Source organism: Corynebacterium vitaeruminis (assembly GCF_001054325.1).
In the GTDB taxonomy this organism is placed as follows: Bacteria; Actinomycetota; Actinomycetes; order Mycobacteriales; family Mycobacteriaceae; genus Corynebacterium; species Corynebacterium vitaeruminis_A.
In genome coordinates this window covers 1-57218 of the sequence record NZ_JVVM01000016.1, presented here as the reverse complement: position 1 = coordinate 57218, position 57218 = coordinate 1, and the positions used below count along the sequence as shown (strand labels likewise).

54 protein-coding genes, 1 tRNA gene and 1 pseudogene (1 of these 56 running past the window's edge) are annotated in these 57218 nt (G+C 60.1%); 40 read left to right on the top strand and 16 right to left on the bottom strand.

Annotated elements, in window-relative coordinates:
* On the bottom strand, positions 1-218 hold the 5' portion of the coding sequence (locus ADA16_RS03825; protein WP_065421326.1) for a long-chain-fatty-acid--CoA ligase. It extends 1618 nt beyond the left edge of the window; the window shows 218 of its 1836 coding nt (coding positions 1-218); its start codon is at positions 216-218; the stop codon falls past the left edge of the window.
* Between the two features lie 270 nt (positions 219-488).
* Between ADA16_RS03825 and mshA the strand changes: the two genes are divergently transcribed.
* The 5 genes from mshA (at position 489) to ADA16_RS03800 (ending at position 5251) form a co-directional block, all read left to right on the top strand.
* Positions 489-1751 (top strand): D-inositol-3-phosphate glycosyltransferase, encoded by a 1263-nt coding sequence (gene mshA, locus ADA16_RS03820; protein WP_193387486.1) that lies wholly within the window; start codon positions 489-491, stop codon positions 1749-1751.
* Positions 1752-1810: 59 nt separating this feature from the next.
* Positions 1811-2296 (top strand): YbjN domain-containing protein, encoded by a 486-nt coding sequence (locus ADA16_RS03815; RefSeq protein WP_048759336.1) that lies wholly within the window; start codon positions 1811-1813, stop codon positions 2294-2296.
* 70 nt (positions 2297-2366) lie between these two features.
* Positions 2367-3113, top strand: a complete 747-nt coding sequence (locus ADA16_RS03810; RefSeq protein WP_048759333.1) for a phosphoglyceromutase — start codon at positions 2367-2369, stop codon at positions 3111-3113.
* Positions 3114-3244: 131 nt separating this feature from the next.
* The gene (locus tag ADA16_RS03805) at positions 3245-4552 is read left to right on the top strand and encodes a sensor histidine kinase (protein ID WP_048759332.1); all 1308 of its coding nucleotides are present in this window, start codon (positions 3245-3247) and stop codon (positions 4550-4552) included.
* Positions 4553-4555: 3 nt separating this feature from the next.
* Positions 4556-5251 (top strand): response regulator transcription factor, encoded by a 696-nt coding sequence (locus tag ADA16_RS03800; RefSeq protein ID WP_048759331.1) that lies wholly within the window; start codon positions 4556-4558, stop codon positions 5249-5251.
* Between the two features lie 53 nt (positions 5252-5304).
* On the opposite strand, the gene ADA16_RS03795 is transcribed toward ADA16_RS03800, so the two are convergent.
* Positions 5305-6237 carry a hypothetical protein gene (locus tag ADA16_RS03795; RefSeq protein WP_048759330.1) on the bottom strand — a complete coding sequence of 311 codons (933 nt, stop codon included), beginning with the start codon at positions 6235-6237 and terminating at the stop codon, positions 5305-5307.
* Positions 6238-6271: 34 nt separating this feature from the next.
* Here ADA16_RS03795 and ADA16_RS03790 point away from each other — a divergent pair, with 34 nt between their 5' ends.
* From ADA16_RS03790 to ADA16_RS10920, 5 genes are all read left to right on the top strand, one after another.
* Positions 6272-7210 carry a Ppx/GppA phosphatase family protein gene (locus ADA16_RS03790; protein ID WP_161797583.1) on the top strand — a complete coding sequence of 313 codons (939 nt, stop codon included), beginning with the start codon at positions 6272-6274 and terminating at the stop codon, positions 7208-7210.
* Between the two features lies 1 nt (position 7211).
* Positions 7212-8519, top strand: a complete 1308-nt coding sequence (locus tag ADA16_RS03785) for a flagellar biosynthetic protein FliQ (RefSeq protein ID WP_048759328.1) — start codon at positions 7212-7214, stop codon at positions 8517-8519.
* A 100-nt stretch (positions 8520-8619) separates the two neighbouring features.
* Complete coding sequence (proC, locus tag ADA16_RS03780) at positions 8620-9429, top strand: pyrroline-5-carboxylate reductase (protein ID WP_048759381.1); 810 nt, start codon at positions 8620-8622, stop codon at positions 9427-9429.
* Positions 9430-9694: 265 nt separating this feature from the next.
* Positions 9695-9886: a helix-turn-helix domain-containing protein gene (locus ADA16_RS03775; RefSeq protein WP_005509751.1), complete on the top strand. Its 192-nt coding sequence runs from the start codon at positions 9695-9697 to the stop codon at positions 9884-9886.
* Between the two features lie 243 nt (positions 9887-10129).
* Positions 10130-10231: a 30S ribosomal protein bS22 gene (locus ADA16_RS10920; RefSeq protein WP_003855542.1), complete on the top strand. Its 102-nt coding sequence runs from the start codon at positions 10130-10132 to the stop codon at positions 10229-10231.
* 163 nt (positions 10232-10394) lie between these two features.
* Here the strand turns inward: ADA16_RS10920 and ADA16_RS03770 are convergent, their stop codons facing one another.
* The gene (locus ADA16_RS03770) at positions 10395-11480 is read right to left on the bottom strand and encodes an HAD family hydrolase (RefSeq protein ID WP_048759326.1); all 1086 of its coding nucleotides are present in this window, start codon (positions 11478-11480) and stop codon (positions 10395-10397) included.
* Between the two features lie 237 nt (positions 11481-11717).
* Between ADA16_RS03770 and ADA16_RS03765 the strand changes: the two genes are divergently transcribed.
* The 17 genes from ADA16_RS03765 to rfbA all read left to right on the top strand — a co-directional run bounded on the left by ADA16_RS03765 (position 11718) and on the right by rfbA (position 31010).
* The gene (locus tag ADA16_RS03765; protein WP_048759324.1) at positions 11718-11960 is read left to right on the top strand and encodes a glutaredoxin family protein; all 243 of its coding nucleotides are present in this window, start codon (positions 11718-11720) and stop codon (positions 11958-11960) included.
* A 223-nt stretch (positions 11961-12183) separates the two neighbouring features.
* Entirely contained in the window at positions 12184-13626 is a 1443-nt protein-coding gene (locus ADA16_RS03760) for a glutamyl-tRNA reductase (protein WP_048759322.1), read from the top strand.
* Positions 13627-13641: 15 nt separating this feature from the next.
* Positions 13642-14574 carry a hydroxymethylbilane synthase gene (gene hemC / locus ADA16_RS03755; RefSeq protein WP_048759320.1) on the top strand — a complete coding sequence of 311 codons (933 nt, stop codon included), beginning with the start codon at positions 13642-13644 and terminating at the stop codon, positions 14572-14574.
* A 205-nt stretch (positions 14575-14779) separates the two neighbouring features.
* A complete protein-coding gene (locus ADA16_RS03750; protein WP_048759319.1) occupies positions 14780-16447 on the top strand; it encodes a uroporphyrinogen-III synthase in 1668 nt (555 codons plus the stop codon).
* Between the two features lie 47 nt (positions 16448-16494).
* Positions 16495-17553 (top strand): porphobilinogen synthase, encoded by a 1059-nt coding sequence (gene hemB, locus ADA16_RS03745; RefSeq protein WP_048759318.1) that lies wholly within the window; start codon positions 16495-16497, stop codon positions 17551-17553.
* A 45-nt stretch (positions 17554-17598) separates the two neighbouring features.
* Positions 17599-18234, top strand: a complete 636-nt coding sequence (locus tag ADA16_RS03740) for a hypothetical protein (protein WP_048759317.1) — start codon at positions 17599-17601, stop codon at positions 18232-18234.
* Positions 18231-18611 (top strand): hypothetical protein, encoded by a 381-nt coding sequence (locus ADA16_RS03735; protein ID WP_048759315.1) that lies wholly within the window; start codon positions 18231-18233, stop codon positions 18609-18611. The genes ADA16_RS03740 and ADA16_RS03735 overlap by 4 nt, the downstream gene beginning before the upstream one ends.
* Before the next feature lie 19 nt (positions 18612-18630).
* Positions 18631-21222 carry a heavy metal translocating P-type ATPase gene (locus ADA16_RS03730; RefSeq protein WP_048759311.1) on the top strand — a complete coding sequence of 864 codons (2592 nt, stop codon included), beginning with the start codon at positions 18631-18633 and terminating at the stop codon, positions 21220-21222.
* A gap of 35 nt (positions 21223-21257) precedes the next feature.
* Positions 21258-22604, top strand: a complete 1347-nt coding sequence (gene hemL, locus ADA16_RS03725) for a glutamate-1-semialdehyde 2,1-aminomutase (protein ID WP_048759309.1) — start codon at positions 21258-21260, stop codon at positions 22602-22604.
* Positions 22605-22611: 7 nt separating this feature from the next.
* The gene (locus tag ADA16_RS03720; protein ID WP_082150643.1) at positions 22612-23322 is read left to right on the top strand and encodes a histidine phosphatase family protein; all 711 of its coding nucleotides are present in this window, start codon (positions 22612-22614) and stop codon (positions 23320-23322) included.
* A 55-nt stretch (positions 23323-23377) separates the two neighbouring features.
* On the top strand, positions 23378-23992 hold the full coding sequence (locus ADA16_RS03715; protein WP_048759308.1) for a TlpA disulfide reductase family protein: 615 nt from the start codon (positions 23378-23380) through the stop codon (positions 23990-23992).
* A 23-nt stretch (positions 23993-24015) separates the two neighbouring features.
* Positions 24016-24876, top strand: a complete 861-nt coding sequence (locus tag ADA16_RS03710; RefSeq protein WP_048759307.1) for a cytochrome c biogenesis CcdA family protein — start codon at positions 24016-24018, stop codon at positions 24874-24876.
* A 15-nt stretch (positions 24877-24891) separates the two neighbouring features.
* On the top strand, positions 24892-26610 hold the full coding sequence (gene resB / locus ADA16_RS03705) for a cytochrome c biogenesis protein ResB (protein WP_048759306.1): 1719 nt from the start codon (positions 24892-24894) through the stop codon (positions 26608-26610).
* A 173-nt stretch (positions 26611-26783) separates the two neighbouring features.
* Positions 26784-27794, top strand: coding sequence for a c-type cytochrome biogenesis protein CcsB (gene ccsB / locus ADA16_RS03700; protein ID WP_048759305.1), 1011 nt, complete (start codon positions 26784-26786; stop codon positions 27792-27794).
* 52 nt (positions 27795-27846) lie between these two features.
* On the top strand, positions 27847-28839 hold the full coding sequence (gene rfbB, locus ADA16_RS03695; protein ID WP_048759304.1) for a dTDP-glucose 4,6-dehydratase: 993 nt from the start codon (positions 27847-27849) through the stop codon (positions 28837-28839).
* A gap of 585 nt (positions 28840-29424) precedes the next feature.
* A complete protein-coding gene (locus ADA16_RS03690) occupies positions 29425-30114 on the top strand; it encodes a dTDP-4-dehydrorhamnose 3,5-epimerase family protein (protein WP_048759303.1) in 690 nt (229 codons plus the stop codon).
* A 20-nt stretch (positions 30115-30134) separates the two neighbouring features.
* Positions 30135-31010: a glucose-1-phosphate thymidylyltransferase RfbA gene (gene rfbA, locus ADA16_RS03685; protein WP_048759301.1), complete on the top strand. Its 876-nt coding sequence runs from the start codon at positions 30135-30137 to the stop codon at positions 31008-31010.
* Here rfbA and ADA16_RS03680 read toward each other — a convergent pair.
* Positions 31007-31300: a hypothetical protein gene (locus ADA16_RS03680; protein ID WP_048759299.1), complete on the bottom strand. Its 294-nt coding sequence runs from the start codon at positions 31298-31300 to the stop codon at positions 31007-31009. The two genes, rfbA and ADA16_RS03680, sit on opposite strands and share 4 nt — an antisense overlap.
* A 193-nt stretch (positions 31301-31493) precedes the next feature.
* On the opposite strand from ADA16_RS03680, the gene ADA16_RS03675 reads away from it, so the two are divergent.
* Positions 31494-31895 (top strand): DUF4229 domain-containing protein, encoded by a 402-nt coding sequence (locus tag ADA16_RS03675; RefSeq protein ID WP_048759298.1) that lies wholly within the window; start codon positions 31494-31496, stop codon positions 31893-31895.
* 9 nt (positions 31896-31904) lie between these two features.
* On the opposite strand, the gene ADA16_RS03670 is transcribed toward ADA16_RS03675, so the two are convergent.
* The 3 genes from ADA16_RS03670 to menE form a co-directional block, all read right to left on the bottom strand.
* Positions 31905-33074, bottom strand: coding sequence for an alpha/beta fold hydrolase (locus ADA16_RS03670; protein WP_048759296.1), 1170 nt, complete (start codon positions 33072-33074; stop codon positions 31905-31907).
* Positions 33075-33083: 9 nt separating this feature from the next.
* Entirely contained in the window at positions 33084-33980 is an 897-nt protein-coding gene (locus ADA16_RS03665; RefSeq protein ID WP_048759291.1) for a 1,4-dihydroxy-2-naphthoate polyprenyltransferase, read from the bottom strand.
* A 78-nt stretch (positions 33981-34058) separates the two neighbouring features.
* Positions 34059-35207 carry an o-succinylbenzoate--CoA ligase gene (gene menE, locus ADA16_RS03660; RefSeq protein WP_048759290.1) on the bottom strand — a complete coding sequence of 383 codons (1149 nt, stop codon included), beginning with the start codon at positions 35205-35207 and terminating at the stop codon, positions 34059-34061.
* A gap of 101 nt (positions 35208-35308) precedes the next feature.
* Between menE and msrA the strand changes: the two genes are divergently transcribed.
* Both msrA and ADA16_RS03650 read left to right on the top strand, forming a co-directional pair.
* Positions 35309-35965, top strand: coding sequence for a peptide-methionine (S)-S-oxide reductase MsrA (msrA, locus tag ADA16_RS03655; RefSeq protein ID WP_048759288.1), 657 nt, complete (start codon positions 35309-35311; stop codon positions 35963-35965).
* Positions 35966-36064: 99 nt separating this feature from the next.
* A complete protein-coding gene (locus ADA16_RS03650; protein WP_048759286.1) occupies positions 36065-37246 on the top strand; it encodes a membrane protein in 1182 nt (393 codons plus the stop codon).
* Positions 37247-37269: 23 nt separating this feature from the next.
* On the opposite strand, the gene ADA16_RS03645 is transcribed toward ADA16_RS03650, so the two are convergent.
* The 6 genes from ADA16_RS03645 to ADA16_RS03620 form a co-directional block, all read right to left on the bottom strand.
* Positions 37270-38703 carry a hypothetical protein gene (locus ADA16_RS03645; RefSeq protein WP_048759284.1) on the bottom strand — a complete coding sequence of 478 codons (1434 nt, stop codon included), beginning with the start codon at positions 38701-38703 and terminating at the stop codon, positions 37270-37272.
* Complete coding sequence (locus ADA16_RS03640; RefSeq protein ID WP_048759282.1) at positions 38700-39455, bottom strand: ABC transporter ATP-binding protein; 756 nt, start codon at positions 39453-39455, stop codon at positions 38700-38702. The genes ADA16_RS03645 and ADA16_RS03640 overlap by 4 nt, the downstream gene beginning before the upstream one ends.
* A 116-nt stretch (positions 39456-39571) precedes the next feature.
* Positions 39572-40279, bottom strand: coding sequence for a response regulator (locus ADA16_RS03635; RefSeq protein WP_048759280.1), 708 nt, complete (start codon positions 40277-40279; stop codon positions 39572-39574).
* A 52-nt stretch (positions 40280-40331) separates the two neighbouring features.
* Positions 40332-41585 carry a sensor histidine kinase gene (locus tag ADA16_RS03630; RefSeq protein WP_048759277.1) on the bottom strand — a complete coding sequence of 418 codons (1254 nt, stop codon included), beginning with the start codon at positions 41583-41585 and terminating at the stop codon, positions 40332-40334.
* Between the two features lie 33 nt (positions 41586-41618).
* A complete protein-coding gene (locus ADA16_RS03625) occupies positions 41619-42299 on the bottom strand; it encodes an alpha-ketoglutarate-dependent dioxygenase AlkB family protein (RefSeq protein WP_048759276.1) in 681 nt (226 codons plus the stop codon).
* A 16-nt stretch (positions 42300-42315) separates the two neighbouring features.
* The gene (locus ADA16_RS03620; protein ID WP_048759274.1) at positions 42316-43098 is read right to left on the bottom strand and encodes an SDR family oxidoreductase; all 783 of its coding nucleotides are present in this window, start codon (positions 43096-43098) and stop codon (positions 42316-42318) included.
* Positions 43099-43222: 124 nt separating this feature from the next.
* Here ADA16_RS03620 and ADA16_RS03615 point away from each other — a divergent pair, with 124 nt between their 5' ends.
* From ADA16_RS03615 to pdxY, 3 genes are all read left to right on the top strand, one after another.
* On the top strand, positions 43223-45805 hold the full coding sequence (locus ADA16_RS03615) for an excinuclease ABC subunit UvrA (RefSeq protein WP_414629644.1): 2583 nt from the start codon (positions 43223-43225) through the stop codon (positions 45803-45805).
* A gap of 84 nt (positions 45806-45889) precedes the next feature.
* Positions 45890-46333, top strand: coding sequence for an alternative ribosome rescue aminoacyl-tRNA hydrolase ArfB (gene arfB, locus ADA16_RS03610; protein ID WP_048759270.1), 444 nt, complete (start codon positions 45890-45892; stop codon positions 46331-46333).
* A gap of 40 nt (positions 46334-46373) precedes the next feature.
* Complete coding sequence (gene pdxY, locus ADA16_RS03605; protein WP_239659328.1) at positions 46374-47300, top strand: pyridoxal kinase PdxY; 927 nt, start codon at positions 46374-46376, stop codon at positions 47298-47300.
* A gap of 30 nt (positions 47301-47330) precedes the next feature.
* Here the strand turns inward: pdxY and ADA16_RS03600 are convergent, their stop codons facing one another.
* Entirely contained in the window at positions 47331-48311 is a 981-nt protein-coding gene (locus ADA16_RS03600) for a 1,4-dihydroxy-2-naphthoyl-CoA synthase (protein WP_016422029.1), read from the bottom strand.
* A 13-nt stretch (positions 48312-48324) separates the two neighbouring features.
* On the opposite strand from ADA16_RS03600, the gene ADA16_RS03595 reads away from it, so the two are divergent.
* The 5 genes from ADA16_RS03595 to ADA16_RS03575 all read left to right on the top strand — a co-directional run bounded on the left by ADA16_RS03595 (position 48325) and on the right by ADA16_RS03575 (position 53917).
* Positions 48325-49350, top strand: coding sequence for an o-succinylbenzoate synthase (locus ADA16_RS03595; protein WP_048759269.1), 1026 nt, complete (start codon positions 48325-48327; stop codon positions 49348-49350).
* A gap of 184 nt (positions 49351-49534) precedes the next feature.
* Entirely contained in the window at positions 49535-51445 is a 1911-nt protein-coding gene (gene menD / locus ADA16_RS03590) for a 2-succinyl-5-enolpyruvyl-6-hydroxy-3-cyclohexene-1-carboxylic-acid synthase (protein ID WP_048759267.1), read from the top strand.
* 64 nt (positions 51446-51509) lie between these two features.
* Positions 51510-52001 carry a DUF3592 domain-containing protein gene (locus ADA16_RS03585; RefSeq protein WP_048759266.1) on the top strand — a complete coding sequence of 164 codons (492 nt, stop codon included), beginning with the start codon at positions 51510-51512 and terminating at the stop codon, positions 51999-52001.
* A gap of 4 nt (positions 52002-52005) precedes the next feature.
* Positions 52006-53214, top strand: coding sequence for a glycosyltransferase family 4 protein (locus tag ADA16_RS03580; protein ID WP_048759265.1), 1209 nt, complete (start codon positions 52006-52008; stop codon positions 53212-53214).
* A gap of 10 nt (positions 53215-53224) precedes the next feature.
* Positions 53225-53917 (top strand): demethylmenaquinone methyltransferase, encoded by a 693-nt coding sequence (locus ADA16_RS03575; RefSeq protein WP_048759264.1) that lies wholly within the window; start codon positions 53225-53227, stop codon positions 53915-53917.
* A 78-nt stretch (positions 53918-53995) separates the two neighbouring features.
* Here the strand turns inward: ADA16_RS03575 and ADA16_RS03570 are convergent, their stop codons facing one another.
* A complete protein-coding gene (locus tag ADA16_RS03570; RefSeq protein WP_162837143.1) occupies positions 53996-55348 on the bottom strand; it encodes a geranylgeranyl reductase family protein in 1353 nt (450 codons plus the stop codon).
* 118 nt (positions 55349-55466) lie between these two features.
* On the opposite strand from ADA16_RS03570, the gene ADA16_RS03565 reads away from it, so the two are divergent.
* Positions 55467-56522 carry a polyprenyl synthetase family protein gene (locus ADA16_RS03565; RefSeq protein WP_048759263.1) on the top strand — a complete coding sequence of 352 codons (1056 nt, stop codon included), beginning with the start codon at positions 55467-55469 and terminating at the stop codon, positions 56520-56522.
* Positions 56523-56702: 180 nt separating this feature from the next.
* Positions 56703-56784: transfer RNA gene (locus ADA16_RS03560), tRNA-Tyr, on the top strand.
* A 141-nt stretch (positions 56785-56925) separates the two neighbouring features.
* Here the strand turns inward: ADA16_RS03560 and ADA16_RS10915 are convergent.
* Positions 56926-57218, bottom strand: a pseudogene (locus ADA16_RS10915) (IS1249 family transposase); the annotation flags it as partial.

The following is a 57218-nucleotide window of genomic DNA, read 5'->3' as shown; positions in this document are numbered from 1 at the left end:
GAGGTGGAGCGACCGAAAAAGGTCAGCGCCTTGCGGCGCGGATGGTTGCTCAGGGTGTGGCGGTAGACATCCAGGAGGGTATCGAAGTTGTAGTCAATGTGAGGCGGGGTCCACTCCGGATACAGGTTCAGCCAGGCCTTGGAAATAGCAGCGTTGGGTGTCGAACCGTTAGCTGGGGCAGAGTTTTTTTCGGCGTGCGAGCTGGATGTATCGGCCATGGGGTCCTCCTAGTTTTTGTGTGTGACCTGACCACGTCGTGAGGTGATAATAACTTACGACGTAGTAGGTATCGACCCCTATTGTGCCGTACGTCGCTCTGCATTGCCGGGATTTCTATACACGTATTTGAGGTACTCATTTGCGGGGTTGCCCTTGGAATAGGCACTCTGGGCAGTATGACCGAAACATTTCCGTCGGCAACGGCGGGCGCAGACGCCGCCACCCCAAACACCACCTCTAATTCCCCGGCCCTGCCGAACCGTATCGCGATGATTTCCATGCATACCTCGCCGCTGGAGCAACCGGGCATCGGTGACGCAGGTGGCATGAACGTCTACGTGCTGCGCACCTGCGAGGAGCTCGCCCGACGCGGTGTGAAGGTGGATGTTTTCACTCGCGCCACTCGTTCCAGCGATGGGCAGATTATTCAGGTCAGTGAGAACTTTCGCGTCATCAACATTGTGGCTGGCCCATATGAGGGGTTGGAGAAGTCGGATCTGGCCACGCAGATGCCGGCTTTTGCCGGTGGCGTCATTGAATTCGCCCGCGAACAGGGGATTGAATACGACCTGATTCATTCGCACTACTGGCTCTCCGGCCAGGTTGGTTGGTTGTTGTCGGATTTGCGCGACATTCCTTTCGTTCACACGGCGCATACGCTGGCCGCGGTGAAAAACCTCCACCTGGCGGCGGGGGATAAGCCGGAGCCGGAGTCGCGACGTATCTGTGAGCAGCAGATTGTGGACAACGCATGCCGCCTCATCGTCAACACAGATGCCGAGGCTAAGCAGCTGGCGGATCTCCACGATGCCGACCCGTGGCGCATCGATGTCGTTCCACCCGGGGTGGACGTGGGGCTCTTTTCCCCGGGTAGTGATCGCGCCACCGAGCGGTCCCGTCGTGAGCTGGGTATTCCGTTGCACACTAAGGTCATTTTGTTCGTCGGCAGGCTGCAACGGCTCAAGGGTCCGCAGGTGCTGCTGCGCGGGGTCGGCGAGCTCATGCGTCGCGATCCCGCAACCAATGTCCGCGTGATTATCTGCGGCGGCCTGTCCGGTTCGGGGCTGCACGCGCCCGACGAGTTCACCAATCTCGCAGCAGAAGAGGGTATCGACCACCTGGTTCGTTTCATGCCCCCGCGCCGGCCGCAGGACCTGGCGAAGCTCTACCAGGCCGCAGACATTGTCGCCGTGCCCAGTTACAACGAGACCTTCGGGCTGGTGGCGATGGAGGCTCAGGCCACCGGAACGCCCGTCGTCGCGGCGAATGTCGGCGGGCTCTCCATCGCCGTCGACGATGGGGTCAGCGGTTTGCTTGTCGACGGTCACGAGCCCGCAGCCTGGGCCGATGCCCTCGGTCGCCTGGTGCAGGACGACGAGCTGCGGATCAAGTTGGCCACGCAGGCACGCGAGCACTCCATGGAGTTTTCCTGGCAAAAGACCGTGGATCGATTGGCCGATGTCTATCATCGAACCGAACTCCAAAAGGAAAATTGTCCCGGCTCTATCCGGGATGCGGGCGGCTCCCGGTAGGTTTCGTTAGGTTCAGCAGCGCCAGGGCCGTAGCCACATAAACAGGGAGATGATTCACGATGAGCACGGACATTCAAGCACAGCTGAAATCCCTCGGCGAGCAGCTGGAACGCCTCGGTGTTGAGCATGGCATCGCAGACAATGCCGCTGTGGTGGTTCTGCCTGGCAAGAAGAAGTTGAAGACCGTCGTCGGCCTCATCCCGGCGCCTGACTCTCTGCGTGTCGAAGCCTTCGTCTGTCGCGCGGTCGAAGAAAACCACGAGGCCGTCTACAAGTGGTTGCTGCAGCGCAACCGTCGTCTGTTCGGTATCGGTTACACCATCGACGCCGCCGGCGACATCTACCTGGTCGGCCAACTGCCCGCCGAGCTTTCCGACGATGACCTCGACCGCCTCCTCGGTCAGCTGCTAGAGACGGCCGATGGGGACTTTAACCAGATTCTCGAACGCGGCTTTGCGTCGGCAATCAAGCGCGAGTGGGAGTGGCGGGTCGACCGTGGGGAAAACCTGGCCAATCTGGAGCAGTTCCGCCACATGGTTGAGTAGTCGGGGGTAGTAACCCACATAGCGGGGCAACGAACGGCGGACTTTCCAGTTTTGGGGCACAATTGGGGGCATGAGCAATGGAAAACTGATTCTTGTCCGTCATGGCCAGAGTGAGTGGAACGCCTCCAACCAGTTCACGGGCTGGGTCGACGTTGCACTGACCGACAAGGGCCGCGCTGAGGCAGTACGTGCCGGTAAGATGCTCGTAGAGGCAGGCCTGAAGCCGCAGGTTCTCTACACGTCGCTGCTGCGTCGCGCAATTAACACTGCACACATTGCCCTGGACACCGCTGACCTGGTGTGGATTCCGGTTATCCGTGACTGGCGTCTGAACGAGCGCCACTACGGTGCTCTGCAGGGTCTGAACAAGGCAGAGACCAAGGAGAAGTACGGCGAGGATCAGTTCATGTCCTGGCGTCGTTCCTATGACACTCCGCCGCCGGAGCTGTCGGATGACAGCGAGTTCTCGCAGGCCAATGACCCGCGTTACGCCAACCTGGATGAGGTTCCGCGCACGGAGTGCCTCCTGGACGTCGTCAAGCGTTTCATTCCTTACTTTGAAGAGGAAATCCTGCCGCGTCTGAAGGCTGGTGAGACTGTCATGGTGGCAGCTCACGGTAACTCGCTGCGTGCACTGGTCAAGCACCTGGATAACATCTCGGACGAGGACATTGCCGCTCTGAACATCCCGACCGGTATCCCGCTGGTCTACGATTTCGATGCTGAGGGCAAGGTTCAGAACCCGGGTGGCACCTACCTGGATCCGGAAGCTGCAGCTGCAGGTGCAGCTGCTGTTGCTGCTCAGGGTAACAAGTAAATATGTAGGTTATGGATAGGTCGATAAGGGGCGCAGCCAAGGTGGGCTGTGCTCCTTGGTCTATTTAGAGCTAGCTAGCGCAATGATTTTTCAGCGCGCGCGGACTGTGAAAAGAGCTTAGGGTAAGACCCGTGTCAAAAATCATTATCGCTGCTCTACTAGGTGCTGCGGTTATGGCAGCTGTGCTGATTCTCGGTGGAGCTGTCTCGGGCGCCTATAACGCCGCTCGGCGTCAGAAGAGCGACGAGGAAAGTTCAATAACCACCATGGCGCAGGTCATGCACCTGGCCATTCAGAAGTCTCCAACGGGCGTGGTGGTCGTTGACATTTCGCGTGATTTGATTTTGTCGAACTCCATGGCGCACAAGTTGGGGCTGGTCTATGAGCGTCACCTGAATGATGTGGGCTGGGACGCCGCGGTCAAGGTATTTGACTCGCAGGAGGACGAGGAGCTGACCCTGGTGCTGCCGTCGCGCCGGGCAGGAGCGCCGGACACGATTGTCCGTTGTCAGCTGACTCCATTGTCGCTGGTGGATGACCGTTTTGTGGTGATTTACGCGACCGATGTCTCCGAGCAGGCCCGCATGGAAGCCGCACGACGTGACTTTGTGGCCAACGTTTCCCACGAGCTCAAGACCCCGGTGGGAGCCATTAGTCTTCTGGTCGAGGCGCTAAATGAAGCTACCGACGACCCGGTTGCCGTGCGTCACTTTAGTGAGAGCCTGACGCAGGAGTCCAAGCGGATGTCGACGATGATCACGGAGCTCATCTCGCTGTCGAAGCTGCAGGGCGCTGAGCCTTTGCCGGATATGTCGCCGGTGAAGGTCGAAGATATTGTCCAGGGTGCAGTGCGTCGTAATCAGATGCTCTCGGAGCAGGCGGGGATTGAGATCACCGTTGACTGTGACCCGGACCTGGTCGTTGAAGGTGAGCGCAGTCTGCTAATTACTGCGGTATCCAATCTGATTTCGAATGCCATCAATTACTCGCCAGAGGCCTCGCCCGTGTCCGTGACTGCTGTCAAGGAGGGTAACGACACCGTTGCTATCCGCGTAACTGACCGCGGTATCGGCATTTCCCAGGCGAACCAGAAGCGGATTTTCGAGCGTTTTTTCCGCGCGGACAAGGCGCGCTCGCGGGCAACGGGTGGAACAGGTTTGGGCTTGGCAATTGTCAAGCACGTCGCAGCGAACCACAAGGGAACCGTCAAGCTGTGGAGTCGGCTGGGCACAGGATCGACCTTCACCATTGAGCTCCCGCTGATGGAAAAGAACGGTTCCGCGCCGAATGATGGCGATGTATCTGCACGTTTGCCGATCGGGCACACCCCGCCTGCGGGTAAACTTGCAGCTAAGAAAAACGCGCAGCGTGGTACGGGCAAAACCCGTGGCAAGGATAAGGATTCCCGGAACAAGGATTCCAAGGAAGGAATGAAGTAATCCGTGACTGAGGTACTTATTGTCGAAGACGAGACGGCTTTGGCGGAGCCGCTCGCGTTTCTGCTGCAGCGCGAGGGCTTCGAGGTGCGGATGGCCGCTGACGGTCAGGAAGCACTGGCAGAATTCTCCAAGGCAGAACCGGACATTGTGCTGCTGGACCTCATGCTGCCAGGAATGAGTGGCACTGAGGTCTGCAAGAACATCCGCCTCAAGTCCTCTGTCCCGGTTATCATGGTCACTGCTCGTGACACCGAGATTGACAAGGTCGTGGGCTTGGAAATTGGTGCGGATGACTATGTGACCAAGCCGTATTCCTCCCGCGAACTCATTGCTCGCATCCGAGCTGTGCTGCGCCGCGGTCGCCACGAAGAGTCCGACGATGTCGAGGATCTCTACGAAGAGGTTTTGCGCGGTGGCCCAGTTGTGCTGGACGTTGAGCGCCACGTTGTCACCGTTGACGGCGAAGATGTTGCAATGCCTCTCAAGGAGTTCGACCTGCTGGAGTACCTGTTGCGCAACCGCGGTCGTGTGCTCACCCGCGGCCAGCTCATCGACCGCGTCTGGGGCTCCGACTACGTCGGCGACACCAAGACGCTGGACGTGCACATCAAGCGCCTGCGCTCCAAGATTGAGCGCAATCCTTCCTCGCCGGAGTTCCTGGTCACCGTTCGCGGCTTGGGTTACAAGTTCGAGGACTAGCGCAGCCGACTGCTGCAGACGATTAGCGCCGGCGGCCAGGTTCGAACTCCAGGCTAAACCTCGTCTGGGGACAGCCCCTCAGCCGCTGCGCGCGTGGCCGGGTGAATCGCCAGCAGTGGGTAGCCACTCGGTCCGAAGGCCTTGGCCGCGCCTGCTGCCTCACGAGCCCGGCAGTGCTCCGCCAGAATCTCGTAGCACTCTTCGCCGATGAGCTCAATCAGCTCCGATTTGTGCGTGCGCCACATTGGCTCGCCACCGGCATGCGTGGCCGGCGCGCCCGTGCAGAACCACTCAAAGTCCTCGCCGCCATCGCCCCATGCGCGTCGGTCGTACTCAGTAATAGTTGTGCGCAGAATCTCCTGTCCGTCCGGTCGTTCTTCCCAGTCCTCCAGTCGACGCAGCGGCACCTGCCAGCACACATCCGGCTTGACCTTCACGGGGTCGATGTCGTTGGCCATAGCCCACTGGTGGATGGCACAGCCCGCACCATTTCGCCACCCCTCACGGTTGGCAAAAATGCAGGCGTTCTTCACGACCTTTGTTTTCAGAGCCGGCTCAGGCTCTCCGTTTTCGTCGTCAAGCTCGTCCCACACTAACCACGGTTCCAACGGTTCCGCGGGGTCGGTCTCGTAGGTCGCGAGCCACTTCAGCGTCTGCTGGGGACGGTTCTGCCACCACTGGGGCTCTGCGGAGTCGCCTTCCATTCGCTGTACGACGTCAATAACCCTCTCGCGGTCTTCGTCGTCGGTGATAAAGGCGCCATGGCCGCAGCATCCGACATCCGCGTTCGCGGAGTCGATGCCCAGACAAGCGGAGGTGCCGAAGGCACATTGGTAGGAGCTCATCAGCCAGGTTAGGTCGCAGGTGATGATGTGTTCTGGGTCCTCTGGGTGGGCGAACTCGAACCACTCTCGGGGAAAGTCATAGGCGACTTCCGCCGGGGAAGGTTGCGGTCCGCGACCGGGACGGGGGTGGGGTTGATTCACACCAATACACCGTAGACCGTCTAACCTACTAAGAGTGAGATTAGGTGTATTAGATGTAGGTAGTAATACCGTCCACTTGGTGATGGTGGACGCCCGCCGGGGCGGACATCCGACTCCGATGAGCGATTCCAAGTCGACGATGAAGCTGGTCGAGTACCTGGATAAGGACAACAACCTGTCCAAAAAGGGCATTGACAAGCTAACGGGCTACGTCGCTGAATCCAAGGAATTGGTTGAGCAGATGAAGTGCGAAGAGATGATTAGCTTCGCCACTTCGGCTGTTCGCGATGCCGCAAACGCGGACGAGGTTCTCGCCCACGTTGAGAAGGAAACCGGCATTAAGCTGCAGATTCTCTCCGGTGAGGACGAGGCTCGTCTGACATTTTTGGCAGTGCGCCGCTGGTACGGCTGGTCTGCTGGTCGTCTAATCAATCTGGATATCGGTGGTGGTTCTCTCGAGCTGACGTCGGGTACCGATGAGGATCCGGAGGCTGCGTACTCGCTGCTGCTCGGTGCTGGTCGTCTGACTCACGAGTGGTTCGAGACCGATCCGCCGGAGCGCAAGAAGATTGACTTGCTGCGGGATTACATTGATGCTGAGCTCGCTGAGCCGGCTCGTCATCTGCGCACGCTTGGCGACCCGGACTTAGCTGTCGCTACCTCGAAGACTTTCCGTACTCTCGCCCGTCTGACCGGTGCAGCTCCTTCCGCTGCTGGTCCGCGCGTTAAGCGCACCCTGACTGCCGCTGGTTTGCGCCAACTGATTGCGTTTATTTCGCGCATGACGGCCGCTGACCGTGCTGAACTTGAGGGGGTTAGTGCGAATCGTTCTCACCAAATTGTCGCGGGTGCCCTCGTCGCAGAGGCTAGTATGCGAGCATTGGGGTTAGAGAAGGTTGAGATTTGTCCTTGGGCTCTGCGCGAGGGCATTATCTTCCGACGACTGGACAGCGACCTATACGGAAAGGGTTGAGATGAGCGAGGAAAAGCTCACCGTTGCCGAACTGCTGGCGCGGCGGCAGAAGGAGGGAGCCCCCTCTGAACCACCGCGGCGCCGCCGTCGTCGCAGCCTAGAAGAAGGCGGTGTGTCCGTTCAGGAACTCACCGGCTCAATCCCTCGCGTAAAGGCTGACGAACCGCGACGTGGTGCTCACGCTCTTTCCAACGCCGACGACGATCAGACGACGGCGAGCGATTTGCTTGCCGACGAAGCTGCGGCCAATGCCGCCGAAGAAGCGCAGGCGACCGAGCCGGAGACAGAAGCCCCGGAACAGCCGGAGACCGCTGCCGGGTCGGAGGTAGTTGTCGAAGAGCCGGATTCTTCGGAGCCTGAGGTTCAAGCTGAAGCGGAAGCCGAAGCTGCTGTTCAGGAAGAGGATGAGCCAGAGGTAGCTGAGGCTGACGGCGAAGTTGCAGAGGATGAGGCCGAAGCTCCGGCAGCTCCGGCAGCTCCGCAACAGGAGCAAGCTGCACAGAGCGCACCAACTGCGCAGCCGACAGCTCCGGCAGTGCCATTGGCAATCCCGATGGAGCCTCGTCCGGTCATGGTTAACTCCGAGCGTTCGGAGATTACCTACACATTCACCGAACTGCGTGACATGGCTGACGATTCGCGCAAGATTGGAGAGCCGGGCCCGGTTGCTCGCGCAGTCCTCACCGGTTCCAATGCCTACGACGACCGTCCAACTGCGTCCATTCCGGTTGTCCAGGACAACCTCGGCGAAGCTCCCGAGTCGTCTGAAGTGCCCGAAGCGTCTGTTGAATCGGATGACACCGACACCGACACCGATACCGCTGCAGCTTCCGAGACGGCAGTAGCGGCCGCTGTCGCTCCTGAAGTCGCTCAGGCTGAGGGCGCGCCGTCTGATGCTGAGCAGGCTGAGGATGTACCGTCGGAGACCACACCGGCCGAGGCCACTCCGACGGAGGCCGCCGCTGATGAGAAGAAGCCGCAGTCTCGGGACGTCGTAAAGCGTGAAGAGTCCAAGAGCAAGGACGCCGCGCGCGAAGACTACGCCGAGGACAATTCCCTTTCGGTGCCTTTGCTGCTGATCCAGGTCTTCGTGGGCCTAATTGTCGGTGCGTTGGTGTTCCTGGGCTTCACCATGGCGTGGTCATCGCTGCCGAAGATTGTGGTTGTCATCATGGCTCTGGTGGTCACTGGTGGTTTCGCGGGAATTGCAAACTACGTGCGCCGCGAGAAGGACAAGCTAACACCGGTGCTGGCTGGTCTCGTCGGTTTGGCGCTGACATTTGGCCCCTGGATTATTTTCCAGCTGTAGTGGGGCAATAAAGAATCATCACCTGATGCAGGGGGCGGAAGCGAAGTTTTCCGGCTCCTGCATTAGCATGTGTGGGCCAGTTTTGGCACACTTAGCCACCATGACAAGAATTGCTGTAATTGGTGGCGGAAAGATTGGTGGCGCACTCGTCGGTGGTCTCATCGACGGAGGTGTCTCGCCTTCCTCAATTTATGTGGTGGGACGCACCAAGGAGAGCCTGGCCGGTCTGAAGGAGACCTACGGCATTGTCGATACCGACGACCCGGTAGGCGCAGTCGACGGTGCCGACGTGGTGTTCTTGTGCGTAAAGCCGTACCTGATTATCGACATGCTCGAGAAAATCGCCGACGTGCTCGATGACTCTGAGGTCGACACCATTGTGGTGTCGATGGCGGCTGGCATCACGTTGGACAAGATGGAAGGTGTCTGTGCTGTCGGCACTCCGGTGATCCGTGTTATGCCGAATACCCCGATGCTGGTGGGTAAGGGTGTCTGCGCAGTCGCGCCGGGTCGCTTTGTCACGGAGAACCAGACAGACGAGGTTGTCGGACTGCTGGAGAAGGTCGGCAGCGTTGAGGTTGTTGATGAGTCGCTGATGTCTGCAGTCACTGCAGTCTCGGGATCTGGTCCGGCTTACTTCTTCCAGTTCGTCGAGGCGATGACCGATGCCGGTGTGAATCTGGGCCTCAAGCGTGATCAAGCTAAGCGTCTCGCGTCGGCCACGGCTGCTGGTGCGGCTGAGATGATGATGCAGGAGGGCGCTGACCCGACTGCGTTGCGTGCCGATGTCACCTCGCCGGGTGGTACAACGGCTGCGGCCACCAGAGTTTTCGAGGAGGAGGGCATTCGCCGCGCGGTGCATCGCGCGCTGCAGGCTTGCTACGACAAGGCGAACGAGATGGGGAAATAAGCATTTCGCCGAGTGAGCGCGGGGTGTACAAGTAACCCCAATATTTGGGGCGTTGGGAATGGCGAGGGGGCAGTAGCTAATCCGATACGCAGGGACGATGGGTTAGTCACAACTGTCACACCATTCGCCAATGCCCCTATTTTTTATCAAAAATCGCACCGGCACCTTGCCTACCGGTAGGATATGAAAAGCACGTGCGTGTCACGATTTTCTGCAGGAGGGGAAGCCTGCAGCGCGTCGCGTGCGCTGAAGGGAATAGTTACTAATGCAGAATGCAGATAAAGGCACCTTTCTGACTGTTGCGGAAGTTGCTGACATCATGCGCGTATCCAAGATGACCGTCTACCGCCTGGTTCACGCTGGCGAGCTGCCGGCAGTGCGCGTTGGTCGTTCTTTCCGCGTCCATGAGTCCGCAGTCAAGGAATACCTGGACTCATCCTTCTACAACGCGGGTTAATTTTTCTGCCTTTAAGCGGGGCTGTTTGACCTGAACGCATATGTCCCCGCTATGATTAATCCGATTAGTACGTGGTGTCATGCTGCGCCCCTGTTTCCTATCGTCTTCAAGCCATGAGCTATCAAGCTGTGAAGGCGGAAGGAAAAAAAGGGCGTGACGTCTCGGCGGTTGTAAGGCCGCATTGAAGACGCCGCCATTGTGCAAGAAAAGAATTTTCCGTCAACGAATAGCGAGGTCGAGCCGATGGGTTCCGTCATTAAGAAGCGTCGCAAGCGCATGTCGAAGAAGAAGCACCGCAAGATGCTTCGCCGTACCCGCGTGCAGCGTCGTAAGCTCGGCAAGTAAGCCAGCATTCCTGCCGTTATCGCAGGAGCGCGCGTGCTGCGTCGCGTACACGTTTTTAGACAGCAAAACCCGCCCAGTCTCGTTGAGATCGGGCGGGTTTCGCCGTTGGGGGGGGTGGGCTGCCGAGTACGGGATAAGTAGCAAAAAGTACTCCTAGCAGCGCTTAGCTTTCCTTGTTCGCGTCCCACAGTCGCTTGCCGACGAGTCCCGCGCCCCCAACAACTCCTGCCAGTAGTGCTCCGATGGAGAGCCACCGCATCGTGGCAAAGGTCGCGGAGCGGAAGTGACGGTAGTCGTAGATAGTCCAGCCCATTTCCTGGGCGTAGTGGCGCAGTTTGCGATCCGGGTTGATGGCCACGGCGGTGCCCACCATGGACAGCATGGGAATATCGTTGGCGGAATCCGAGTATGCCGTGCAGCGCGACATGTCCAACCCGGATGAGGCCGCCAGAGCTGCAACCGCATGCTTCTTACCTGGGCCGTGGAGAATATCGCCTACCAGGCGGCCGGTGAACTTGCCGTCTTTGACCTCGGCAACGGTACCGAGCGCACCGGTGAGACCGATCCGCTTAGCGATAACCTGAGCCAGCTGCACCGGGGTAGCGGTGACCAGCCAGACCTCTTGGCCAGCCTGGATGTGCAGTTCCGCTAGATCGCGCGTGCCCTGGTAAACGCGGTCGCTGATCTTTTCTTCAAAAATCTCTTCGCCGAGCTTGACCATCTCATTCACGTCGTGGCCAGCGAAAAATTCCAGCGCCTGCTCGCGAGCCTTGGCCACGTCGGCGGCGTTTTCTGCACCCGAGATTCGGAATTTCAGCTGCTTCCAAATCATGCCGGCCAAATCGCGCTTCTTGATGAATCCGCGCTCGACCAAGCCCATGGCAAATAGGAAGATTGACGCGCCCTGGACAAGGGTGTTGTCCACGTCGAAGAAAGCGGCGGCACCTTGATCGCGTTCGACACCTGGAATGGGCTGAGAGAGCACACGCGCACCGCCTGCGGCATCCTCGGCGCCGGCTACACTGCGGAACCCAGTAGCCAACTCTTCGCCGCCGACGTCGTAGACCTCACCGAGTGCTTTCAGTGCATTGGCGGCCGCTGCAGCGCCAGCTTCCTCCTGTGCTTCGTCATTGAGCGGAGCGAGCGCTACCTGCTCGAGAAAATTACGGACGTTACCCTGCGAAGACGCAAGGTCTCCCAGAATGTCGATGGGGAAGGGGGAGCGGTTGTCGGCACTGAACTCACTCACGGCACGAAAATCTCTTTCCACAGTGATTTCGGATGGCTTTCAATTGTCTTCCAATAAAGATGCAACCGACATCCGTAATCGGAAGCTCTTGTTGAATAGTATCCGCTCTTTAGGCGAAGCTGCGCGCCGAAAGACAAGGAGCAGATCAGACACAGATAAGAAGAGTCGCATTTTTCGGGAAAAGGTGGAGAAGGGGGCGTCGTAAAGCGAGACGATCGACCTTTTAGACTGACCCTTATGGTGACTGTGACGGTGATGAGTAGGAAGACGTGCGGCTCGTGTGCGCGCGTAATTGCGCAGATCGAGCCACTGGTGCAAAGCCAAAATGCGCAGTTCCAGGTGGAAGATGTCGATACGGACCCAGATTTGGCCATGGAATTTGGCGATCGCGTGCCGGTGATTTTGGTCAATGATGAGGAAATCGCCTGCTGGGAGATCGATGATGATGAGCTCCTGGAAGCAATCGCGGAGGCTGAATAGGCGCGCAAGGCAGCTTTGTCGAACTGCGAAGAGCTGCGGAGACATGGCAGAATGTGTTTAGCAGTGACGAGAGTGTAGAGCGCTGCGAACAGCGAGGTAGAGGCTAAGTTAAGTATGCCTTTGTTGTGGCGAGATGCCAGAGTTGTCTAGCGTTAACAGTCATAGCTGTGTGAAAAAGCCCGTGGCGGGGCTTGTGAAGGAGCAATAGAGCGGTGATTGAGCGGTGAGTGTGCTTCTCGTCGGAATGTCGTACCGGTCTGCACCGGTGACCCTGCTTGAAAAGGTTTCTGTCGGTGAAGCTGAGCGAGAGGCTATTTTGGCTCGTTTGGTCGCAGATGAGGCGATTAGCGAGGCGATGCTGCTGTCGACCTGTAACCGCGTTGAGTACTACGTGGTGGTCGACGGCTTCCACTCGGGGCTATCGGCTGTGGTTCGTGAAATCGTCAGTCGAACCGGGCTCGATCTCGATGAACTGACACCGCATCTCTATGTCCGGTACGCACAGGCCGCAGCGGAGCATGCATTCTCGGTGTGTGCAGGTCTGGACTCGATGGTGCTGGGAGAGCAGCAGATTATCGGTCAGATTCGCAACGCTTACCAGGAAGCGGACGAAGCCGGCACGGTCGGTCGCCTGCTGCATGACTTGGCGCAGAAGGCGCTGCACACGGGTAAGCGCGTGCACAGTGAAACTCTGATTGATAACGCTGGTGCTTCGATGGTCTCCGTGGCCATCGACGAGGCGATTGCCGCACTACACCCAGGGTTCAACTCCGGTGTCGACGTGGCCGAGGGCACCGACATCCTGGCCGGTCGTTCGGCTCTGATTCTCGGTGCTGGTGCGATGAGCTCGCTGGCCGCCAGCTACCTGGGGCGATGCGGCATTGACCGTTTGATCATCGCCAACCGCACCGTTGACCGGGCGCAGACCCTGGCCAACCACTCCATCGAAGCAGGCATCCCCGCTACCGCAATTGCATTGGATGATTTCGCTGACGTTCTCGATGATGTGGACATTCTCGTCAGCGCCACCGGAGCCATGACTCCAGTGGTTTCAGCTGCCGACGTCATCGACCACGGTCCGCTCGCCATCGTTGACCTGTCTATGCCTCGCGACGTCGCGGAGGATGTCTCCGGACTGGCGGGTATCGCACTATTCAACATCGAACTGCTGCAGATGACCCGCACGGAGGTTCCGGGCCGTGATGATGAGGCTGCAGCGCGTGACATTGTGGCTGAAGAGCTGGAGTCCTACCTCACGGCGCAGCGCGCAAACGAGGTAGCTCCGACTGTTCGCGCTCTGCGTGAGCGTGCAGCGGGGGTGGCTGCAGCAGAACTCGCTCGCCTGGAGGCGAAGACACCGGGCCTCACTCAAAAGGAACGTCGCGAAGTCGAGTCCACGGTTCGCCGCGTCGTCGATAAGCTCCTGCATGCACCAACGGTGCAGGTTAAGAAGCTTTCTAGTCAGCAAGGTGGGGGCAACTACGCGCTTGCGCTGCAGAAGCTCTTCGACCTGCCCCTATCCACCCCCACAGGCCTGTATGCTGACACCGATATCCCCGCAGACCTCATGGTCGAGGGCCGAATTGGGCGGATGCAGGGATTTGAGCAGTACGGTCTTGACAGTAGTGCCATCATTGAAGGCGCTGCTGAAACCACCAAAAATTAACACCCGGAGGAAAACATGCCTGACCCAGCGACTATTCGAATCGGTACCAGGGGCTCGGAACTGGCCACTACGCAGGCCGGACACGTCCGTGATGCACTGATTGAGCTGGGACAGCCTGCAGAGCTGGTGATTGTAAAAACCGCCGGCGACCACAATCGCCACGATCCGGTGGAAAAGATTGGCATCGGTGTCTTCACTCAGGCGCTGCGTCACGCACTGCGCGAGGGTGTGTGTGACATTATCGTCCACTCGTTTAAGGATCTGCCGACCCTGCCGGAAGACGACATGAGCGTCGCCGCAGTGCCGGAGCGCGTCGATCCGCGTGAGGCGCTGATTTCCCGCGATGCCACACCGCTGATGGATCTGCCGGAGGGCGCTCGTGTGGGGACCTCCGCACCGCGTCGAGTCTCGCAGCTGCGCGCGCTGCGCTCCGATTTGGAACTTGTACCACTGCGCGGAAACATCGAAACCCGCATGGGGCGCGTCTCTGAGGACTTGGACGCTGTCATTTTGGCGCGCGCCGGCCTGGAACGCACGGGTCGCCTCGGGGAGATTGCGGAATCCCTGGATGTAGACGTCCTCATGCCGGCCCCGGCTCAGGGCGCCCTGGCGCTGGAGTGCCGCACCGCTGACCGTGAAATTGTGGATGTTCTGCGCAAGATCGACCACCCGGTGTCCCATGCCCGCGCTGTCGCTGAGCGCGCAGTACTCAATGAGCTGGAGGCGGGCTGCACCGCTCCCGTTGCCGCCTACACAACCGTGAGTGATGGTGGTGAACTCACCCTGCGGGCGGGGGTGTTTGCTCTGGACGGTTCGCGCCAGTTGCTTGAGACCGCTACCGCAACCGTGGATAAGGCCGATGAGCTTGGCCGGAAGGTTGCGGCAGCCCTGCTCGAACGGGGTGCTCATGAGGTAATGGGCGATACCCTGCGGGAATCTCAAAAGTAGCCGGTTAGTTAATTTGGCTCAAACCCTTTATGCTAATAGGCCTGTATGCATGCCGTTGGGATAAGGGCTCCCTTCGTGCGCTCGCATGTGAGAATTCAGGGGTCTGCCTGCCGCTCACATGCGCTGTCGCATGTCCGCTTTCTTCCTTAGTGACTCATCGGCACGAAAAGTGAACAACCAATAGAAAAGAAATCACTCCGCAACGATGAACACCTCCCTCCCCTCAGCAACGGGACGCATCCTGTTCGTCGGCGCTGGTCCTGGAAATCCCGACCTGCTGACGCTTCGCGCCCGTGAGATTCTCGCAGACACCGCTATCGCCTACGTCGACGCCGATGTCATGCCGGGGGTTCGAGAACTCATCGCTACCGATGTGCCCGTTCCTCCCGAGCTGCTGAAAGAAGCCGAGGAAGAGTACGAGCGCATGTGCGCCGCCGCCAAAGCCAAGGGATCTCGTCGTAAGCCGCCACGTCCGGCACCGCCGACCGCCGCAGATCTGCGCACGCCTATCGACGATTCCAAGAAGATGGCCGACCTGCTCGTCGAAGAGGCAGCCAAGGGCAATGATGTGGTGCGCCTGGTTGCGGGCAATCCGCTGACCAACGATTCGCTGCTGGCCGAGATCAACGAGGTCTCGCACGCCGAGGTAGAGTTCCAGATCGTTCCGGGCATGTCCGTGCCCTCCACCGTTCCGGCATTTGCCGGTATCGCGTTGGGCTCGACGTACACGGAAACCGACCTGGGACGAGCCGATGTGGACTGGGACGAGCTGGCACAGGCACCGCAGCCGCTGGTGCTGCAGGCTGTGCAGGATGATCTGTCCGCTATTGCTACTGAGCTCAGTGAACGTGGGCTGCCATCAGCATTGCCGGTGTCGGTGACTGTCAACGGTACGACTCGGCTGCAGCGCACCTACGATGTCACGCTGGGCACCTTGGCGCAGCTCTCGGGAGACCTGACCGGTCCGCTGGTGGTCACACTTGGCAAGGGCGTGGACAATCGTTCAAAGTACTCGTGGTGGGAAAACCGCGCCCTCTACGGCTGGAAGGTGCTGGTCCCACGCGCCAAGGCGCAGGCGGGACCGATGAGTGCTCGTCTCGTTGGCCACGGCGCTATCCCAATCGAGGTGCCGACCATCTCGATTGAGCCGCCGCGCAGCCCGGCGCAGATGGAACGCGCCATCAAGGGGCTTGTCGACGGCCGCTACCAGTGGGTTGTCTTCACTTCGGTCAACGCTGTCAACGCAGTGTGGGAGAAGTTCCAGGCATTCGGCTTGGATGCGCGCTCTTTCGCTGGGGTTCGCATCGCAGCCGTCGGTCACCGCACCGCCGCTGCTATTCGCGATCTCGGCATCACTCCGGAGTTGCTTCCGGATGACACCCGTCAGAACGCCGCGGGCATCGTCGACGTGTTCCCGGAGTACATCGAAGACCTCGATCCGGTCAACCGCGTTCTGCTGCCGCGCGCCGACATCGGCACCGACGTGCTTGTCGACGGTCTGATTGACCTGGGCTGGGAAGTTGATGATGTGGTCGCTTACCGTACCGTGCGGGCAGCACCACCGAGTGCGGATATCCGCGACATGATTAAGTCCGGTGGCTTTGATGCCGTGTGCTTTACCTCGGGTTCGACGGTGAAGAACCTGGTCGGCATTGCTGGCAAGCCGCATGCTCGCACTATCATCGCCTGCATCGGGCCGATGGCCGCAGCCACTGCCCGCGAGTACGGCCTGCGTGTAGATGTCGTGCCGGAGCGAGCAAGCATCCCGGAGCTGGTGGACGCGCTGGCAGAGCATGTTGCGCAATTGCGGGCTGCAGGGCAACTGCCACCGCCGCGCAAAAAGCGTCGTCGTTCGCGTAAGACCAAGGCCTAAGCCGGGGCGAATCGGGGCGAGTTCGCGTTTTGATTAAGGTTGTCTTTATGACTACATCTGGAGCTTCTGAATCATCCCGCGAAATCGATTTCGACCAGTTTGGATTTCCTATCCCGATTCGTCGCCCGCGCAGGCTGCGCACCAACCCGGTGATGCGTGCGATGACGGCGGAGACGACACTGACTCCGAAGAACCTCATCCTGCCGATGTTTGTGGCGGATGGGATTGATGAGCCGAAGCCAATCAGCTCCCTCCCCGGAGTAGTTCAGCACACCGAGGACTCCCTGGTGGAGGCTGTGCGAGAGGCTGTCGAGGCAGGTATCTCGGCGGTTGACCTCTTCGGTGTCCCGCTGGATGCGGATAAGGATGGTGAAGGCTCTGAGTCCTGGAATCCGGAGGGCGTTCTCAACCGCGCTCTGCGTCGTCTCCGCGACGAGTTCGGTGATGACATTCTAATCATGGCCGACACTTGCCTGGATGAGTTCACCGATCACGGTCACTGTGGTGTTCTGGCAACGGACCGTTTCGGCAACACGGTCGTTGAAAATGACCGCACGCTGATTAATTACGTCAAGATGGCGGTTGCTCAGGCCGATGCTGGTGCGCACATCGTGTCGCCATCGGGCATGATGGACGGTCAGATCGCCGCCATCCGCGAGGGCCTGGACGCCGCTGGTCATGAGGATGTCTCCATCATGGCGTACTCGGCAAAGTACGCCTCCGCCTTCTACGGTCCATTCCGTGAAGCCGTGGGCAGCTCGCTTAAGGGCGATCGTCGTACCTACCAGCAGGATCCGGCAAACCGTCGTGAGTCTCTGCTTGAAGTGCAGCTCGACGTTGACGAGGGCGCAGACATGGTGATGGTCAAGCCGGCCATGAGCTACCTGGACATTCTGCGCGAGGTTGCGGATATGTCGCCGGTGCCAGTCGCCGCCTACCAGGTTTCCGGTGAGTACGCGATGATTCACGCCGCTGCCGCCAACGGGTGGATTGACCTGGATGCTGCGATGATGGAAGCAGTACTGAGTATTCGCCGTGCCGGTGCGGAGCAGATTTTGACCTACGCAGCGGTGGACTTGGCGAAGAAGCTGCGTGCCCAGTTCTAATCCACTGGGGTGAAAGTGCAGTAATTAATATCGAGAAGTGGACGGATGACTAAAGAAGAGAAGAAGCCCGCAATTCCCGAGCAGGTCGAAGGCGCTAGGCAGGCGTGGCGGGTCACGGCCCTGTTGCAGCTGCTCCTTGCCGCAGTGGCGACGGTGACCTATTGGTTGCATCCGGAAATGCTGATTAGCCCCGAAACCGCCAAGGAGAATTTCCCGGGTTTCAGCGAGGGCCAAATCGATGCCGCCATGAAGGCGACTATCGTTATCGCTTTCCTTTTCGCGATGGGTATCTGCATCGCGTTCTTCGCCATCATCGAGCGCATGCGCAAGGGCAGCGAGGGTGCGCGCACGGTGCTGGTCATCGGCTCGATTTACCTGGCGTTGTCGGCGCTGATGTCTTTCTTCTCGTCTACGGCTTCTGAAGCGGGGGTGCCGGCATCTCTCGTGCTCATCAGCGGAATCGTGCGCATCGCCTCCGCCACTGCCGCGGTGGCTGGTCTGGTGCTGGCCGCGTCGAAGGAGTCCAAGGACTACTTCGACCATCAGCGGCCCTCGAAGCCATGGACTCCGCACGCCTCGGATTCGCATCTGCCGAAGGCTTCGAAGCATGGCGCTGATTCAAAGCAGAAACAGCAGCTTGATCAGCCACAACCCAAGCAGTCCGAGGAGTCCAAGCAATGATGTCCCTCCCGAGTCGCCCCTGGCAGTGGGTGCTCTTCGTCGCACTCATCGCCCAGATTGTCCTGAGCTTGATACTGGTCACCGGCGACTACTCGCAGGCTCCCGCCGCCGTTGGCCGCGACATCTACATCGTTGCTAGCGTGACGCTGGTCTGCTCGCTGATCGGCAGTGGCTGCTTGCCGACGGCCACCGAGTTCAAACTTTCCCGGAACTGCCTGCTCATCATGGTGATTATCACGGCTCTCGCCATGTTTTTCGCCATTATGGCTGGCGCGCTGACCGTGTGGGTTATTGTGCCAAGCTTGGTAATGGCATGTGGACTACTGTTGCTCTATCGTGAATTAACGCTCACGCGCGCCAATCAGCCGCAGGATTAGACGGAAAGTTTTAAAGGCCATGAGTAACACCGGTGAGTTTGATACCTCTCTGGACAATCGCGTTGAACAAGCGATTGTGGATGCCAAGGTCGCAGCTCGTAAGGCATTGCCACGAAGCCGTCAAAATATCGAGGATGAAAGTGCTCATCAGCGGCTTGCACACCGCAGAGGCCAATCCAACACAGCTTTCGCGCTCATCCTGGAAAACATGGAAAATGCCGAGAGCGCTGAGCGTGCTGAGCATGTTTTGGAATCCTTTCCGGGAGTGACGGCGTCTGTCGTGTACAAGCCCGGTCGTGCGTGGATTACCGCACCCGATGCCATCGATCCGAATCAGTTCATCGAAGCTCTCCGCGAAATTGGAGTCGATTCATATCTCACGCGCAGCACGCTTAGACGTCGCGCAACTCGGCTGGATGTGTCGCAGCACCGCCGTCCCGCTGTTCCGGCTGCCGCACAGCAGAATGAGGAAGAGCGCATTCGCCGTCGTGAAGCGGCCTTGCGCCAAAACGGCGGCGGTGCGGAGGTACTGTTCACAGCGCGTGAACTGGTGACCAAGCAGCGATTTTGGGGAAGTCTGCTCTTGTCGATTCCGGTGCTGGCGACGTCGTTGAACGTCAACTGGCAGTTCCCGGGCTGGCAGTGGATGTGCATTGTTCTGACCACGATTGTGGTGTGGTGGGGCGGCTGGCCGTTCCACCGCGCAATGGCGGCGTCCCTGCGTCGGCGGATGTCGGCGCTGGATGGGGCGAGCTCCATTGCAATTCTGCTGGCGTGGTTGTGGTCGCTGGTGCAGCTTATCTTCGGGCAGGCAGGGCAGATTGGATATACCACTGCGCCCACGTGGTTTGCCTTCAATTATCGAGAGAGTGCCTCGGCGGAGGTGTTCTTCGACGTTGCCTGCGGCCTGACCGTACTGCTGCTAACAGGCCGCATGTTTACGCGCTACAACAAGGTGCGCACTGGACAGATCATGCGCAACCTGCGGATTCCAGCTGAGCGAAACGTGACGGTGGTGCGCAAGAGCGCCAAGTCCGCAGAGCCAAAACGGGTGGAAGTGACGGTCGCGGAGCTCAATATCGGCGATGACATCGTGGTTCCATCAAACTCGGTGATTCCGGTCGATGGTTCGGTCATCGGTGGTGCGTCCACGATGGATGCGCAGCTACTCGGTATCGGCGTTGAGCCACAGAAGGTCAAGGTCAACTCCAAAGTTTGGGCCGGCGCGATCAACCTGGATTCGGAGCTCAAGGTGCGCGTGGAGCGCACCGGTTCTAAGACCCGGGCGTCATCGATGGCGCGCTGGCTGCGTCAGGCGGTTCGAGAAGAAACGGTGATGCACCAGACCGCAGTGCGCTCGGCATCAGAGCTGGTGCCGTGGGCGCTGTCGTTGGCGGGCGTGGCATTTTGCGGTTGGTGGCTGGCGACGGGCACAATGAGCGGTGCTCTCGCGGTGGCGCTGGCTATGCTTTCCGGCATCGCACCGGTGGCGTTGGCAATGTCAACGTCGACCGTGCAGCGCATCGGCATTCTGGCCGGTGCCAATAACGGAATTTTGATTCGTGGCAACGAGACTTTCCGCAAGTTGGCTACCGCCGATGTGGTGATCTTTAACCGCGTTGGAACGCTGACCGAGGGCGACACCCACGTGCTCGATGTCGCCGCCGAACGTAATGAAAACCCGGATTTGGTTCTGCGCGTGGCAGGCGCTCTCATGATGGAGAGCAACCACCCGGCATCGGCAGCTATCGTGCGTGCGTGCCGTGTTTCCCGCGATGCGGGCTCCGGTGGTGGCGAGGTGCCGCACTGGATTGAGACGGTGCATGTCGCTATTGCCGATGACGGTGCGTTCGTGGGCCAGGTTGAAATTCCGGTGAAGGACTCCGACGACAACCTGGAGATGCGCTTTGTCGAAGCGCGTGTTTGGCGTCCGCGTGATCTCACGGCACTCAGCGAGAAAATGGCCGTGGCTGCGCTCAGTGGCGGTACTCCGATGGTGGTGTCGTGGCGTGGCAAGGTCCGTGGTGTCATCACCATTGGTGAGGACATCAAGCCCGATGCGGTTGAGAGCATTGACCAGCTGGAGGACATGGGCGTGGACACCATGATGATCACGCGAGATCCGTACCCAGTGGCTCGTCGTTTTGCGGATCGACTGAATATCTCGCGCGTATTCGCGGGCATTATTGCTCCCCGCAAGGCCATTGCGGTGCGTTCAGTTCACAGTGACGGCGAGACAGTCGTGATGGTTGGTGACAAGGATGTCCGAGACTGTCTGCGTGCCGCTGATGTGGGTGTGTTGATGGACAACACCGAAGGTAAGCAGGACCTTGATGTCGATTACGCAGATGTTGTGGCACTGCGCAACAACGTGTTGTCGATTCCGGAGGCCATTGAAATCGCTCGCGCTGTGGCGCGAATGATGGACTCCAATATCTACTTTGCGTGGTTTTACAACGTTGCGGTCATCCTGCTGGGCATGACCGGTCTGATTCATCCGCTGTTGGCATCGCTACTGATGGTTTTCTCCAGCCTGTGGATTGATTGGCGTTCCCGTCGAGTGTCGTCTCGCCGCAAGCATCTGTTCAGGGTGAAGCTGGGGCGTTGGTAGGACAGGGTAGCCCTTGATCCGGGTGGCCGTCTACGATGGTCACCGTGACTCAAGACATTAATGCTCCTCATGTCCCAGAAAACGTCGAGCTCACCGATCGTTCGGCAGAGTTCTTTACGCAGGCTCAGGCGGTTACGCCGGGTGGCGTGAACTCGCCGGTGCGCGCCTTCGGCTCCGTCGGTGGCACCCCACGTTTCATTGACCACGCCACGGGCTCTCGTCTCGTGGATGTTGATGGCAATGAATACGTGGACCTGGTCTGCTCCTGGGGTCCGATGATTCTGGGCCACGCGCACCCGGCAGTGGTGGAGGCCGTTCAGAGTGCCGCCACCCGCGGTCTGTCTTTCGGCGCTCCGACGACGGCCGAGACCGACCTGGCTCGTCACATCGTTGAGCGCACGTCGGTGGATGAGGTGCGTCTGGTCAACTCGGGCACTGAGGCCACCATGTCCGCAGTTCGTCTGGCTCGCGGTTTCACTGGCCGTTCCAAAATCATCAAGTTCGCCGGCTGTTACCACGGTCACGTGGATGCGCTGCTGGCATCGGCCGGTTCTGGTGTCGCTACTTTTGGTCTGCCGGATTCGCCGGGTGTCACCGGTGCATCGGCCGCCGACACCATTGTCGTTCCGTACAACGACAATGAGGCCGTCAAGGCCGCATTCGCTGAGAACCCGGGCGAAATTGCCTGTGTTATCACCGAGGCGGCAGCGGGCAACATGGGCACCGTCGCACCGCAGGACAACTTCAACGCGAAGCTGAAGGAAATCTGCCACGCCGACGGCGCGCTGCTGATTCTCGACGAGGTTATGACCGGCTTCCGTACTTCTTACAACGGCTGGTACGGCATTGATGGTGTGGCCGGTGACCTGACCACCTTCGGCAAGGTCGTCTCCGGTGGTCTCCCCGCAGCCGCCTTCGGCGGTCGCCGCGATGTCATGGAATACCTGGCCCCGAACGGTCCGGTGTACCAGGCAGGCACGCTCTCCGGTAACCCGGTCGCTATGGCAGCTGGCCTGGCCAACCTGGAAAACGCCACGAAGGATGTCTATGACACCGTTGCGGCCAACGCAGATCGCCTGGCCACGATTCTGTCCGATGCCCTGACCAAGCAGGGTGTTGCCCACCATATTCAGCGCGCGGGCACTATGCTCTCGCCGCGCTTCGCCGAGGGCGAGGGCCACAACTTTGAGCAGATGCAGGCAGCGGATACTTTCCGCTACCCCGCCTTCTTCCATGCCCTGCTGGCCAATGGTGTCTACCCGCCGGCTTCCTGCTACGAAACCTGGTTCGTCTCCGCCGCACTCACCGACGCTGACTTCGAGATTATCGAGCGTGCGGCAGCCCGTGCGGCAGAGGCGGCGGCAGCTGCCAAGCCGGAGTAGGTGACACGTGTCGAACAAGACCAATTCGCAGGCCGCGCAGCAGGCAGCACAGCAGGAACCGCAGCCGACGCAGCCGGAGAATCAGACGTCTAAGCGTGCAACAAAGCACGCCAAGACCACGGTTGTACATCTCGTCCGCCACGGCGAGGTTTATAACCCGGATAAAATTCTCTATGGACGCCTGCCCGGCTGGCACCTGTCTGAGCGCGGTCAGCGCCAGGCAGCAGCCACGGCCTCGTCCTTCGAAGGCCACGGCATCCGCTACTTCGCCTGCTCTCCGCTGCAGCGCACGCAGGAGACCTCTAAGCCATTCACCGAGGTAATTGGTACGAAACCAATCCTGGATGAAGATCTCCTGGAGGCTGGCAACACCTTTGAGGGCTTGCACATCAAGGGCATTGACTCTGCACTGTGGAATCCGAAGTACTGGCCACGGCTGCGTCGTCCGAGTGTGCCGAGTTGGGGCGAACCGTACGAGGAGATCGCGGATCGCATGTTCTATGCCATCGAGCGCGCCCGTGAGGCCGCCGAGGGCGCAGAAGCAGTTCTGGTGACCCACCAGCTGTGCATCATCGCCGCTCAGCGTCGTGCGCGGTACTTGAAGCTGGCTCACAACCCGGCAACCAGACAGTGTGATCTGGCTAGTGTGACCTCCTTTGTCTTCGTCGGCGACACCATTGTCGACGTGCGCTACAGTGAGCCAGCCGGTCACCTGTAAGGTGAATAAATAGTTTTGTTGAAGTTTCACTGACCCCCGGAAGGTGGCACCCCAGGTGGCCAAGGTCTCATCGTCCCGAATTGCAGCAACGCTAGCGGCAGCAACTCTGTCTCTGTCGCTCGCAGCATGTAACCCCGGAGAGTCAGTGGGACACGACGCCGTTGCCGTCGGCGGTCAGTTCGAGTTCGTTTCTCCGGGTGGTCAGCAGATCATTGATTACGCACCGGAGGAGCGCAAGCCGGTCGGCAATGTCTTCGGTCCTTCTCTGGAGGACGACGACAAGAAGATCTCCCTCGATGACTTCAAGGATCAGATTGTGGTCCTCAATGCATGGGGACAGTGGTGTGCACCGTGTCGCTCTGAATCCGATGACCTGCAGTACGTCCAGGAACAGATGGAAGAGGAAGGCATCGGCACTGTCCTCGGCATCAACGTCCGCGACAACGTCCGCCAAGCCCCCGTCGACTTTGTGAAGGACAACGGTATTACTTACCCGTCCATCTATGACCCGGCATTCGTCAACGCCGCCGCGCTCGGCGGTATCCCGGCATCGGTGATTCCGACGACCATCATCCTGGACAAGCAGCACCGCCCGGCCAAGGTTTTCCTCCGCGAGGTCGACCACACCATGCTGATGAAGGCCGTCAATGAAGTGAAGGCGGAGGGCTAGGCCCCAGCATGGGAACTCTTGCCATGGACACGACCTTTCTTGCCGATGGCATCGGCCAACAGTTCGCCGATGCCGCCACCGGCGGCCCCATTCTGTTGGGGTTACTCGCCGCTGCGCTGGCCGGTCTGGTCTCCTTCGCCAGCCCGTGCGTCATCCCGCTCGTGCCCGGCTATGTCTCATATCTCACCGGTATTTCCGGAGCATCGGGGGCGCAGGGCAATGGCGTGACGACGGACATTGCGGACGCAACCGCCGTCGATAAGCGTGACAGCGATGGAGGCCGTGGCAAGCGTTCCGCAACTGCCCGCGTCGGCCTGGCTGCGTTGCTGTTCGTGTTGGGCTTTACTGTCATTTTCGTGCTGGGGTCGGCCTCGATTTTCGGGCTCGTGTCCACATTGCGTTTGCAGGCGCGCACGCTGACGATTGTCGGTGGCGTGGTGACCATCGTGATGGGACTCGCCTTCATGGGCATGGTGCCAGCCCTGCAGAAGGACACCCGCATGACGCCGAAGCGCTGGACCACGTGGCTGGGAGCGCCACTACTCGGCGCAGTGTTCGCGCTGGGGTGGACGCCGTGTCTGGGGCCGACACTGACTGCAATTATTTCGGTGTCCGCAGGTACGCAGGGCATGACCGCGGCCAGAGGAGTGGCACTTATTATCGCCTACTGCCTGGGGCTGGGGCTGCCGTTCATTTTGGTGGCGCTGGGGTCGGCACGTGCGATGCGGGGAGTGGATTTTCTGCGCAAGCACTCGCGAACCATTCAGATCATCGGTGGTGTGGCGCTGGTGCTGGTGGGAATTGCCCTGGTCACAGGACTGTGGGATGTTTTTGTTGCCTGGGTTCAGGCCGCTTTTATTACTGATACGGTAACGCCAATTTAATGAAAGATTTTTTCAATGTCGGTGAATTGGAATAAGGTACGACAGCCCTTCCAGCAGGTCTGGAACTGGTTGACCAGCATGCGTACGGCGCTGATTCTGCTGTTCATCCTCGCTTTCGCAGCGGTTCCCGGCGCCCTGTTGCCGCAGCGCTCGCTGAATAAGGACAAGGTCGACCAGTATCTTGCCGCCAACGGCAAGACCGCCGAGATCATGGATAAGCTGCAGCTTTTCGATGTCTTCTCGTCCGTCTGGTTCGTCGCCATCGTGGCATTGCTACTGATTTCCCTGGTCGGCTGCATTATTCCGCGCACCATCGACCACTACAAGGCCATGAAGACGCCACCGGCTAGGGCGCCGAAACGGTTGGCGCGTCTTCCGCTTCACGACGAAGCCGTGGTCGATGCTTCCGCGGACGAAGTTTCTGAGCGGGTGCGTGAGCGCCTGAACAAGTGGGCGTTGACCGAAACCCCAGCAGATGAAGACCGCGCCGGGGCACGCTCCTTTTCCGCGGAGAAGGGCTACCTGCGTGAGCTTGGCAACTTGGTATTCCACCTGGGCATTGCGCTGCTGATCATCATCGTCGGCTTGGGCCGCATGATTTATTACGAGGGCCAGGTCATTTTGCTGACCAACACCGGCACCGAAATTTCTGATGACAACGTCAACAGCGCGGTGGGCGTTCCGTTCTGTAACACCGCTGCGGCGAACTATGACTCGCTGCGCTCGGGCAACACCTTCGACGGTACGACTCTGAACCCGTTCTGTATTCAGGTCGAGGACTTTGCTGCCGATTACCTGCCGAACGGCCAGGCCAAGATGTTTACCTCGCACATCCGATTCGCAGAAGAGGAGGATATGCGTAAGCCGGTCGATGAGTGGGAGAAGACCACTCTGCAGGTCAACCACCCTCTGCGCATCGCCGGTGACCGTGTGTATCTGCAGGGGCACGGCTTTGCACCGGCATTCAAGGTGACCTGGCCGAATGGTGAGTCGCGTACCTCGATTGTTCAGTTCCGCCCGGATGACCCGACCTTCTTCCTGTCTTCAGGCGCGCTGCGCTTCGATCCGCCGGCAGGCATGTACCCGGACCTGTTCGAGCGCCGCCAGAACCAGATCGCCATCGAGGGCCTGTTCGCTCCGACGGCCGAGTTCACCGGTGAAAAGGGTGCTCTGCTGCAGTCCTCTTACCCGGCTATGCAAGACCCGGCCGTGGCTGTCGATATCTACCGTGGCGACGCGGGCCTGGACACTGGTCGCTCGCAGGGCCTGTTCTCCCTCGACCGCGACCTGATGCACTCGGGTCAGCTAGCCAAGGAAGCCCGCGTCAACCTCAAGCAGGGCGAATCCACCGAGCTTGCCGACGGCACCAAGATTGAATTCCTCGGCGCGAAGGAATTTGTCAACTTGCAGATCTCGCACGATCCCACGCAGTTCTGGGTGCTGGTGGCGACTGTGGCTGCACTGGCGGGCATGGTGATGTCGCTGGGTATTAAGCGTCGGCGCGTGTGGGTGCGCATGTTCCCGCTGGAAGATGGCCGCACTCGCGTTGAGTTCGGTGGCCTGGCTCGCACGGACAAGGCCGGTTGGGGCGAGGAGTTCCAGTACATCGTGGATGACATCCTGGAACGCGACAGCGATGACGCCGACTCTGCCGACCAGGACACTGTGGACATTGATGCGGCGGACAACGGTAGTGATGACGAGGACAGTAAAGGCAAGAGAGCCAACAACTAACTAGCCGCTAAGGCCGATTCATCCACTGCAGGGGGTGAATGCGCGGGGGTGAAGATTGCACCTCCACGCAACTCTTTCGTGTCCTCCGTGTCCGGCCCCCTTTTGCTTAGCCCCGCTTTAGTACTAGGGTTTGAAGAAGTATTCCGCTAATTCCACACTTTGGAGCCAAGTACATGCTCGTCAATAAGACACTGGCGCAGTTTTCGGACTGGTCGTACTTCACGGCCTTCGCCTTTTATCTTGTGGCCTTTGTTGTTTCCATTGCCTACTACAGCCGTCGTATCGCGGTCGCTGAAGCTAAGAGCCAGGTTGCGGAACGCGAGCTGGTAGCCGCTGGTGCTGGTGATGGAGCTACCACCGCTAGTGTCGCTAACTCGGTGGAGTCGGAGACGAAGGCATCGGCAAGCGTCGTTAAGAATCAGGCGCTGACACAGAAGCTTGGCGTTGTGGCGGAAATGCTGATTTACGTCGGTGTAGCCGTGCACTTTGCATCGGTGCTACTGCGTGGCCTGGCTGTGCAGCGTTTCCCGTGGGGCAACCTCTACGAGTACATTTCGGTCTCCATTCTGTTTGCGATGGTCGTTGGTGCGGGTGTCCTGCACCGCGAGACCATGCGTGTGTTCTGGCCGTGGATGCTGGCTCCAATTCTGGCTCTGATGTTCTACGGCGGTAGGAAGCTCTACGCTGAGGCTGCACCGGTGGTGCCGGCACTGCAGTCGATTTGGCTGCCGATTCACGTGTCCATCATCGCTATCGGCTGCAGTATTGCACTGATTTCGGGTGTTGCGTCGATTCTCTACATGCTGCGGATGTACAACCGCAAGGGCAGCGAAAAGGGTTTCCTGGGCAAGCTGGTCTCGCCGCTACCGGACGCGCAGAAGCTGGATGCGATTGCCTACCGCACCGCTATTTGGTCCTTCCCGCTGTTCGGCCTGGGCATTGTGCTGGGCGCTATCTGGGCGGAGTCCGCATGGGGGCGTTACTGGGGCTGGGATCCGAAGGAGACCACGGCTCTGATCTCCTGGATCGTCTACGCCCTGTACCTGCACGCTCGCGCAACCTCTGGCTGGCGCAACACTAAGGCCGCGTGGATTAACATCTTCGGTTTTGCGACCATGGTGTTCAACCTCTTCTTCATCAATATGGTGGTCTCGGGTCTGCACTCCTACGCTGGCCTGAACTAAGCCAATCACACACGTACAAGCCGGCATCGCCGGGTGAACTAGAATCGCTTCCATGCGCGTTCTCGTCACCGGTGGTGCCGGCTTTATTGGTTCCAACTTTGTTCTCCGCACTCTGGCTACACGGCCCGATGTGAATGTCACGGTACTTGACGCTTTCACCTATGCCGCGAACCCAGCGAGCTTGGAAGGCACGGACTGTGAGATCATCCGCGGCGATGTTCGTGACGCGGAGCTGATCGATCGCCTCGTGCCCCGCTTCGATGCCGTCGTCCACTTCGCCGCCGAGAGCCACAACGACAACTCGCTGGTGAATGCCGATCCATTTGTCACCACCAATGTGCTGGGCACCGTGAATCTGGCGAAGGCCTGCGCCACCCACGATGTTCGCCTCCACCACATCTCCACTGATGAGGTCTTCGGCGATCTTGCTCTCGACGATCCAGCACGCTTTACGACGGCCACCGCGTACAAACCCTCTAGCCCCTATTCGGCCTCTAAGGCTTCTGCGGACCACTTTGTCCGGGCGTGGGTGCGTAGCTTTGGGCTGGCTGCGACGATTAGTAACTGCTCGAACAACTACGGTCCTAGGCAGCATCCGGAGAAGCTGATTCCCCGGCAGATTTGTGGTCTGCTCCGTGGGCGCAGGCCTCGCGTGTACGGCACCGGTGAAAATGTTCGGGACTGGATTCACGTCGATGACCACAACGATGCGGTCTGGATAATCCTGGATTCCGGTGAGGTGGGGGAGACCTACCTCATTGGTGCCGATGGTGAGCGTTCCAACCTCGACGTGGTCGGTGACATCTTGGAGGGCTTCGGTCGCGCGCGCACTGACTTCGTTCATGTCACTGACCGCCCGGGGCATGACCGTCGTTATGCGATTGATCCTGCATCCATCCGCAGCCTTGGCTGGCAGCCGCGTTATCAGGACTTTTCGGCAGGCCTCGCCGAGACCATCGACTGGTATCGCGCCAACGAGTCCTGGTGGGCCGTGGCCTACGATGCCGCTGAGACTGGCTACGCTGAGCGCGAGCAGGAGTTGTAGTTCTGGCTGGGCTGGTTTGGGTTGGTTGGGCTGGTTTTGGGTTGGTTGGGCTCTGCCTAGCCAGCACCCCGGTTACCTGGTGCACCCCGGTTACTTGGTACGCCCCAGTTACTTGGTACGCCCTATGCGTCACTTCAGCCACGCCCTGCAATATAGTTCCCATGCGCACCAGGTAAAGGGCTCAAAACAGGCCCAAAATACCCAGACTCGCATGTTTGGTGGCATTTTCGGGCTTTTGGGTGAATCTGACCTGGGAGTTTCTAATCTGAAGCCCACCAAACATGCGAGTCTGCGTCAAAACACCCCTTGTGAATGGCGTTAAACGTTGTTTTCGTATTCAGGATTAACAAATAAGCCTCAAATTCGGGCCATTTTTCCCTAAGGTCTCGATTTGTGTGGGCTTCAGATTAGAAACTCCCAGGTCAAGAAGTGTGGGTTCACTTAAAAGGACACACAAATCGAGACCTTAGGGCAACAACCCCCGCATGAATGCCGTTAAACGCTAATTTCGGCTCGGCGACTACCCAGCCCATACCCAACCCACCACCAGTCCGAACCCGTCCCTCGCGTCTACACTTGTTACCCATGAGCCCTAAGAGCACATTCCAGCCCACTTCCATCGATGGCGTTTTCACCTTCGAGCCGGTCATCCACGGCGACAGCCGCGGTAGTTTCCACGAGTGGTATCGCCTCGACGCATTCGGCGAGGCCACGGGCTACCCGTTCTTTCCGGAGCAGGCCAACATGAGTGTCTCCGCGGCGGGTGTTGTCCGTGGCCTTCACTTCGCAGACGTCAGTACCGCGCTAGATGGTCACCCCGGCCAGGCGAAGCTGGTCACCTGTCCCGCGGGCCACATCCTCGACATTGCGGTTGATCTGCGTCGCGGCTCGGATACCTTCGGCAAGGTTGAGGTCTTCGAGCTCGACAGCAAGACCCGCCGCGTGGTCTATCTGCCCAACGGCATCGGTCATGGTTTCGTTTCGCTTGCCGACGACTCCGTGCTCACCTACCTCACTTCCACCGGCTACAACCCGGAGGCTGAGCGTGCTGTCAGTATCCAGGACCCGACTCTCGGAATTGACCTGGCCGCACTGCTGGCCAAGGGGGGTCTCATCGAAGCGGACATGATTCTCTCCGAGCGCGATCAGAAAGCTCCGACCATCGAGCAGTTCGAGGCGCAGGGCAATAAGCTCCCCAGTGAGTTTGACTGCAAGGACCTTGAGAACATGGCTCGCGACGAGTGGGCCATCGCCAACGAAGCGGCTGGGCAGTAAGGCAGAAAGGCGCGAGCACTATGAAGGGAATCATCCTCGCAGGTGGCACGGGTTCTCGGCTGTTTCCAATCACGCTTGGTGTCAGCAAGCAGCTGGTTCCCGTCTATGACAAGCCGATGATTTATTACCCGCTGAGCACACTGATGCTCGCGGGAATCAGGGACATCCTCGTCATCACCACGCCACATGATGCCCCGCAGTTTGAGCGCTTGCTTGGCGACGGCTCGCAGTGGGGCCTCAACCTCACCTTTGCCACCCAAGATGAGCCTCGTGGTCTCGCAGAAGCGTTCATCATCGGCGCGGATCACATCGGCGATGACTCCGTTGCGCTCATCCTCGGTGACAATATTTTCTACGGCGCCGGCCTGGGCACGCAGCTGCGTCGCTTCCATGACGTCGATGGCGGAGCAATCTTCGCCTACTGGGTCGCAGATCCCACCGCCTATGGAGTAGTGGACTTCGACCAAAGCGGCAAGGCCGTGGCGATTCAGGAGAAGCCGAAGAAACCTCGCAGCCACTTCGCGGTGCCGGGTTTGTACTTTTATGACGCCGATGTTGTTGAAATAGCTCGCTCGCTGGAACCGTCGTCACGCGGCGAATTGGAAATCACGGATGTTAACCGCGCCTACTTGGAGCGCGGAAAACTACGGGTAGAGGTGCTGCCGCGCGGCACGGCGTGGCTGGATACGGGCACGGTGGACAATCTGATGGCCGCGGGTGATTTCGTGCGCACGATTGAGCAGCGCCAGGGTTTAAAGATTGGTTCGCCGGAAGAGGTGGCGTGGCGCATGGGATTCATCGACGATGCAGCGCTTAGCGTGCGTGCCGATGCCCTCAGCGCCAGCGGCTACGGGGAGTACCTGCAGCAGTTGTTGCTGCGCGGTAAGGACGTTTAGTCGGTTTCGCCGGAATCATCGGGGCTATTGGGCACGTCGCCCTGGTTGCCTTGGTCGCGCTGCTCGCGTTCGCGACGTTCCTGTAGCTCTTGCTCACGCTTGCGGCGATCGAATTCGGCCTTCTTGAGCTTCCAGAGGAACTCCGGATCATCGTCGGGAGCGAGTGGACGGGGTTCCGGTTGCGGAGCAGAAATACGTCGCATGCCGTTGCCGCGACTGCCGGGGCCAAATGCTTTCCACAGCATGACTACGACAAGGATGATGAACAGCAGCAGAATGAGCCGACCCATGTAATAGCTAACCTCCTGGATTTACCGACTAGAATACGCAACGAGTCCCGTAGTGCCCACGAGGGGTATCGCACCGCAGGCGGTACGGCGTACAGAGCTCGTTAGGGTACAAAGGAACGTTGGACACTAACAGCCATGGGGCGCTAACAACGTCGGGCGCAGCACAGGCGTAACACGTAGAGGTGAGGGTTTAATGACCAATCCAGCAGAGCAGGACAAGTTGGCTTCTGAGGCTGAAGGGGAGTCGACTCCGGCTCCGGCTTCGACTAGAGAAGCTTCGAAGCCATCAACTCCTGGCTCCAAGAATGCTGGTCGCGGCAATGCCATGAAGGGTCTGTTCTGGTACGGCCTTGCTCGTCTGCTGCTGTTCCTGGTGCTTTTCTTCATTCTGCTCGCCATCATTTACTTCGTAAACGTGCGGATTCCGGCGGCAATTACGGCTGTGTTTGCGCTGATTATTTCGATGCCGCTGTCGGTTTTTGTGTTCCCGAAGCTGCGCGTCCAGGCCAATGAATCGGTTGCCGTGTGGTCGGAGAATCGCCGCGCACACAAGGAATACATCGCGCAGCAGATTAAGGACCGCGAGGAAAACTAGCGCTCTGCTCTAGCTGCTTTCCTGCACCTTTTCCAGCACCCGCTCGATTGCCCGGTTCACCGCATCCGGCGCTTCCAGCGGCAACATGTGGCCGGCACCGTCGACTTCCACCAGTTCGGCGTCCGGCCACTTTTCCATAATGAGGTCTGCTTGCTTGCGGGGAGTGACATCGTCCTTCGTGCCCACCAGCACCGCTCCCGGTAACCCCGCCAAGTAAGGTCCGGCAGCGAACTCGTCATGGTCCTGCAGGTCATCGAGGTAGCCTACGAAAGTCTCCAGCGGTGTCTCATTAATCATGGCCGCATGGAATTCGATGATTTCGTAGTCCGTGCGCCGGGCGAACACGGCGACTGCCAACGACGGCGCCATCAATGCTGCGATTGCCTCGCGGAACTTGCGAATCTCCTTCGGCGAGGACTCAATCGCATTGCGTGCCGCATCCGCTACCGGGGAAGCGAGAATCTGCGGTACCCCCTGGGCGGCAAGCTTGTCGATGGACGTGGAAATCAACACCACACCCGCTATCCGACAGCGAATGCTTTCCTCGGCAGCCCGCGCCATGTGCAGTGCAATCAAACCGCCGAGCGAATGCCCAACCACGATGAGTTTTCCGGTCGCGGCACGCTCCGCAATCACGGCTAGCGCATCGGCCGCAGCACCCTCGACCGTACAGAGTGAAGCCGGAACCGCACCGGTCTGGCCGTGGCCGCGTAGATCCATAGTCAACAGGTGTGCTTCCGGGTGTGACTTCCGCAGCGCGTTGAACTGCCGGTACCAGGACTCGCCAGCCAGGGTGAAGCCGTGGATAAAGACGATGGTCACGGGGTCGTTGGCGGGGTTTTCAGGCTCAACCTCATACCAGTGCACCGGAATATCGGTGGTGACAGTATCCGGTTTGTCACTGGCCTCCCGCTCATCATCCTTGGCCGCAATGTCGGCTGTGACCGGTGTGGTCTTGATATCTACTACACCGGTGGCCGTAAGATCAGTCAGGCCCGGTTCACGGGTCTGTGAATGCAGCGCGCCGTGCTCCAGTGCCAGTCGTCGACGTCCCGAACTGGTCAAACGCAGAGCAGCGCTGCGGACGAAAGCTGGAGCCTTGGCTGCTGTGTCACCTATTCGGGTTGTAGCCTTCTGGACGTCGTCAAGCGTCTTGTGCGTCAGTGCGCGGAAGTCCATCGGTACTCCTTAGCTGAGTGCAAGTGCCAGCGCCGTGATGACGGACCACGCGAGCATCATCTTGCCGGTAAGCCCCAGTACCGGGATGAGTGCCTTGCCCTTCTTATGCATGCGGATCGGCTCGGAGGCCTTCACCCACAGCGGCACGATGAGTAGACCCACCAACGCCCACGGATGCCAGAAAGCGATAAAAATGCTGGCCAGGGCAGGCATGATGGCGAGAATCTGCCAGACGATGCGGGTGCGGAAGTCGCCTAGGCGAACCGCCAGGGTGATCTTGCCGGTAGCGGCGTCGGTGGGGATGTCGCGCAAGTTGTTCGCCAGGTTTACGGCAGAGGACACCGAACCGATACCAATTGCGCAGGCCAAGCCGACCCAGGACAGCGAGCCAGTCTGAGTGAACTCTGTGCCAAGCACCGCGACGAGACCGAAGAAAACGAAAACCGAGACCTCGCCAAGACCGCGATAACCGTAAGGATTTTTACCGCCGGTGTAGAACCACGCCGCCGCGATGCACAGCGCGCCAACCAGAATGAGCCACCACGCGCTCATCAAAGACAGCGCCACACCGGCAAGACCCGCGACACCAAAGGCGCCGAATGCCGCGTACTTCACAACCTTCGGCTCCACCAGCCCAGAACCAGTCAGGCGCAGCGGGCCTGAGCGGTCATCGTCAGTGCCGCGGATGCCGTCGGAATAGTCGTTGGCGAAGTTCACGCCCACAATCAGCGCCCACGCGACAATCAGCGCGAGCACCGCACGCCCCCAAATAATCGGCGCGTGTGCCGATGCCGCTCCGACACCGACTATGACCGGCGCAAACGCATTCGCCCAGGTATGGGGGCGCGCGCCTTCCAGCCAATCGCTTAACGACGCCGTTGCAGGACTCTTTGGTGCTTCAGACATGAATTAATAATAGGACGTGACACCAAATGCCTTGAACTAACGCGGGTTCGAGTGGCTTAAAGGCTGGAAGGCAAAAGATTAAAAGAGCGCCGCGACTTTCTTCCGGTCGACCTTGCCCGGCCCAATCAGCGGCAGAGCATCCACGCGTCGCAGGTCCTTGGGAATCATCCAGTGATTGATTCGCCCGGCATCTTCGGCATCGCCGAGGCCGTCCATAATATCGCCGAGCTCCGCGGTACCTTCATACGCTGCGACAATGGCGTGACCGAGCCGTGGGTGTGGCACGCCCACCACGCAGGCTCCCGTAACGCCGTCGATGGCGAGCAGTTCACGTTCGAGGACTTCGGGATGCAGCTTCAACCCGCCGGAGTCGATAATGGTGTCCAATCGTCCCGTGATGACGAGTCGGCCATCGCGGATCTCGCCCGCATCGGAGGTGGCGAACCAATCTGGTTTATGGAAAGCCTCGTGACCGGGCGCGTTGCGGTAACCGTGTGCAATCATCGGTCCGCCCAGCCAAACGCGATCATTTTCGATGGCGACCTGTGCACCCTCGATGGGCTGTCCGTCATAGACGCAGCCGCCGGCTGTCTCGGAGGAACCGTAGGTGGTTACAACATTGATGCCGAGCTCCTCCGCGCGCGCTGCTACCTGCGGGTTCAAGGCCGCGCCGCCGACGAGGACGGCGTCGAAACGGCGCAAGGCGGCCGCACCAAAGGGTTCTTCCATGGCCTTGGCCAGCTGCATAGGAGCCAGTGAAGTGTAAGCGCGGTCGGCGGTGAGGGCCTCGGCGCCGTCGGCGAATGCGGCTACATCAAAACCGTCTGTCACATCCACGCACAGCGGATCCGTGCCCGCGAGCAGAGATCGAATGAGAACCTGCAGGCCAGCGATATGGTAGGCCGGCATCGCCAGCAGCCACTGTCCTTCACCGCCGAGCCACTGATGTGTAGCGGCAGCAGAGGAGACCAAGTTCTCCACCGTCAGCTGTGCACCCTTCGGTGTGCCGGTGGAACCGGAGGTGCCGACAACAAGTGCGATGGAATCATCAATCGGCTCACCTGCGCGTTGCGAGTTCCGCAAGATTGAGGCGCGCGTGCCGTCGTGAAGCGGAACGGGAAGCAAGGAGACCTCGCCGTCCAGCGCGGCGCGGAGGTCGGGCAGGATGGCGGTCGGGTCGTGGGGATTGACGGAAAGCAGACTGAGCGTACGCACAACCCAAACCATAGCCGGAGTTGTGCCGTAACTTCTGGTGACAGGAACGGAACAATCGATGCCTCGGACGCGTTGCGCAGACATAGGCAGTCATAGATAGAAAGGCATCGAAGATGGGTTGGTTTTTTGGCAGGTCAGCGGAGCTGGTGCCGGAAGGTGAGGCGCTGAAGGGCGGCTCGCACCCGGTGCTGGAAAACCCGAAGCCGCATGCGGTGCTCGGCACGCCGATTACCGGCCCATGGGAGGATGGCCAGGAGGTCGTCTACATCGGTATTGGCTGCTACTGGGGTGCTGAGAAGCTGTTTTGGGAAACACCGGGTGTGCTCAGCACGTCGGTCGGGTTCGCCGGTGGCGTGACGCCAAATCCTACTTACCGCGAATCCTGCACCGGACGGACCAACCACACCGAGATTGTGGAGGTCGTCTACGACCCGGAGCAGATTAGCTTCGACCAGCTGATCGCGAAGGCCTTCGAGGCCCACGACCCCACGCAGGGCTACCGTCAGGGTAATGACGTCGGCACGCAGTACCGTTCCGCGATTTACACGACGACGCCCGAGCAAGCGCGCCGGGCGCAGGAAATCGCCGATGCGTACGCGCCGAAGCTTGCCGACGCTGGCCTGGGCCCCATCACCACGGAGATTAAGCCACTCGCTGAGACTCCGGCAGGGGAGTACTACCGAGCCGAGGACGAGCACCAGCAGTACTTGTTTAAGAATCCGAATGGCTACTGCCCGGTGCATTCAACCGGCGTGGCCTGCGGGATTTAAAGGCGAAGCTTTTTAGAACGGTCAGCCGCGATTAGTAAAACTCACTGAGAAAAGTAAGGTGGTTATATCAATCAGATAGTCGAATAGGAGTGAACCCTTGTGGTGAAGCAAGTACTGCGCGTTGCATTCGCTTTCGTCGGCGTAGTCGTCGGCGCGGGCTTTGCGACTGGTCAGGAAATCATGCAATACTTCGTCGCCTTTGGCATCAATGGTGTCTGGGGTGCCGTTCTCTCAGCGGTGATCATGAGCCTGATGGCAATGATTATTCTGCAGCTCGGAAGCTATTTCCAGGCCACCGAACACGGCGAAGTTTTCCGACGCGTATCGCATCCAATCTTCTCGCGCGTACTGGACATCGGTGTGATTATCACGCTCTTCGCCACCGGGTTCGTCATGTTCGCCGGTGAGGGTGCCAATATGGAGCAGCAGTGGGGCATCCCTGTTTGGATCGGTGCCGTGATGATGGTGCTGGTGACCATTGGAGCCGGTTTCCTCGATGTTGACCGCGTGACCACCGTGATTGGTTCCATCACGCCGTTTATCGTCGGCTTTATCCTGCTGGCCAGTATTTATACGCTGGCGTTTACCGATGCCACCCCGGCCGCGGAGCAGGCAGCTGCCATCGCAGAAGTCCCGACTACTCTGCCGAACTGGGTTGTCGCCGCAGTGAACTATGTCGGTTTTAACCTGATGGTTGCGGTCTCCATGGCAATCGTTATTGGCGGCAACCTGTTCAATCCCCGTGCCGCAGGTGCCGGTGGTTTCGTTGGCGGTTTGGTGTACTCCGCAATGCTGCTGATTACCACCACCACGCTGTTCCACACTGTTGGTACCGTCGCCACCGACGCTGTGCCGATGCTCACCGTCATCAACCGCCTGCATCCGTGGCTGGGGCAAGCCATGGCCGTGGTGATCCTTGGCATGATTTTCAACACGGCACTTGGCATGTTTTATGCGCTGGGTCGCCGCGTCACCGCAAATCACCCGGAAAAGTTCAAGATCGTTTACGTCGGTCTGGTTCTGCTCGGTTTCGCCTTGAGTTTCATGGGCTTCCAGAATCTGATTGGTTGGGTCTACCCAATCCTGGGCTACATCGGACTGCTGCTCATTACCGTTATGGTCATTGCTTGGCTGCGCGGTCGTGAGCGCATCAGTGAAGAGACTTCTCGCCGTAAGCGCATCTTCCGTCTGGTCCGCCGTGGTCGGAAGAAGGAAGCTCGCGAGGAAATCGAAGACTCCAACCTCAGCGTCGAAGAAGTTCGCGAGGCTATCGAGGAGTAGGGGCGGTGTTCTTGGCTCCGCTGTCAGTCTTGGGATCGGATCGCCTTCAATGATGTCGCCCGCGCCCAGGCCACGAACGCCACAATCGCAATGGCGGATGCCAGAACCATCAGCGGCCACCGCTCGGGGTAATCACGGACCACCCAGGTCCATCCCCATTCTGAGGTCCACCACAGTGGTGAGGCACTGAGGACATCACCGCCAACCATCACCGCCCAACCGCCGAGCGCGACCGAGGCAAAAATTGCAGCCGCCACGCTTCGACGCGCGATTAAGCCGGTCACGGCCACAATCATTGCGGCCACAAGAGGTGCAACGATTGCCTGATACGGCCAGGGGTTAGTGCCGGTCTGGCTATTGGTCTCGCCGCCTGCGCTACTGATGATTACCGCAACCACGAGCACTGGTACGAGAAACGCCATATCCAAGGCAAACAGTCGGAGCGTGATGCTCCCCCGCGAGCGTCGATACATCAGCGCTGGCCAGGCATCAGCTTGCGAGGTCCACGTCATGATGGCGACCACGGTTGCGGCCGTCGGCACGCAGACGAAACTCAGTAGCCCCAGCGCATAATCCGGGGACCACACCACACGCACGACTGCAAGGCCGGCAAGCATTAGCGCTGCGAGGCTCCACCAGGTGCGCCAGGGCAAGGTCGCGCTCATGCCATGGCTTAACGACGAAGCGCTGCGCTCCCGGCCCGTCGGCAAGCTGAGGGTCTTTCCGTGTGCCAGCAATGCGATGGCAAAGAAGCCCAGTCCGAGGAGCAAGTGCAGCAGCGCTGGTGGCAGGATGGCGATGTTCCAGATCTCGCTGTTTGCGGGAGCCGTGATGGAATTGGCCTGCACGCCGTGGATGGGCAGTGTCGGACGAATGGCCCAGGTCCACGGGCGAAGTAGCCAGGACGGACTCATGGCATCCAGTGTTCCTGCGATGGCCCAAGCGATGGCTGTGAGTGGGGCGAGGAAGAGAGCTGAGCGGGGTATGAGGTGCCATAGGGCAAGACCGAATGTCCAGAACACGAAGAATGACAACGTGCTAAAGAGCGTGAATTGCAATGCGTTGGTCATGCTTCTCGCAAGGAGCGCAGCCATTAAGGCGTGACCGAGGGCCGCGGAGGCAATGACAGTAGCGGTGCGCGCAAGGAGCACTCGAATGCTCGAAATATTGCGCCAGATTAGGCCGCCGTGGCGGAGCTTTTCTTCACGGTTTTGGCCAATGACGGCCGTAATCGTCGCTAGCGGAGGAAGCAGAATCAGCGAATAGATGTGGGCGCTTGCCATGGGGGTGGCGTCAACACCTGTAGAAAAGACCATGCTGACCAAAGCGATTGCCACCATGATGGCGGGCAGAAACATGGTGAGTGACCACTTCGCCTGCAGTAGCTCGGCGCGGAAGTAGTGGCGCGTAGGAACAGCGTGCGTGTTAAGAGTGCGTGTGTGCGGTTGAGCGCTCATCGGTCAACACCTACTGCGGTGAAGAAAGCCTGCTCGAGGGATTGACCAGCAGCCGCAAAGCCAGTCAGCGGGCCTTCGTAGACCAGCCGGCCACCAGCAAGGACGCCAAGGTGGTCAACGCTCTTTTCGACCTCTCCGAGTTGATGGGAGGACACCACGACGGCCTTGCCACTAGCGGCGAGATTTCGCAACAAGGTGCGCAGGCCCACGATAGCTTCCGGATCGAGGCCGTTGGTGGGCTCGTCGAGAAGCACAATATCGGGGTCGGTGAGCAGAGCCATCGCCAGCGAGAGACGAACCTTCATGCCGGTGGAGAATGCACGCGCGCGCTTGTTGCCCGAGTGCAGGCCGACCATGTCCAGGACCTCGGCGATACGGTGCTTATCCGTGCCGGTCAAATGTGCGTGCACTTTGAGGTTGTCGGTGGCCGAGAGTTGTGGGTAGAACGCCGGGCCATTGATGGAGGCGCCGATGTGGTCTAGGTCTTCAATTGACCACGGGTGTCCCGCGATGCTGATTTCACCGGAGTAGGGAATAAGCCCAAGCACCGTGCTCATCAGCGTGGACTTACCGGCGCCGTTGAGACCCAAAAGTCCGTAGACCTCACCGGCACGAACGCTCATGTCGAGACCGTTCAGGACCGGTTCGTTCTTGCCGTAGGAGACAGTGATGCCGCGCAGCTGAAGAAGGGCAGCGGCGGCATCTGCGGAATGGCCTGAGGTAGGGCCTGAAGTAGGGATTGGTGCGGTCATGCCTTAAGTAGTAGGCATGGCCGGTTCGGTTCGCGCCCTCCTTAAGGATGAGTTGGCGGAAATATCCTCCCTAGGGAGGAGGCGCTAGCGAGGGTGACGGCACCAGTGAAGAGAATCTAAAGCATTCCGTTTTTCGCAGCCCAAATGACAAGATTCACACGACTGCGTGAGCCCGTCTTGGTCAACAGGGCTTTCACATGGGTTTTCACGGTCGTCGTGGCGACCACCAACCTGCGAGCGATCTCATCATTGGAAAGCCCTTGGCAGACGAGGTCCAAAATCTCCTGTTCGCGGGGTGTGAACTGGGGTCCTGCGTCGGTGGGGTCTGAGCTAGAGCCACTGGCCGAGGATGCGCTTGCTGGCTGCTCGAAAAGGGTTGTACGCGGTGAAACGTGTCGCAACACCATCGGTGTCACCTTCGGATCGATGACTCCTTCACCACGGTGGATGCGCATGATGGCTGAAAGTAGCTCGCGGGGATCGGAGTCTTTGAGTAAAAAGCCTGCGGCACCAGCCTCTAAAGCTCCGAGTACAAGGGATTCTTCGCGGAAAGTGGTCAGTACCAGGACTTTCGGAGCGGATGCGCGAGTCGCGCCTCCGGACGATTCCCCTCGCACGATCTGCCGCGTGGTCTCGATACCGTCCATCACAGGCATGCGAATGTCCATGACGACCACATCCGAGCCGGAGGCAAGGCGCACAGCCTCGGCGCCGTCGCCCACGGCACCAATGACTTTCATCTGTGGGTGGGCATCAATAAGTTGCGCAAAAGACTGTCGAATCAGCGCTTGATCTTCAGCGACTAAAACTCGAATTACACCCATTGCTCGTCTTTCTATGCAGTGTCAATAGTTAGACCTGCTTTGGCCAAACCGCTTACAGCCGAATACTGACGCAGAACATGCCGTCGCTTTCACCATAAGTCATCTCGCCACCCAGCTCCGCCACGCGCTCATTCAGGCCAATCAACCCGGCACCAGCTCGTTTTCCGTGCTCCGCGAACTCATTCTTAGCCCGGTTTACGGTTATCAAATGAACCCGTGCCGGGCTGATATCGGCATCGGCAGATGGGGCAATAGGCGACTCAGTAGGCGACTCAATCGCCAATGTGAACTGACCAGCACCCGATGAGTGCTTAGCCATATTCGCAGCCAACTCCGCAACGGCCCGCACCAAAGTCAAACGCTTCGCAAGCGGCCAATCCGCCAGCGCCGCATAAGACTCCGGCAGAGTCACCGATACATCGCGCCCCGGCGGACAGGTAGCCGCAACCAGACGGGGAATATCATTCGGGTCAGCGCTAATCTCGCCGCCATCACGTAGTGCATCGACAAGCGCATGCACATCTCGCAACGATTGTTCTGCGGTCTCGGCAATACCTTCCAGCGTGGTCTTTTCAGCAGCGCGTTCCGCTCGTGAGTCATTCATCTCCGCCAGGTACAGCGCGGTTTGGGACTGAACCTTAATAGAGGTGAGTCCGTGCCCCACGACGTCGTGAAGCTCCCTGGACAACTCCAGCTTGTTGAGCGCCACGACGTTCTCCAACTCCGCGGCATGTTCCTCGGCGTTGATGCGCAGCCACAGCGGCACTGCGTACGCGCTCGCCGTGATGAGCACCGCCGGCAGACCGAAAACCAACAGCCGTTCCGGAGTAAAACCGAAGGCTGGAACCGCTGGGTTGAGGAAACTGCCAATCAACCCTAAAAAGAGCCCAACTATGCCCCAGGTGCGATTCTGTTCCCACCTGGTCACAGCCCATAGTGATAGTGGGGCAGCAACAATAATAGGGTCTAGCCCAAGGTTCACCGGGGATAGCCACACCAGCAAGGCGAGGCCCGCTAGGGCGCTGTACGTAACCACAAACGATGCGCGCACTGCTTTACGACGAAACGCTGCGGCTCCGGCAATCATCGCGGACAGAACCACATTGGTGACATAAGTGAAGCTCGGGCCATAAGTAAGTAGCGGTGTCATGCTCACCCAGCAGCACAGCAGGAAGGTAGCCGCAATAGCGAGGTCGGCAGCTGGGAACGGGCCGACAAAGAAACGCACCCGGCTGCGCCAGTCGAGTGGGGCAGGAGTCTGCGTGGTGGCAGACTGTGCGTGCATGGAGGAAGCGGTGCGCTGCATGTGTCTAGGCTAGCGGTCGGTGGCTTGCGCGGTTTAGTGTGAGTTTTCCACTTGCCGAAACGTGATGTTGATGCGGCCCTCTTTAAGCCCGCACCTCTCCGGCAGAGTGCCCGGACGAGTCTTGGGCACACCGTGAAACGCAAGCCGCTTGGGGCCACCAAACACGATCACATCCCCGCTGGCGAGAGTCACGTCATCCCAGGGCTTGTTGCGGTTTTCAGTCCCGCCAATGCGGAACAGGGCCTCGTCGCCGATAGAGAGCGACACAATTGGGGCAGGGGAGTTTTCGTTGCGATCCTGGTGCATCCCCATGGTGGCCCCGGGTGGGTAGTAGTTGACCAACGCCATGTCGGGCCGAAAAGTGGCGGGCCACTGGCTGAGGGATTCGTCGTAAAGCGCGGCGGCACGAAGTGCTTCGGTGGCGAGCTGTAGCAGATTGTCAGGCACAGGCGGGACGCGAACGCCGCCTGCGTGCGTGACGTAGCGGTACGGATTTGTGGCCCACATGCGGCCGAGGTGCAGCATGAAGACTTGCATCTGACCACTTTTGAGCCGCGGGCGAGTCATAGCCAGGGGAGTGCCGGCAACGTCGCGGGCGATGTCGCGGAGTTGCGTGATGATGCCGGCCTGCCGGTCCAGTGGAAGCCACCCCGGCAGATGAACAACTCCCGGCGTGATGCGGGCATCGTCGCGCGGGAGTTGATCAAAGAGCATAGGTCTAGTTTGTCTCTTAACCCGCGATGATTGCGTTAACCGGGCGGGACAGGAACTGCGGGCCAATCTTGCCCAGGTAGCGCAGGATGAAGTCCGCTGCTGACACCGAGTAGAAGTGGCGCTGGCGCTCGATGAAGTTCTGCGGGTGCGTTGCCTTCCACACGGCATCAGCGACCTGGTCCGGTGTGATGCGCACGCCAAGACGGCGGGTCGAACCAGCGGAAACGTCCGCCAGCTTGGTCTTCGCCCACAGCGGCATGATTGCGACGACGCGGATCTTGTCCTTGCGCCATTCCAGATCCAGAGCCTGCGTCAGACCAGAGACGTAAAACTTCGACGCGGAGTACGGCGCGATGTGCGGCTGACCGTAGATACCCGAAGCCGAACCCATGTTGACCAGGTGAGATCCCTTGGTGCGCTTCAGGTACGGATGTGCCGCCTTCGCGCCCAGTGTCAGGCCGGTGCAGTTGATGTCCACCTGTGCGCGAATAATCTCCGGCGACTGGTCGGTGATATCGCCATCGCCGATGATGCCCGCGTTATTGTCCAGCACTGTCAGCTTGCCGCCGGTGTGGGAGGTGAAGTCCGCAAGCGCGTCCTCCCACTGCTTAAAGTCCGTCACGTCCAGCTTGCCGACGATTACCTCCGGGCGTTCAGCCTTGAGCTTCGCCAGGGCGTCCTCGTTGATGTCGTAGACACCTACGGTCCAGCCTGCAGCCAGGAACTTCTCGGCCACCGCGCGGCCAATGCCCTGTGCGCCGCCGGAGATGAAAATGGACGGGGAATCAGAAGTGGCCATGATGCCTCAATCCTGCCTTTTCTTGCTGTTTTTATAAGTGGATAAATGTTATTCGTCAGCTTAGATGAGCATTTGTTGTTTAACAGCGGATTGGCCAATCCGGCCCCTGTCGTACGCTGGAGGCATGACTCGGATGACAGCTCGCGACACTGTTCAGAATCGACCGGCGGCTGACCAACCCACGCACATTGAAGTGCACGGTGCCCGAGTTAATAACCTGAAGAATATTGATGTCGATATTCCGCTGCAGCAGCTCACCGCCATTGCTGGCGTGTCTGGTTCGGGTAAATCCTCGCTGGCCATGGGTGTTTTGTACGCCGAAGGCTCGCGTCGCTATATCGAGGCGCTGTCGACCTACACGCGCCGTCGAATGTGGCAGGCCACTCGGGCAGATGTTGACCGAGTCACCCATGTCCCGGCCGCCCTGGCACTGCGGCAGCGTCCGCCAACGCCGGGTGTGCGCTCCACATTCGGCACCGCCACTGAGCTGCTGAATGTCATCCGTTTGATGTTCTCCCGGCTCGGTCGCCACCGCTGCCCGAATGGTCACTACCACCAGCCAACCCTCGCCGTTGCTGCAGAGAAACCGTTGACCTGCGCCGAATGCGGGGTTGAATTCTATCCGCCAGGTGCGGAGGACCTCGCATTCAACTCCCGCGGCGCCTGTGAGACCTGCGAGGGCATCGGCACCATCCGCGAGGTCGACGATACCGCCTTGATTAAGGATCCAGACCTCTCCATCGACGATGGCACCGTTTTGCCCTGGCAGACTTTCGGCTTCAACGTTCAACCGGCCATCGCTCGCGAATTCGGTGTGCGCACCGACGTGCCCTGGCGAGACCTCACCGATCATGAGCGCGAAATCGTCTTCGCCGGTCCGGAGGAAAAGAAGCACATCACCGTCACCTCGAAAAAGGGAATCCACGAACTAGACTTCACGTTCCGCAACGCCCGCCTGACTGTCACCGAAGAACTCAAACGTGCCGACAACGACAAACGCCTGGCCAAAGTCTCCCGCTTCCTCACTGAGCGCACGTGCCCGAAATGCCACGGCACACGCCTGTCCGCCACCGCTCGCACACCGCTAATCGGCGATGACAACCTAGCTGACATCACGGCATTAGCGCTTGACGACGTCCTGGAGTGGTCAACCACCGTGGCCACTGAGGTGCCCGCACCGATGCGCAGCATGGCGGAGACACTCGTCGTCACGCTGCAGTCGATGGCGGAGCGACTAGTGGAACTTGGCTTGGGATACCTGTCGTTGGACCGCGCGGGGGCGACATTGTCGACGGGTGAGCGGCAGCGTGTGCAATTGGCTCGTGCGGTGCGCAATGAAACCACGGGTGTGCTGTATGTGCTTGATGAACCCTCGATTGGCTTGCATCCAGCGAATATTGAGGGGCTGCACGGCGTGATTCGCGATTTGCTGCGCGGTGGCAACACTGTGGTGATGGTGGACCACGATCCTGCGGTACTCGCAGCGGCGGACCATCTAATTGAGATTGGTCCTGGTTCGGGCCGCGATGGCGGGGAAGTGACCGCGCAGGGTGCGATTGAGCAGGTGGCTGACAGCCTGATCGGCGGCTATATCACCGGTCGGACGAAGGTTGCGGTGCGTGGGGAGGCTGCGGCCAATACTGAATCGGCGGCTGTGCCTGGTGCTGACGCTGACTCTGGTGCGCGCGCGGACGCTGATGTCGGCCTTGGCGCCATTCACATGGAAACCACGCCAATCCACACCGTGCAGGCCCTGGACGTTGACGTGCCACTGGGGAAGATGACAGTGGTGACGGGTCCTTCTGGCTCTGGCAAAACCACCATGGTGCTGGAGTCACTGGTCCCTGCTGTACAAGGCGCAGCGGAGGGCGGAAAACCAGAGCACGTGCGTGTAGTTGATGCTGCCGGGATTGATACCGTGCACGTCGTTGATGCCACACCTATTGGGGCCAATGTGCGCTCCACGGTTGGTACATATACCGGTGTGCTGGATGTTTTGCGACGCATCTATGCAGGTGCCAATGCCGGTACGCTGGCCAGCGATGGTAAAAAGCTGAAGCCCGGTGCGTTTTCCTTCAACACCGGCATCCTAAAATGCCCGGCCTGTGAGGGGACGGGCACCATTTCGTTGGATGTGCAGTTCCTGCCGGATGTGGATATCACCTGTCCGGATTGCGGTGGCTCTCGTTACTCGTCGGAGGCTGAGTCCTGCCTGGTGGCGGGCCTGTCGCTGCCAACTCTGTTGGCTAAGACAGTGGCGGAAGCGCTCGAATGGGTTGCTGATGTTGAGGCCGTCGATAAGCGTTTTGGTGCTGTTCGTCGCACTCTGCAGGCCATGAGCGATGTTGGTCTTGGTTATCTGACTTTGAATGAGGCCACGCCGGCGCTTTCCGGTGGTGAGGCGCAGCGGTTGAAGTTGGTTTCGCAGCTGCATCGCAAGCAGAACCGAGCGCTATTTGTCTTTGATGAACCAACGGTTGGTCTGCATCCGCGGGATGTGGAGACGCTGCTGCAGGTGCTGCAGCGGCTGATTGATAAGGGCGCGACAATCCTGGTCATTGAGCATGACGTGGATTTGATTCGCAATGCGGATTACATCATTGACCTCGGTCCCGGTGGCGGGGTCGACGGTGGCCGCATTGTCGCTACCGGTACGCCGAGTGAGGTCGCGGCCAACCCCGCAAGCGTTACCGGCCGGTACTTGTAGCTCAACTTGTGGCTAAATTCCTGGCCTCGGGAAACATCCGTTACCGAGCATCCGCTACTGAGCGCCCTGACTACACTGGCCATCATGAAACCCCTGAAGATTCCACCAGGTCCCGGCATCCCAAAGGGCCTTGTCATCCCCTCAGCGGAGCTCACCGAACGCTTCGCGCGCTCCGGCGGACCGGGCGGTCAGGGCGTTAACACCACCGACTCCAAGGTGCAGCTATCGGTCGATATTGCCGAGCTCACCGTGCTTTCCGACGTCCATCGCCGCCGCGCTCTCCAGAACCTCAGCCACCGACTCGACGGCACCACACTCACCGTGTCCGTCACCACGCAGCGCTCCCAAGTGCGCAACCGCGCGGAAGCCCGGCGTCGCCTGGCGGATCTCATTCGGGAAGCCGTGCAGCCACCGCCTCCGAGGCGCCGGCGGACTCGGCCGAGTCGAGCCTCGATTGCGCGTCGTAAAGCGCAGAAGCAGCGGCGCTCCGAACTCAAAGCCAGCCGACGTCGCCCCAGCGCCTACTAGGGGATATGGGATTTTCGTGCATCCGTTGCAATATAGAGGAATGAACGAAAATCAGGCCCCTACCGAAAAGGCAGCTGAAGCCGTCGCGGAGTTCAACCGCGTGCCCTCGATCCTGTCCATTCAGTCGCATGTGAGCTATGGCCATGTGGGTAACTCCGCTGCCGTCTTTCCGCTGCAGCGCGCAGGTTTTGAAGTGTGGCCGGTCCACACCGTCGATTTTTCCAACCACACCGGCTACGGCCAGTGGCGTGGCCCAATGATTCCAGCCACGGATGTGCGCGAGGTTATCAAGGGTATCGATGAGCTGGGCAAGCTTGACGACGTCGACGCGATTATCTCCGGCTACCAGGGCGGTAGCGATATTGCGGATGTCATCATCGAGGCCGTGGCGCTGACCAAGGAGCGCAACTCGAAGGCCATCTACTCGTGTGACCCGGTGATGGGAAATGCCAAGAGTGGCTGCCACGTCTCGGAAGACATTCCGCCGCTGCTGCGCGACAAGGTCGTGCCGGTGGCAGACGTGATTACGCCGAACCAGTTTGAGCTGGGATACCTGACGGGCCGCGAGGTCAGCGACCTGGAGTCCACCATTGCGGCAGCTCATGCTGCTCGGGAGCTCGGCCCGGAGGCCGTGCTGGTCACCAGCGTGCTGCGTCCGGAGCGCAAGGAGGACGAGATTGAGATGCTCGCCGTCAATGGCTCCGGTGCATGGCTGGTGGCGACGCCGTACCTGCCGCTGAAGCGCAACGGCTCCGGCGATGTCACGGCCGCGCTGTTTGCGGGCAACCTGCTGCGCGGTCGCGGTATTGACGGTGACCTCTCGGTCGCGCTGGGCAACACCGCGGCCAGCATCTTTGAGCTGCTGAAGGTTACGCACGAGTCCGGCTCTGGTGAGCTGGAGCTCGTGCGCGCGCAGGAGGCCTACGTCCACCCGGAGCAGCGGTTTGAGGTTACGAAGGTTCAGTAGGTGGGGTAGGGCTGTGGCCAGCCCCAGCACCTAGTAATAGAACGGGAACTCATCCCAGTTCGGGTCGCGCTTTTCCAAGAACGCTTCCTTGCCCTCGACGGCCTCGTCGGTCATGTACGCCAGGCGAGTGGCCTCGCCCGCGAAGACCTGCTGGCCCATCAGTCCGTCATCGGTCAGGTTGAAAGCGAACTTCAGCATGCGCTGCGCCGTCGGGGACTTGCCGTTGATCATGCGGCCCCACTCGACCGCGACATCTTCCAGCTCAGCGTGGTCGGCGACTTCGTTGACGGCGCCCATGCGGTGCATGGTCTCAGCGTCGTAGGAGCGGCCGAGGAAGAAAATCTCGCGGGCAAACTTCTGACCAACCTGCTTCGCCAGGTAGGCCGAGCCATAGCCGGCATCGAAAGATCCTACGTCAGCGTCGGTCTGCTTAAAGCGGGCCTCTTGGCGCGATGCCAGTGTCAGGTCACACACCACATGCAGGGAGTGTCCGCCACCTGCGGCCCAACCGTTGACCACGGCAATAACAACCTTCGGCATGGTGCGGATCAGGCGCTGCACCTCCAGGATGTGCAGGCGACCTCCCTCGACCTTGGCGCGCGCAGTATCGATGGTGGATGCGTCCGCGGTGGCGTCGTCATGCTCGTGTGACGTTGCGTACTGGTAGCCGGAACGACCACGAATGCGCTGGTCACCACCCGAACAGAATGCCCAGCCACCGTCCTTGGTGCTCGGACCGTTGCCGGTCAGCAGCACAACGCCGACATCCGGGGTGCGACGCGCGTGGTCGAGCGCGCGGTAGAGCTCATCGACAGTGTGCGGGCGGAACGCGTTACGAACCTCCGGGCGATCAAAAGCAATGCGCACAATGCCGTTTTCGCGGCCCTCGCCGACGTGGCGGTGGTAGGTGATGTCGGTCAAATCCTCAAAACCATCAACCGTCTTCCACTGCTCAGGGCGGAAGGGGTTATCGGTCGAGTACTTCGCGGTATCAGTCATGGCTTCCAGCATAAAGGTCTCTAGCATGAGGGGTATGTCTGTGTCCGCTGCGCCTAACGTCCCGCTTCCATCGATCGACGACATCCTCGACCGCGCCCACGTCGTGGCTCTGCCCATGGCTGTGAAGTTCCGTGGCGTCACCACCCGCGAAGCACTTCTCATCGACGGCCCCGTTACCTGGGGCGAGTTCGCTCCCTTCCTGGAGTACGAGGCTCGGGAGGCTTCCGCATGGTTGCGTTCGGCTATCGAATGCGCCTACGTCGGCCTACCCACCCCGAAGCGCGAGTTTGTCGAGGTCAACGCCACCATCCCCGCCGTCGCGCCCGAGCAGGTGCCGGAGGTCGTGGGGCGCTACCCCGGGTGCCGCACGTTCAAGGTCAAGGTCGCAGAGAGTGGCCAATCGCTTAACGACGACATCGAGCGCGTAGCGGCCGTCCGTACCGCGGTGGCTGAAGCCTATGGCTATGAACCTGTGGTGCGGGTGGATGCGAATCGTGGCTGGTCGGTGGAGCAGGCCATCCGCGCCGCTCATGAGTTGGGTCCGCTGGAGTACATGGAGCAGCCTGTTGCGACTGTCGCCGAGCTCCGCGCGGTCCGCGACGCAGTGGGGGAGTTTTGCCCGATTGCTGCCGATGAGTCGATCCGCAAAGCTGAGGATCCGTATTTGGTTGCGCGCGAACAGGCGGCTGACGTGGGCGTAATGAAGGTCGCGCCGCTCGGCGGGCCACGCCGTTTGCTTCGGTTGGCCGAGGAGCTGGAGATGAAGGTGACCGTCGCCAGCGCCTTGGATACAGGTGTTGGCATGGCCGCCGGTTTGTTCACGGCGGCGGCCCTGCCTGTGACCGAGCTGCAACCGGTGCCAAACGCAGCGGGTTTGGCCACGTCGTCGCTGTTTATTGAGGACGTCATCGAGCCCCGGCCGCTCATCGATGGCCGTTTGCCCGTCACCAACCCCGCGCCCGACCTTTCCCGCCTGGCTGAGCTCGCTGCGTCGGGATCCCGCCGCGATTGGTGGTTCGACCGCCTCCGCGCGGCGTATGCCTACCTGTAGTGGCGCACTTGGCGGTCTAATCCCACCTGTAGCTGCTCGCCACCTGCATCAACCCTCGGAACACCCAGAGTTACTGACCCCGTTTATGACACTTTGAGTTCGAAAAACGGCTCCAAACTGTCATAAACGGGGTCAGTAACTCCCAACAAGTCCGATATCTGACCAGACAAGTAGCCTATTGAGTGTGAACGACAACCAGGACACCTCCCAGACTTCGCACGCTCAGGGCGCCAACATCACCAATGCCGCCACCACCGATGCTGGTACCCCAGCCTCGGCAACCGACGCTGCAGCCAAAACCCCGGCGTCCCAATCCACCGCGGCCCCTGCAACTCCCGCAGCCCCATCCGCAGTGGTAGCGGGTCTCATCGTCGATGAGCTGCTGCGTCTTGGCATGGTCGATGCCGTGGTGTGCCCGGGTTCCCGGTCGGCCCCGCTGGCGCGCGCCCTGGTTCAGGCCGCCGATGCGGCGAAGGTGCGCCTCCATGTGCGTGTCGATGAACGCTCCGCCGCCTTCCTCGCCCTGGGCCTGGCATCGCGCACCCGCAAGGTGACCCCGGTAATTACAACGTCCGGCACAGCAGTGGCGAACCTCGTGCCCGCCATGGTGGAAGCCACCGCGTCGGGTATTCCGCTGCTGGCACTGACCGCTGACCGCCCCGCACACTACCGCGGCACCGGTGCGAATCAGACTATCGTCCAGGACCGCCTGTTCGCCGATGCCTCCGTAGTCGAGTTCGATCTCGACGGCACCGCCCCGGTCACGAAGGCCACCGCCGCGCAGATTCGTGCTCGCATCGACCGCGTCGTCGCCGCCATGGCATCCGGCGCCGGCCACCTCAATGTTCGTTTTGTCGAACCGCTTGTGCCTGACGACGACTCCGTCGCCGACATCCCCGAGGGCCGCGCCGACGGCGGCCCCTGGACCACGATTGCGCCTACTACCAGTAACAACGTCGGTGCGGCTGCCATTGCAACCAACTCGGTCACCGCAACCAGCCCGGCCACCGCGGCCACCACAGCCACAATTGACATCAGCCGCCGCACACTCGTGATCGCGGGCTCGAATGCCCCACATCTGCCAGAGCTGGAGGATCTGCCAACTATCGCGGAGCCGAATGCGTATGCGCCGGCGTACCCAGTTCACCCGCTTGCGGCAGGTACTTTCGCGCAGATTCCGCCGGAGCAGATTGTGTTGGTAGGGCGGCCGACGCTGCACCGAGGTATCTCGAAGCTGCTGGCCAATCCGGACATCGAGCTGACGGTCGTCTCGGATGCGGAAAACCACGGCTATGGGGTGGAGTTCCCGGATGTGACGGCGAACGCAAGGGCCGTCGTAAAGCATGTGCAGACTGTGGGGGAGCAGGACCCGCAGTGGACGAAAATCTGTGAGGCAGCCAGTGAGTTGGCGGTGAAGTCCGTGCGGAAGACGCTCGCCGAGTCGATCGAGGCGGAGGAGCCGCTGACCGGATTCCATGTGGCGGCAGCGCTGACGGACAGCCTGCGCACGGGTGACAATGTGGTGCTGGGTGCGTCGAACCCGGTGCGCGATGCGTCGTACACGGGCCTGCCTTTCCCTGGGGTGAGCACGTATGCGGGACGGGGTGCTGCGGGTATCGACGGCACGGTGGCGACAGCAATCGGTATTGCGCTGGCATCCGACCGCGAGTATGCCGACGAAATCCGACCACCGCGCACGATTGCGCTGATGGGGGACCTGACTTTCCAGCACGACTCCGCAGCGTTGGCGATTGGGCCGCTGGAGCCGAGGCCGGAAAACCTCACCATCGTGGTGGCCAACGATGCCGGTGGCGGTATCTTCGAGACGCTGGAGGCGGGCAGCCCGGCTCTGCGAGGAAGTTTCGAGCGCATCTTCGGCACGCCGCAGGATGTGGACTTTGAGGGGATCTGCCAGGCCTACGGGGTCGAACACGTGCGTGTTGACCGTCTCCCAGACCTGCTCGCGCAACTGCACCCGGATACCGATGTCGATGGCATCCGCGTCATCGAGGTGGCGACCACGCGCGAGACGCGTAGGCAGTTGCATCACAAGCTGGCATACAATGCGGAGATTGGAGTGCTGGACAAGCACTAGCTGGACAAGCACTAGCTGACTACCAACATCCAACCAGAGACAGCATAAGGAGGTCGCGACCGCCATGCAGTGGAAAACTGCCCTGGCCAATTGGCCGCGCTTCCTTCGGCAGGTACTGCTCTTTGTAATGATCTGCCTGCTGTTGTCGTGCTTGGCTATTGTGGTTGGCTGCTTCATCAATGACCGCAATATCGAGTCGAATATGGGGCAGTCCGTAGCGGATGTGCGCTCGGTTGAGGTTCTTCGCACCACGGTTGATTTCGTCGATGAGAATGGTGATTTTCAGTCGCCGCCATCCGGCTTGCTATATCCCGTCGGGCTTGAGGAAGGCCAGCGCGTCCGCGTCGAATACGACCGCACTGATCCCAACGTCGTCCGTGTCGCCGGGCGCACATGGACGCTGTCACTTCTCCCGGCGACCAGTATCGCTGTAGTTGCGTTCATTGTTGTCACGCCGCTGTGGTGGTTGTCGATGCGCGCTACCCGTCGTTTACAAAGAGATCCCCAAAAGGTAAACGGAGGGTCACTTTCGCTTTCCGACGAGATGGAAAACTAGCACCATGCGCGTTGCCATCATTGCTGAAAGCTTCTTACCCAATATCAATGGAGTGACAAACTCCGTGTTGCGGGTGTTGGAACATTTACGCCGTGAGGGGCACGAGGCGCTGGTGATTGCGCCGGGTGCTCGGGACGGGCAGGAAGAGGCAGAGTTCTACTGCGACTACCGCATTGAGCGCGTGCCCACTGTGATGGTGCCACTGATTGATTCGCTACCGATTGGTGTGCCGAACCGCAGGGTGGCTTCGGCGCTGACTCGGTTTAAGCCGGATGTTGTGCACCTGGCCTCACCATTTGTTCTCGGTGGTGCGGGCGCGCTGACTGCCAAGGCACTGGGTATCCCGGCTGTCGCTATCTATCAGACCGATGTGGCGGGTTTTGCCAAGAACTACAAGTTGGCGGGGCTCTCCACGGCAGCATGGTTGTGGACGCGCGTGATTCACAACTCCTGCGCACGAACGCTGGCGCCGTCCTCGCCGACTATTGAGGACCTGCAGGATCACAAGATTCGTGACATCTATCGCTGGGGTCGCGGTGTTGATGCGGTTCGCTTCACTCCGACAAAGCGCAGTGAAGAGCTCAGGAAGCAGTGGAGTCCGGAGGGCAAACCGATTGTTGGTTATGTCGGCAGGCTGGCGGCGGAGAAGTCGGTTGAGCGTCTGGCGGCGCTGAACGGACGCGATGATATCCAGGTGGTCATTGTCGGTAACGGCCCGGAGATGCCGAAGCTGAAGAAGCTGATGCCGAATGCCGTCTTCACCGGACAACTCACTGGTGATAAGTTGGCAGCCGCTTTCGCCAGCCTGGATGTGTTCGTCCACACCGGTGACTTTGAAACCTTTTGCCAAGCCGTCCAGGAAGCCCACGCCTCTGGTGTGCCGGCCATCGCTCCGAACGCAGGCGGTCCGCGGGACTTGATTACCAACGACGTCAACGGCCATCTGCTGGAGCCGAAGACTTTCACTCGCGACCTGTCGGCCGCTGTTGATAAGCTGCTGCTCGTCGATGATGAGCTGGCTCGCAAGCAGCTGCGCAACCGCTGCCGCGACACCGTGACAGAGCGCACCTGGGGAGCGCTGTGCGCTGACCTGGTTCGCCACTACGAGGAGGTCTCAGGAGTCTCCGCGGCCGAGACTTCCAGCAAGGTCGCAGCGGATGCCACGAACGCCTCCCACGCGGGCGTTGCTACGCGTCAGAAGTCGGTCGCGTAATCTGGACAGCGTGTCTAGGGCTGATTTAACGAAAAATCCCAGCGAAGTCGCCTCGATGTTCGACGGTGTAGGGAAGAATTACGACATCACCAATACCGTGCTCACCGGTGGTATTGACCACTACTGGCGCGTCCGCACGGCAAAGCGCCTGAACCTGCAGCCTGGCCAGAAGGTTCTCGACCTGGCCGCCGGTACGGCTGTTTCCTCAGTGGAGTTGGCGAAGTCCGGCGCATACGTCGTTGCCTGTGACTTCTCCCGCGGCATGCTCAAGGCCGGTGCGCACCGCGATGTTCCCAAGGTCTGCGGTGATGGTATGAAGCTGCCATTCCCGGACAACACTTTCGACGCGGTGACCATCAGCTTCGGTCTGCGCAACATTGTGGACTACAAAGCGGGCCTTGCCGAACTAGCTCGCGTGACCAAGCCCGGTGGCCAGCTGACAGTCTGTGAGTTCTCCACCCCCGTGGTGCCGGTGTTCAGCACCTTCTACAAGGAATACCTGATGCGGGCGTTGCCGCAGATCGCCAAGGTCGTCTCGTCGAACCCGGAGGCCTACGTGTACTTGGCGGAGTCGATTCGCGCCTGGCCAAATCAGCCGCAGCTCGCCCGCGATATCAATGCCTCGGGCTGGGAAGATGCCGGGTGGCAGAACCTCACTTTCGGCATCGCAGCGCTGCATTCGGCAACCAAGTCGGCGCAGTAGCTCGCTAGCTGGCAGCAGCGCAGCCGCATACAACTGCGCTCCAAAGTGCCGACCGCTGAGGCCGTCGTAAAGCGATTCCTACTGCCAAGGCTGGCGCCCAAACCACTTATCGGACGCCAGTGCCGCCTGCCCAGAAGCACGCCATAGGCGAGCCACCACATCGCGGTCGTGTTCCGTGACCAGATTGCCCATCAGACGTGCGGCGACTCCCATGAGCTGGCTGCCCCACGGGGCGCCGATGGTCAGCGGGCCGACGGTCGGCAGGAAGCTCGGGTACGTCAACGCCAACGCCAATTTACGGGCCAGTGAGAAGCCGGTGCCGTAGTGCTCGCGAAGCAGGGCGGGCCAGACATACGTCAGCCCATCGCGGCCCGCACCAACTGAGCTAATCAGCTCCACTGCCAGTCGCGCCGACTCCATACCGTAGTCAATCCCCTCACCGTTGAGCGGATTGACCAGGCACGCAGCATCACCGAGCAACGCCCAGTTCGGCCCCGCCACATTCGACACGGCACCACCCATCGGCAACAGCGCAGACGTTACGTGCTCCGGTTCGCTCATCTGCCACTGATCGCGCACTTGCCCGTGGTACTCGCGCAGCAACTTCTTCACGTTCGTGCGCGCCGGGCGTGACGACGTCGCCAGCGCCCCACACCCCACATTCGCCCGGCCTTCACCCAGCGGGAAGATCCAGCCATAGCCCGGGTGCGTCTGCCCCTCGGAGTCGCGCAGCTCCAGATGCGAGTGAATCCAATCGTCCGCCACATCCGCGCTGGCGAAGCTGACATACGACCGCGCCGCCACGCCAAAGACGCTGTCGCGATGCCACGCACGCCCCAGCTGCTTGCCGACGGTACTTCGGAGCCCATCGGCCACGAGCAACCAGCGGGCCGAGATGGTGTGTGGCTTGCCCTCGCGGTTGGAGAGCTCCACCGCGCGCACGCCATGACCCCGCGTGCCACCATCGCTCAGCGCCCCGAGAACCACCTTTCGCGCCGCGACACCATCAAAGACCTGTGCACCGGCGTCGGTGGCGGCGTTGAGCAGGAAGGTGTCCAGCTCAACTCGCGGCATAGCGGACCCGACAGCGGGAAAAGTGCCGGAGGCATCATCGGGCCAGGGGGCGGTGATGGAGCCGCCGAAGCCGTGAAGCTTGAGTCCTCGGTTGCGGTTGCGGCGCAGGAGGTCGTCGTCAAGCCCTAGACGACGCAGCTCAGCGATGGCGCGGGGAGTGAGCCCGTCGCCACAAGTCTTGTCGCGCGGGAAGCGCTGCGAGTCGACCACAGTGACCGAAAAACCGGCGTGGGCGGCGTGAATCGCGGCGGCGGAGCCGGTGGGGCCGGCGCCGACAATGAGCACATCAGTGCTGCTGGGTAGAGCAGTGGTGCCGTCGAACGTGGGGGAGACTCGCGAAATCGGGCTTGAAGTCATTGCCCCAGCGTATAACGACGTTGAAACGAATATGGGAACTGGTCTGCTAGCAACTATGCTCGTAAGGTAGTTTATTTAGCAGTTTCTTATCTTTTATCGTCAGTTAGGCAGGTCTCGAATGCGTACTGGAGACTACTCCGGGCTCAGTTCCGGAAGTGCTCAGGGCACTGGTGAGCACACCGCCACTAGTTCTCACTTCGTTGATGAAGCGCTGGAAGCAATAATCACCGAGGGAATGCGTAAGAGCGAAGACCTCCTGATTACCGAGCTGGGGCGCGGCGAGGACTTCCTGGTCGAGCGGGTCTCCCACTTAGCTCAAGCCGGAGGCAAGCGCTTCCGCCCGATGTTCACCATGCTGTCCGCGCAGTTCGGCGAGAACCCCGAGAGCGATAACGTCATCACTGCTGCGACTGTGCTGGAGTTGACGCACCTGGCGACGCTCTACCACGACGACGTTATGGATGAAGCGGACAAGCGTCGCGGTGTGCCCTCCGCCAACGCGCGCTGGGACAACACCGTCGCCATTCTGGCGGGTGACTACCTATTCGCCACCGCATCCCGCCTGCTGGCAGAGCTCGGCTCTGAGACCGTTGCCCACTTTGCCGAGACCTTCGGCGTGTTGGTCACAGGCCAGATGCGCGAGTGCCTCAACGACCTGGACCTGCCAATCGAAGAGCGCATCGAACGCTACCTGCAGGTCATCGCCGAAAAGACTGGCGTGCTTATCGCATCGGCCGGTTATCTCGGCGCCTATCACGCTGGCGCGTCCGCCGAGATTTCCAGCGCGCTGCGACGCTACGGTGAACTAATCGGCATCGTTTTCCAGATTGTCGACGACATCATCGATATCTCCTCCAACACCGATCAGTCCGGCAAGACCCCGGGCACCGACCTGCGCGAGGGTGTCTTCACGCTGCCGGTTCTCTACGCGCTGCAGGAGGACACCCCCGCCGCTGGCCGCCTCCGCGAGATTCTCGTTGGCCCTGTTTCTGACGACGCGCTTGTCGACGAGGCCCTCGAGCTTTTGGCCCAGACCAACGGTGTGGCTCGTGCGATGGAGAAGGTCAACGAACTGCTGGATGAGTCCGATCGCGTCATCGCCGATCTTCCCGACTGTGCGGCCAAGGAGGCCCTGCGCCACGTTGCCCGCTATACCGTGGAGCGCGTGGGGTAGCGGATTGAGCTCCATCGGCGTGATGAGCCTAGGGGCGAGCACTGCTCTGGATTGAGCTCTGCTGAGAGTTGAGCTCTGCTGAGGGGTGAATCCAAGTAGGAAAATATCCTCTCGACCTGCCGATTTGTGTAAATGACAGAGTAGTGGGTAGCATTCCATTCGCACCGTTTAAGAGTGCACGCCAGATTGCCCGAGCGGCCAAAGGGAGCGGATTGTAAATCCGTCGGCATTGCCTTCGTTGGTTCGAATCCATCATCTGGCACAGTGAAATCACCGCGAGAATTTTCTCGCGGTGATTTTTTGTTTGTAGGGGCTGTTGGTGGGGCAGGGTTCGGGCTAGGGGTTCGGGGGGTTAAGTGACAAAAAGTGTGTCCGCTCGGCGTGTCGCTGGGTGGGCCCTTTTTTATTGCATTGGTCCTTTTCTGATTCCTATGTTGTGTTCGTACTCGGTTGGGATAGCGTTGTCGTAGAAGGCTGGTCGTCCTATTTCCTGGTCGGCTTTATTGTGGTCTTCTTCGGCAAGATCGTTGACTTTGGCGAGTTGATCTTGGCCAAAATTGCACTGCCTGGCGATCTTGAGCGGGTCGTCAGGCAGTTGCGTTTTCGAGTGGAGGTACCACTCGAGCATTTTTCGTTGACGTTCTCCGGATCTGCCGCGATGCGCGTCGGCGATGCGTTTGAGCCCGGCGTTGATGC

Bases quoted from the DNA above. Each gene is read 5' to 3' on its own strand.
- mshA (WP_193387486.1), top strand. From the start codon at position 489: ATGATTTCCATGCATACCTCGCCGCTGGAGCAACCGGGCATCGGTGAC.
- ADA16_RS03815 (WP_048759336.1), top strand. From the start codon at position 1,811: ATGAGCACGGACATTCAAGCACAGCTGAAATCCCTCGGCGAGCAGCTG.
- ADA16_RS03810 (WP_048759333.1), top strand. From the start codon at position 2,367: ATGAGCAATGGAAAACTGATTCTTGTCCGTCATGGCCAGAGTGAGTGG.
- ADA16_RS03785 (WP_048759328.1), top strand. From the start codon at position 7,212: ATGAGCGAGGAAAAGCTCACCGTTGCCGAACTGCTGGCGCGGCGGCAG.
- proC (WP_048759381.1), top strand. From the start codon at position 8,620: ATGACAAGAATTGCTGTAATTGGTGGCGGAAAGATTGGTGGCGCACTC.
- ADA16_RS03775 (WP_005509751.1), top strand. From the start codon at position 9,695: ATGCAGAATGCAGATAAAGGCACCTTTCTGACTGTTGCGGAAGTTGCT.
- ADA16_RS10920 (WP_003855542.1), top strand. From the start codon at position 10,130: ATGGGTTCCGTCATTAAGAAGCGTCGCAAGCGCATGTCGAAGAAGAAG.
- ADA16_RS03765 (WP_048759324.1), top strand. From the start codon at position 11,718: ATGGTGACTGTGACGGTGATGAGTAGGAAGACGTGCGGCTCGTGTGCG.
- hemC (WP_048759320.1), top strand. From the start codon at position 13,642: ATGCCTGACCCAGCGACTATTCGAATCGGTACCAGGGGCTCGGAACTG.
- ADA16_RS03750 (WP_048759319.1), top strand. From the start codon at position 14,780: ATGAACACCTCCCTCCCCTCAGCAACGGGACGCATCCTGTTCGTCGGC.
- hemB (WP_048759318.1), top strand. From the start codon at position 16,495: ATGACTACATCTGGAGCTTCTGAATCATCCCGCGAAATCGATTTCGAC.
- ADA16_RS03740 (WP_048759317.1), top strand. From the start codon at position 17,599: ATGACTAAAGAAGAGAAGAAGCCCGCAATTCCCGAGCAGGTCGAAGGC.
- ADA16_RS03735 (WP_048759315.1), top strand. From the start codon at position 18,231: ATGATGTCCCTCCCGAGTCGCCCCTGGCAGTGGGTGCTCTTCGTCGCA.
- ADA16_RS03730 (WP_048759311.1), top strand. From the start codon at position 18,631: ATGAGTAACACCGGTGAGTTTGATACCTCTCTGGACAATCGCGTTGAA.
- hemL (WP_048759309.1), top strand. From the start codon at position 21,258: ATGGTCACCGTGACTCAAGACATTAATGCTCCTCATGTCCCAGAAAAC.
- ADA16_RS03710 (WP_048759307.1), top strand. From the start codon at position 24,016: ATGGACACGACCTTTCTTGCCGATGGCATCGGCCAACAGTTCGCCGAT.
- resB (WP_048759306.1), top strand. From the start codon at position 24,892: ATGTCGGTGAATTGGAATAAGGTACGACAGCCCTTCCAGCAGGTCTGG.
- ccsB (WP_048759305.1), top strand. From the start codon at position 26,784: ATGCTCGTCAATAAGACACTGGCGCAGTTTTCGGACTGGTCGTACTTC.
- rfbB (WP_048759304.1), top strand. From the start codon at position 27,847: ATGCGCGTTCTCGTCACCGGTGGTGCCGGCTTTATTGGTTCCAACTTT.
- ADA16_RS03690 (WP_048759303.1), top strand. From the start codon at position 29,425: ATGAGCCCTAAGAGCACATTCCAGCCCACTTCCATCGATGGCGTTTTC.
- rfbA (WP_048759301.1), top strand. From the start codon at position 30,135: ATGAAGGGAATCATCCTCGCAGGTGGCACGGGTTCTCGGCTGTTTCCA.
- ADA16_RS03680 (WP_048759299.1), bottom strand. From the start codon at position 31,300: ATGGGTCGGCTCATTCTGCTGCTGTTCATCATCCTTGTCGTAGTCATG.
- ADA16_RS03675 (WP_048759298.1), top strand. From the start codon at position 31,494: ATGACCAATCCAGCAGAGCAGGACAAGTTGGCTTCTGAGGCTGAAGGG.
- ADA16_RS03670 (WP_048759296.1), bottom strand. From the start codon at position 33,074: ATGGACTTCCGCGCACTGACGCACAAGACGCTTGACGACGTCCAGAAG.
- ADA16_RS03665 (WP_048759291.1), bottom strand. From the start codon at position 33,980: ATGTCTGAAGCACCAAAGAGTCCTGCAACGGCGTCGTTAAGCGATTGG.
- menE (WP_048759290.1), bottom strand. From the start codon at position 35,207: ATGGTTTGGGTTGTGCGTACGCTCAGTCTGCTTTCCGTCAATCCCCAC.
- msrA (WP_048759288.1), top strand. From the start codon at position 35,309: ATGGGTTGGTTTTTTGGCAGGTCAGCGGAGCTGGTGCCGGAAGGTGAG.
- ADA16_RS03645 (WP_048759284.1), bottom strand. From the start codon at position 38,703: ATGAGCGCTCAACCGCACACACGCACTCTTAACACGCACGCTGTTCCT.
- ADA16_RS03640 (WP_048759282.1), bottom strand. From the start codon at position 39,455: ATGACCGCACCAATCCCTACTTCAGGCCCTACCTCAGGCCATTCCGCA.
- ADA16_RS03635 (WP_048759280.1), bottom strand. From the start codon at position 40,279: ATGGGTGTAATTCGAGTTTTAGTCGCTGAAGATCAAGCGCTGATTCGA.
- ADA16_RS03630 (WP_048759277.1), bottom strand. From the start codon at position 41,585: ATGCAGCGCACCGCTTCCTCCATGCACGCACAGTCTGCCACCACGCAG.
- ADA16_RS03625 (WP_048759276.1), bottom strand. From the start codon at position 42,299: ATGCTCTTTGATCAACTCCCGCGCGACGATGCCCGCATCACGCCGGGA.
- ADA16_RS03620 (WP_048759274.1), bottom strand. From the start codon at position 43,098: ATGGCCACTTCTGATTCCCCGTCCATTTTCATCTCCGGCGGCGCACAG.
- ADA16_RS03615 (WP_414629644.1), top strand. From the start codon at position 43,223: ATGACTCGGATGACAGCTCGCGACACTGTTCAGAATCGACCGGCGGCT.
- arfB (WP_048759270.1), top strand. From the start codon at position 45,890: ATGAAACCCCTGAAGATTCCACCAGGTCCCGGCATCCCAAAGGGCCTT.
- pdxY (WP_239659328.1), top strand. From the start codon at position 46,374: ATGAACGAAAATCAGGCCCCTACCGAAAAGGCAGCTGAAGCCGTCGCG.
- ADA16_RS03600 (WP_016422029.1), bottom strand. From the start codon at position 48,311: ATGCTGGAAGCCATGACTGATACCGCGAAGTACTCGACCGATAACCCC.
- ADA16_RS03595 (WP_048759269.1), top strand. From the start codon at position 48,325: ATGAGGGGTATGTCTGTGTCCGCTGCGCCTAACGTCCCGCTTCCATCG.
- ADA16_RS03585 (WP_048759266.1), top strand. From the start codon at position 51,510: ATGCAGTGGAAAACTGCCCTGGCCAATTGGCCGCGCTTCCTTCGGCAG.
- ADA16_RS03580 (WP_048759265.1), top strand. From the start codon at position 52,006: ATGCGCGTTGCCATCATTGCTGAAAGCTTCTTACCCAATATCAATGGA.
- ADA16_RS03570 (WP_162837143.1), bottom strand. From the start codon at position 55,348: ATGACTTCAAGCCCGATTTCGCGAGTCTCCCCCACGTTCGACGGCACC.
- ADA16_RS03565 (WP_048759263.1), top strand. From the start codon at position 55,467: ATGCGTACTGGAGACTACTCCGGGCTCAGTTCCGGAAGTGCTCAGGGC.